34 protein-coding genes, 2 tRNA genes and 2 pseudogenes are annotated in these 43,039 nt (G+C 46.7%); 15 read left to right on the top strand and 23 right to left on the bottom strand.

All coding sequences use genetic code 11. The features are described 5' to 3' along the window. Positions 1-454: 454 nt before the first annotated feature. Positions 455-1,030 carry an orotate phosphoribosyltransferase gene (pyrE, locus tag PJF56_RS05170; protein WP_283761578.1) on the bottom strand — a complete coding sequence of 192 codons (576 nt, stop codon included), beginning with the start codon at positions 1,028-1,030 and terminating at the stop codon, positions 455-457. 107 nt (positions 1,031-1,137) lie between these two features. Here pyrE and PJF56_RS05165 point away from each other — a divergent pair, with 107 nt between their 5' ends. Continuing rightward, positions 1,138-1,653: a hypothetical protein gene (locus PJF56_RS05165; RefSeq protein ID WP_283761577.1), complete on the top strand. Its 516-nt coding sequence runs from the start codon at positions 1,138-1,140 to the stop codon at positions 1,651-1,653. 92 nt (positions 1,654-1,745) lie between these two features. Here PJF56_RS05165 and PJF56_RS05160 read toward each other — a convergent pair. After that, a tRNA-Met gene (locus PJF56_RS05160) sits at positions 1,746-1,818 on the bottom strand. A gap of 231 nt (positions 1,819-2,049) precedes the next feature. On the opposite strand from PJF56_RS05160, the gene PJF56_RS05155 reads away from it, so the two are divergent. The 3 genes from PJF56_RS05155 to menB all read left to right on the top strand — a co-directional run bounded on the left by PJF56_RS05155 (position 2,050) and on the right by menB (position 5,063). Continuing rightward, positions 2,050-2,736 carry a hypothetical protein gene (locus tag PJF56_RS05155; RefSeq protein ID WP_283761576.1) on the top strand — a complete coding sequence of 229 codons (687 nt, stop codon included), beginning with the start codon at positions 2,050-2,052 and terminating at the stop codon, positions 2,734-2,736. 30 nt (positions 2,737-2,766) lie between these two features. Next, positions 2,767-4,164: a hemolysin family protein gene (locus tag PJF56_RS05150; protein ID WP_283761575.1), complete on the top strand. Its 1,398-nt coding sequence runs from the start codon at positions 2,767-2,769 to the stop codon at positions 4,162-4,164. Positions 4,165-4,229: 65 nt separating this feature from the next. Next, positions 4,230-5,063: a 1,4-dihydroxy-2-naphthoyl-CoA synthase gene (menB, locus tag PJF56_RS05145; protein ID WP_283761574.1), complete on the top strand. Its 834-nt coding sequence runs from the start codon at positions 4,230-4,232 to the stop codon at positions 5,061-5,063. Between the two features lie 104 nt (positions 5,064-5,167). Here the strand turns inward: menB and PJF56_RS05140 are convergent, their stop codons facing one another. The 5 genes and pseudogenes from PJF56_RS05140 to trhO form a co-directional block, all read right to left on the bottom strand. After that, positions 5,168-6,124 (bottom strand): RNA polymerase sigma factor, RpoD/SigA family, encoded by a 957-nt coding sequence (locus tag PJF56_RS05140; RefSeq protein ID WP_283761573.1) that lies wholly within the window; start codon positions 6,122-6,124, stop codon positions 5,168-5,170. Between the two features lie 83 nt (positions 6,125-6,207). Beyond that, on the bottom strand, positions 6,208-6,369 hold the full coding sequence (locus PJF56_RS05135) for a hypothetical protein (protein WP_283761572.1): 162 nt from the start codon (positions 6,367-6,369) through the stop codon (positions 6,208-6,210). A 344-nt stretch (positions 6,370-6,713) separates the two neighbouring features. Continuing rightward, the gene (gene carB / locus PJF56_RS05130; RefSeq protein WP_283761571.1) at positions 6,714-9,953 is read right to left on the bottom strand and encodes a carbamoyl-phosphate synthase large subunit; all 3,240 of its coding nucleotides are present in this window, start codon (positions 9,951-9,953) and stop codon (positions 6,714-6,716) included. Between the two features lie 239 nt (positions 9,954-10,192). Further along, positions 10,193-10,318 (bottom strand): annotated as a pseudogene (locus PJF56_RS22405) (transposase family protein); the annotation flags it as partial. A 237-nt stretch (positions 10,319-10,555) separates the two neighbouring features. After that, on the bottom strand, positions 10,556-11,461 hold the full coding sequence (trhO, locus tag PJF56_RS05125; RefSeq protein WP_283761570.1) for an oxygen-dependent tRNA uridine(34) hydroxylase TrhO: 906 nt from the start codon (positions 11,459-11,461) through the stop codon (positions 10,556-10,558). A 111-nt stretch (positions 11,462-11,572) separates the two neighbouring features. Here trhO and PJF56_RS05120 point away from each other — a divergent pair. Beyond that, a tRNA-Ala gene (locus PJF56_RS05120) sits at positions 11,573-11,645 on the top strand. 144 nt (positions 11,646-11,789) lie between these two features. On the opposite strand, the gene dnaB is transcribed toward PJF56_RS05120, so the two are convergent. The 3 genes from dnaB to gloB form a co-directional block, all read right to left on the bottom strand. Beyond that, positions 11,790-15,224 carry a replicative DNA helicase gene (gene dnaB, locus PJF56_RS05115; RefSeq protein ID WP_283761569.1) on the bottom strand — a complete coding sequence of 1,145 codons (3,435 nt, stop codon included), beginning with the start codon at positions 15,222-15,224 and terminating at the stop codon, positions 11,790-11,792. 200 nt (positions 15,225-15,424) lie between these two features. Continuing rightward, positions 15,425-15,883 carry a 50S ribosomal protein L9 gene (gene rplI / locus PJF56_RS05110; protein ID WP_283761568.1) on the bottom strand — a complete coding sequence of 153 codons (459 nt, stop codon included), beginning with the start codon at positions 15,881-15,883 and terminating at the stop codon, positions 15,425-15,427. 97 nt (positions 15,884-15,980) lie between these two features. After that, a complete protein-coding gene (gene gloB, locus PJF56_RS05105) occupies positions 15,981-16,754 on the bottom strand; it encodes a hydroxyacylglutathione hydrolase (RefSeq protein ID WP_283761567.1) in 774 nt (257 codons plus the stop codon). A 116-nt stretch (positions 16,755-16,870) separates the two neighbouring features. On the opposite strand from gloB, the gene PJF56_RS05100 reads away from it, so the two are divergent. From PJF56_RS05100 to PJF56_RS05090, 3 genes are all read left to right on the top strand, one after another. Continuing rightward, positions 16,871-17,080, top strand: coding sequence for a hypothetical protein (locus PJF56_RS05100; RefSeq protein WP_283761566.1), 210 nt, complete (start codon positions 16,871-16,873; stop codon positions 17,078-17,080). Positions 17,081-17,145: 65 nt separating this feature from the next. After that, positions 17,146-18,336, top strand: a complete 1,191-nt coding sequence (locus tag PJF56_RS05095) for a glycosyltransferase family 4 protein (protein ID WP_347179447.1) — start codon at positions 17,146-17,148, stop codon at positions 18,334-18,336. Positions 18,337-18,377: 41 nt separating this feature from the next. Further along, complete coding sequence (locus tag PJF56_RS05090) at positions 18,378-20,402, top strand: ABC transporter ATP-binding protein (protein ID WP_283761564.1); 2,025 nt, start codon at positions 18,378-18,380, stop codon at positions 20,400-20,402. 1 nt (position 20,403) lies between these two features. Here PJF56_RS05090 and PJF56_RS05085 read toward each other — a convergent pair whose 3' ends face one another. The 8 genes from PJF56_RS05085 to gloA form a co-directional block, all read right to left on the bottom strand. Next, complete coding sequence (locus PJF56_RS05085) at positions 20,404-21,330, bottom strand: hypothetical protein (protein WP_283761563.1); 927 nt, start codon at positions 21,328-21,330, stop codon at positions 20,404-20,406. 22 nt (positions 21,331-21,352) lie between these two features. Further along, entirely contained in the window at positions 21,353-21,874 is a 522-nt protein-coding gene (locus tag PJF56_RS05080; protein WP_283761562.1) for a hypothetical protein, read from the bottom strand. A gap of 395 nt (positions 21,875-22,269) precedes the next feature. Further along, complete coding sequence (locus PJF56_RS05075; protein ID WP_283761561.1) at positions 22,270-22,899, bottom strand: class I SAM-dependent methyltransferase; 630 nt, start codon at positions 22,897-22,899, stop codon at positions 22,270-22,272. Positions 22,900-23,029: 130 nt separating this feature from the next. Next, on the bottom strand, positions 23,030-24,157 hold the full coding sequence (locus PJF56_RS05070) for a glycosyltransferase family protein (RefSeq protein ID WP_283761560.1): 1,128 nt from the start codon (positions 24,155-24,157) through the stop codon (positions 23,030-23,032). 33 nt (positions 24,158-24,190) lie between these two features. Continuing rightward, a complete protein-coding gene (locus PJF56_RS05065; protein WP_347179446.1) occupies positions 24,191-25,153 on the bottom strand; it encodes a hypothetical protein in 963 nt (320 codons plus the stop codon). A 239-nt stretch (positions 25,154-25,392) separates the two neighbouring features. Then, positions 25,393-26,292 carry an EamA family transporter RarD gene (rarD, locus tag PJF56_RS05060; protein WP_283761558.1) on the bottom strand — a complete coding sequence of 300 codons (900 nt, stop codon included), beginning with the start codon at positions 26,290-26,292 and terminating at the stop codon, positions 25,393-25,395. A gap of 351 nt (positions 26,293-26,643) precedes the next feature. Further along, positions 26,644-28,335, bottom strand: a complete 1,692-nt coding sequence (locus PJF56_RS05055) for a DUF2079 domain-containing protein (RefSeq protein ID WP_283761557.1) — start codon at positions 28,333-28,335, stop codon at positions 26,644-26,646. A gap of 20 nt (positions 28,336-28,355) precedes the next feature. Next, a complete protein-coding gene (gene gloA, locus PJF56_RS05050) occupies positions 28,356-28,742 on the bottom strand; it encodes a lactoylglutathione lyase (protein ID WP_283761556.1) in 387 nt (128 codons plus the stop codon). A 114-nt stretch (positions 28,743-28,856) separates the two neighbouring features. Here gloA and eno point away from each other — a divergent pair, with 114 nt between their 5' ends. The 3 genes and pseudogenes from eno (at position 28,857) to PJF56_RS22320 (ending at position 33,159) form a co-directional block, all read left to right on the top strand. Continuing rightward, positions 28,857-30,149: a phosphopyruvate hydratase gene (eno, locus tag PJF56_RS05045; RefSeq protein ID WP_283761555.1), complete on the top strand. Its 1,293-nt coding sequence runs from the start codon at positions 28,857-28,859 to the stop codon at positions 30,147-30,149. 121 nt (positions 30,150-30,270) lie between these two features. Beyond that, positions 30,271-32,427 (top strand): annotated as a pseudogene (locus tag PJF56_RS22400) (glycerol-3-phosphate acyltransferase); the annotation flags it as partial. A gap of 465 nt (positions 32,428-32,892) precedes the next feature. Beyond that, positions 32,893-33,159, top strand: a complete 267-nt coding sequence (locus PJF56_RS22320; RefSeq protein WP_430540873.1) for a PEP-utilizing enzyme — start codon at positions 32,893-32,895, stop codon at positions 33,157-33,159. A 22-nt stretch (positions 33,160-33,181) separates the two neighbouring features. Here PJF56_RS22320 and hisG read toward each other — a convergent pair whose 3' ends face one another. From hisG to dxs, 3 genes are all read right to left on the bottom strand, one after another. Further along, entirely contained in the window at positions 33,182-33,811 is a 630-nt protein-coding gene (gene hisG / locus PJF56_RS05035; protein ID WP_283761553.1) for an ATP phosphoribosyltransferase, read from the bottom strand. 105 nt (positions 33,812-33,916) lie between these two features. After that, complete coding sequence (locus PJF56_RS05030) at positions 33,917-34,810, bottom strand: hypothetical protein (protein WP_283761552.1); 894 nt, start codon at positions 34,808-34,810, stop codon at positions 33,917-33,919. A gap of 225 nt (positions 34,811-35,035) precedes the next feature. After that, the gene (gene dxs / locus PJF56_RS05025) at positions 35,036-36,946 is read right to left on the bottom strand and encodes a 1-deoxy-D-xylulose-5-phosphate synthase (RefSeq protein WP_283761551.1); all 1,911 of its coding nucleotides are present in this window, start codon (positions 36,944-36,946) and stop codon (positions 35,036-35,038) included. A 151-nt stretch (positions 36,947-37,097) separates the two neighbouring features. Between dxs and PJF56_RS05020 the strand changes: the two genes are divergently transcribed. The 4 genes from PJF56_RS05020 (at position 37,098) to PJF56_RS05005 (ending at position 40,940) form a co-directional block, all read left to right on the top strand. Further along, positions 37,098-37,715 (top strand): hypothetical protein, encoded by a 618-nt coding sequence (locus tag PJF56_RS05020; RefSeq protein ID WP_283761550.1) that lies wholly within the window; start codon positions 37,098-37,100, stop codon positions 37,713-37,715. Positions 37,716-37,831: 116 nt separating this feature from the next. Then, complete coding sequence (locus PJF56_RS05015) at positions 37,832-38,161, top strand: hypothetical protein (protein WP_283761549.1); 330 nt, start codon at positions 37,832-37,834, stop codon at positions 38,159-38,161. A gap of 184 nt (positions 38,162-38,345) precedes the next feature. Further along, entirely contained in the window at positions 38,346-40,322 is a 1,977-nt protein-coding gene (gene htpG / locus PJF56_RS05010; RefSeq protein ID WP_283761548.1) for a molecular chaperone HtpG, read from the top strand. Positions 40,323-40,541: 219 nt separating this feature from the next. After that, entirely contained in the window at positions 40,542-40,940 is a 399-nt protein-coding gene (locus PJF56_RS05005; protein ID WP_283761547.1) for a Fur family transcriptional regulator, read from the top strand. Positions 40,941-41,349: 409 nt separating this feature from the next. Here the strand turns inward: PJF56_RS05005 and PJF56_RS05000 are convergent, their stop codons facing one another. Both PJF56_RS05000 and PJF56_RS04995 read right to left on the bottom strand, forming a co-directional pair. Beyond that, positions 41,350-42,378: an SPFH domain-containing protein gene (locus PJF56_RS05000; protein WP_283761546.1), complete on the bottom strand. Its 1,029-nt coding sequence runs from the start codon at positions 42,376-42,378 to the stop codon at positions 41,350-41,352. 33 nt (positions 42,379-42,411) lie between these two features. Then, complete coding sequence (locus PJF56_RS04995) at positions 42,412-42,849, bottom strand: NfeD family protein (RefSeq protein WP_283761545.1); 438 nt, start codon at positions 42,847-42,849, stop codon at positions 42,412-42,414. Positions 42,850-43,039 lie beyond the last annotated feature (190 nt).

Here is a 43,039-nt window from a genome sequence, read left to right as displayed (position 1 = left end):
GTCTTGAACACATTTACATCTCAATCAATCTATGCTATCTTTCCGACTCCTGCTTTTTTGGCCGAGTCAGATCGATGCAGTGACTATAATTTACTATACATAACTCTGTTTAACTATATTTTTAATTAAACTTTACAATACTCCCCAGCCTAAAGGCGTGGGGATTCTCCGCTCAAACAGCAATAGCAGTCTGGGACTGTCTGACATCGCCTAACGAATCAGTTGATGCCCCAACTGATTTTATATTTTATTTCGTTTAGGTTTGTATAGCTTAAACTTTAGGGTTTTCATGGTATTATCATAACACAGGAAAGCCGAAAAAGCCGCCCTGGAAGGGCGGGGCTTTAAACCCAATTTTCTGGTAATCTGATATCCATCTAAACTATCTGTCGTTGTCACTAGCACCATAAAACACCTCATCCAATCAGAATTTTGCCTCGATCTTAACCCATCCCTATTGCCCATTGCCTCTCTGTTGATAGCGCTGTTGTACATCCTGAATCGTAAACAGAGCGTCAAACTTCAAACCCATGGACTGATAAAACTCTGCACCTCCCTGGAGGCGATCGACCAATGCCATCACCTGGTTCACCTCGTACCCCACAGCCCGCAACCGTTCCACCGCTTTCATCGCCGACTGTCCCGTCGTCACCACATCTTCTAAAACCACAACTTTAGCACCCTGGGGTAAAGTTGGCCCCTCAATATAAGCCTGGGTTCCATGCCCTTTCGCTTCCTTACGCACAATTAACGCCGAGATCGGGCGCTCTTCATAAGCAGAAACCACACTAACGGCTGTAACAATGGGATCAGCTCCCAAGGTTAAACCCGCTACGGCTTGTACCTCTTCCGGTAACTGCCTTAACAATAATTGACCCACAGCCACCGCTCCCTGGGGGTGGAGGGTAACCGGTTTACTGTTGATATAGTAAGAACTTTTTTGGCCCGAAGAGAGCAAAAAATCTCCCTCTTGATAAGCCAATTGACAAAATAGATCCAGTAACTCTTGGCGTAGCGCAAAATCGTCCATAACTGCCCTTCCTCTTTCCTCTGCGATCATACTTTATCAGAAGACAGTATTCCCCATTCTTTCTTCCCTAGTTTATGATGGTCTAAAAATAGTGAGGAGTAGTCAACATGCTAACTCGACTCAAAACTCTAAGTTCCCTGTGTTTGCTAATTTCCCTAGGGGTTGGAACCCTAGCGCCTAAAGCCAATGCCCAGTTTAGTGCCGATCCCAACCCGGTACTGCCCGATCAAGCCGTAGTTTACCAATCGATTCCCGAACTTTTTGATGCAGCCTACTATAGCAATAGTGGAGACTACTTTTATCAGCGATCGTTTTTCGGTCAAATCCAAAACTTTTTAGGGTTGCCCCGATTTTCCGAGCATAACACTCGGCGGAGCGCCCAACTGGTTCATATCCTCTACAAAAACATTACCGACGTTCAAAATACCAGCACGCCTATTGTTCGTACCGAAGACTTGTATAACCCCTTCGATCAAAACTTGGTGGTTTCTCCGAGTGCATCCGTAGAACCCAATCCGATTCCCCCTGCGCCTACTCCGTTTGTGCCCTTTTCTCGTCCTCCGGCTGCTCCCTTACCTCCTGCTCCTCCACCGCCTCCTGCCCCCGAACCTCAGCTCTTCTAAGCTCTCAAGGTGCAGCCATTTTCTAGGAGATATATGGTGAATCAACAAAGAAACCCGACCTTAACTCAGCAAGAGTTTGAGTCGGGTTTCACTGCGCCCTACTGGAATCGAACCAGTCTGAAGGCGAATTATGAGTTCGCTGCCTCCCCAATCGGCCAAGGGCGCTAGAGATTGATAGACTCAGAGTAAACTTAGGGAGTGAACGATTATCTTGTGTCAATCTCAATCCTATGGATTATCTTAACACAAGGGGGGAGGCAATAGGCAATGGGGAATAGATAGGGGGTGGGGAATGGGTAAATTCCGTGTCACTTCACCCAAGTTAGCGTACACTAATCGGATGATGGGTATCTTGACTGAAGAGATTAAAACAGAGAACAACCTAGGTAGACAAAAATGAGATTAAATTCTACAGTTGCGCTGACGTTAATTTTACTGTCGATGATGTTTGGTGCAGGGATTATTAGTGCGGCACTAGGGTTTAATATAGGTCGAGAAGCGCTCAAGGGGATTACGCAACCGGATTCTAGCCCCACTAGCACCATGGTGAATCGTCAACCGGGAACGACGGGCAAAACGTCAGTGCCGATTTTGAAGGAAGAGGAGATCTTAAAACGGGTGGACAGTTATATTGAGGGTGAAGGGGCGAATGAGGCACAAGAGCAGAGTTTTCAACCGACTCCAGAACCCTATAAGCAGGCGAAAGTAGAGCCAAGGGAGCTGGCTATCAGCTTACCCGGTTTTCCGATCGCCGCTCAAGATCGAGGCGTTACCCTAGAGGTCTTTGCTGCCCATCAAGAAAATGATAATTTGGAACTCGATGTCACAATCCGCAATGATAGTCCCCAAGTGGTGCGCTTTCTCTATAGTCTGTTGAATATTACCGACGATCGCGGCCGCTCTTTGATGGCGACAACCTCTGGTTTACCCTCCCAACTTCCCCCCAATCAGGAAGAGTTTTCCGGTAAAGTGAGCGTACCTGTGGCTTTGTTAGCGGATGCCCAACACTTGTCGATGAAGCTCACCGATTATCCTGATGAGCAGCTCAATCTTCAGGTTTCTGGTATTCCAGTCGTTCGCTAAATGGGCACAGAGATTCTGTTAACTCTAGTTATGGGAATACCCCCTCATCTGGTTGCATTAACCCTTGCTGATAGTTCCATTCGCCTCTTATGGGTGTTCCTCTTAATCGCGATTAACGCCTTTTTCGTTACGGCTGAATTTTCCATTGTCTCCGTCAGGCGATCGCGGATTCAACAATTGGTCTCTACGGGAGATGTCCCGGCGCAAACGGTACAAAAGTTACACACCAATTTAGAGCGCCTGCTTTCGACCACCCAATTGGGAATTACCCTATCGAGTTTAGCCCTAGGCTGGATTGGGGAAAATACCATGGCAGCCATTTTGCAAGGGGCGATCTCGAATACGCCCCTATCCCCTTCAATTCGCCAAACTTTAACCCATTCCCTCTCTATCCCCTTGGCGTTTATTCTGATTGCCTATTTACAGATCGTTTTAGGGGAATTATGCCCGAAATCCCTTGCCCTGCTGTATTCAGAAAAATTAGCCAGGGTGTTAGGGCCTCCCAGTTGGGCGATCGCCCGCTTTTTTAATCCCTTTATTTGGATACTCAACCACTCTACCCGCTTTCTCCTGACTTCCGTCGGCATTCGCTACTCTGGTCAAACCTGGCACACCCGCGTCACCCCCGAAGAACTGCAACTGATTATTAGTACCTCCACAGAATCCATGGGTCTACAGGCCTCTGAACGGGAACTACTCAAAAATGTATTTGAATTTGGGGAAGTGGTGGCTGAAGATGTAATGATTCCCCGCACCAGTCTTGAAGGAATTGCCTATGATGCCACGTTTCAGGATTTACTCGATGAAGTAGCAAAAACCGGCCATTCTCGCTATCCGGTGATGGCTGATTCCCTTGATGATATTCGGGGAATTATTAACTTTAAACAATTGGCTGGCCCCTTGGCTAAGGGCGATTTGTCCCCAGAAACCGCGATCGCCTCCTGGGTAAGACCGGCGCGATTTGTCCAAGAAAATACTCCCGTATTAGAATTATTGCGATTGATGCAGCGATCGCACCAAGCGATGGTGATTGTTGTCGATGAGTTTGGCGGTACGGCTGGATTAATTACCCTTCAGGATATCGTCGCCGAAATTATCGGCGATACGGAAGAACCCGATAACGGCCAAGAACCCCTGATCCAACAGCTTGACGAACAAACCTATCTGGTGCAAGCCCAACTCGATATGGAAGAAGCCAACGATATGCTGAATCTGGATTTACCCCTCGATGATGACTATCAAACCCTGGGAGGATTTGTAATTGCCCAACTGCAAAAAATCCCAGAGGTGGGGGAAGTCCTCAATTATGAAAATCTAGAGTTGACGGTGATTAAAGCAGAAGGGCCGCGCTTAGACCAAATTCGTATCCATCGCGATGAGCAGTTTCTTAATCCTCCAGAAATGGGAGATGGGGGGATAGAGGGATAGGGGGATAGGGAGATGGGGGAATGGGGTAAAATCCTTAAGTCTTGATATAAGGTACGATCGCATTTATGACTGTTAACTGGGAAAGCGTCAAAACTTACGAAGATATTCTCTATCACAAAACTGATGGTATCGCCAAAATTACCATTAATCGACCCCATAAACGCAACGCTTTTCGTCCCAAAACCGTATTTGAACTCTATGATGCCTTTTGCGACGCAAGGGAAGATGCCCAAATCGGAGTAGTCCTGTTTACCGGTGCTGGCCCCCATACGGATGGAAAATATGCCTTTTGTTCCGGTGGAGACCAGAGTGTAAGGGGCACAGCCGGATATGTGGATGATGCGGGAGTGCCTCGGCTGAATGTTCTCGATTTACAACGGCTGATCCGGTCGATGCCCAAGGTGGTGATTGCCTTAGTCGCCGGATATGCGATCGGGGGTGGTCATGTCTTACACCTAATCTGCGATCTCACCCTAGCCGCCGATAATGCCATTTTTGGCCAAACCGGGCCGAAAGTCGGCAGTTTTGACGGCGGATTTGGAGCCAGTTATTTAGCCCGCATTGTCGGTCAAAAAAAAGCGCGGGAAATCTGGTTTCTCTGTCGCCAGTATAGCGCCCAACAAGCCCTAGACATGGGCTTAGTCAATCATGTGGTTCCCGTAGAAGAACTAGAAGCAGAAGGCATTCAATGGGCCCAAGAAATTTTACAAAAAAGCCCGATCGCCATTCGCTGCTTAAAAGCTGCCTTTAATGCAGACTGTGACGGCCAAGCTGGCCTGCAAGAACTGGCAGGCAATGCCACCCTACTCTATTACATGACCGAAGAAGGAGCGGAAGGCAAACAGGCATTTTTAGAGAAAAGGCCGCCCAATTTCCGCCAATATCCCTGGTTACCGTAGAGAATTGAACAGAGATAAAAACAAGCCTGTCTAGTGTAACAGGCTTGTTGAGAGGGAGAATCAATGGATTAGGCGGCCATAGATCTCTAGAGCAGCTAGAGAATCTAACTCGCGATGTACTCACGCATATCCGCTTTGCGCTTGCGTAACTTACCCAGAGCTTCCCGTTCAATTTGACGGACACGCTCACGACTGATACTGAGCCGATCGCCGATTTTAGCTAAGGTCATAGATTGACCTGTTTCTAACCCAAACCGCAAAGATAAAACTTGCTGTTGTTGGGGCGTTAAATCAGCCATCATTTGCTCTAATTCAGCTCGCAGAGAAGTATTCATCGTGAAATCCTCTGGAGATGGCCCAGTATCTTCCAAAAGCTCTCCCAATTCTGTATCCTGGTTATCTCCCACGCGCAAATCTAGGGATAACGGAAGGCGAGAGCGCTCTAAATATTCCCGCACTTGTTTGGGCGTTAGATCCAACTCTTCGGCTAACTCATTAATAGTTGCCGATCGCCCCAAGGTTTGGGACAACTGCCGTTGAGCTTTCTTAATCTTATTGAGTTTTTCGGTAATGTGAATCGGTAAGCGGATGGTGCGTCCTTTTTCGGCGATCGCCCGTGTAATTGCTTGACGAATCCACCAATACGCATAAGTGGAGAAGCGATATCCCTTGGTGGGGTCAAACTTTTCTACCCCCCGTTGCATTCCAATGGTTCCCTCTTGGATCAAGTCCAACAAGTCTACATTACGCTTAATATACTTCTTGGCCACTGAAACCACTAGACGCAGATTCGCCTCTACCATTTTCCGCTTGGCTCTCTCTCCTTGGGCGATCGCCGCCTTCAATTGATTCACAGAAACATCAGCCGCTTTAGCCCATTGCTCTAAACTCGGTTCGCAATCGGTGTCCTTGGCTAAAGCATTTTTGGTTTCCTGAAGATCGGTTAAACGCTTCACTTGCTTACCCAAGGTAATTTCCTCCTCGTGAGTAAGTAGAGGAACGCGGCCAATTTCGCGAAGATAAGCACGAACGGGATCGGTAGGTTTTTGGGGGGTTTTCATAGCTCTGCGTCTTGGGTTGACAACAATGGATAGCTAGTTCAAGAACTAGGAACTCTCAATCGACTCACATTGGTTGGGGCAAATTAAGCCTCATCTGTCCTTACAGGAATCGGCACAACTTCCGTTTCTGGGGCAGATTCCGATTGATTTTCAATCAGGCGTTGGGCAAGTCCTTCGGTTTCACTCAGGACAAGGATAAGACCTACAACAGATGTGGCTGTAACTAAAATTAGTTCGCTTGTCATTGTCTTTCTCTACCGGAATTCTATTATGTTAAGTATTGTAACATTATTTTAAGTTAACGTCTACTACTTTAGGAAGAACTACCTCCAGAAGTCTTATCTACAGGTGATTCTCCATAGGTTACCCAGGAACTTTATGAAGAAATGCATTGTTTACAACATTTTTGTGAATTTGTAGCACTGGGAATAGGGAATGGGGAATAGGAAAACCCGGTTTTCCTATTCTAAACATTAACCCCATAGACCAGGGTCTACGGGGAAATCGGTAAGTTGCGATAAGAATCAATCCCATCTGACGGAAGTCAGCAGAGGTTATTCCCAACTAACTTCCCTAAAAAGGGAGGTGGTTAACCCCGAAGATGGTCTTGCAGGGCCTTCACCTCCAGGGGAGAAGACCTCAGAGAGCGAATCGCCTCCGCCGTCGCCCTCGCCCCCGCAATCGTGGTGATAATCGGCAACTTATACGTCAGAGCCGATCGCCGAAGCAACCGGCCATCCGCCTGGGCCTCCTCCCCAGAAGGCGTATTAATAATCAACTGGATATTGTGATTCTTAATCTCATCAATCACATTGGGCCGGCCCTCGTGCAACTTATAAATCGATTGCACCTCCTCTAGCCCCTTCTCAATTAGCACCTTCCGAGTCCCAGAAGTAGCCATCACCCGAAAGCCCAGCTCCATCAGCTCCCGGATCACCGGCACGATCGCCTCTTTGTCCCGATCGCTCAAACTAACGAACACGCAACCGGACAGGGGCAGCCGCACCCCGGCCCCAATTTCTGCCTTAGCAAAAGCGGTAGCAAACTCCGAGTCAATGCCCATCACCTCCCCCGTCGAACGCATCTCTGGCCCCAACAGGGTATCCGCTCCGGGGAACTTCTCGAAGGGCAACACCGCCTCTTTCACCGACACATGGCTGGGCACAATCTCCTCGGTCAGTCCCACCTCCATAAGGGACTGGCCAGACATCACCAAAGAAGCCAACTTCGCCAGGGGTTTGCCAATAGCCTTCGACACAAACGGAACCGTCCGCGAAGCCCTAGGATTAGCCTCCAGGATATACACCGTCTCCTCCTGCACGGCAAACTGAATATTCATCAACCCAATCACGTGCAACGCCTTAGCCAAAGCCACCGTAGAAGCGCGAATATTGCTCAACACCGAATCAGAAAGAGTAAACGGAGGAATCGCACAAGCCGAGTCCCCCGAATGCACCCCCGCCTGTTCGATATGCTCCATGATGCCCCCGATCACCACCTGTCCCGTAGCATCGGAAAGAGCATCCACATCCACCTCGATCGCCCCTTCCAGGAACTTATCAATCAGAATCGGGTGATCTGGTTCCACCAACACCGCCGTGGTCATATACCGCTCCAAATCAGCATCCGAGTAAACAATTTCCATCGCCCTACCCCCTAGCACATAGGAAGGACGCACCACCACCGGATAGCCAATGCGCCCCGCCACAGCGATCGCTTCCGTCGTCGAGCGAGCGATGCCATTCGGCGGCTGCAAAATATTCAACCTCTGGCAAATCTCCTCAAACCGTTCCCGGTCTTCCGCCGTATCAATAGCATCGGGAGAAGTCCCCCAAATCTTGGTTTTCGGATTATTTTCCAAAGCCTTAGCCAAAGGAAGAGCCAACTTCAGGGGTGTTTGTCCCCCAAACTGGATGATAACCCCCTCCGGCTCTTCCACCTCAATGATATTTAGCACATCCTCCAGAGTCAGAGGCTCAAAATAGAGGCGATCGCTCGTATCGTAGTCCGTAGACACGGTTTCCGGATTCGAGTTCACCATAATCGTCTCGAACCCCCCACCCTGCAAAGAGAAACTGGCATGACAGCAGCAATAGTCAAACTCAATCCCCTGGCCAATCCGGTTAGGTCCGCCACCGAGGATCATCACCTTGCGCCGAGAAGAAGGAATCACCTCCGTTTCCCCCAACTCATAGGTCGAATAGTGATAGGGAGTAAACGCCTCAAACTCCGCCGCACAAGTATCCACCGTCTTGTACACGGGCTTCACCCCCAACTCCAGCCTGCGCGATCGCACCGTGGCTGGGGGAGTACCTGTCGCAAACCCAATTTGAATATCGCTAAAACCAAGCTGCTTAATCGAGTACATTTGGGATCGATCTATATTCAACAAAGGCGTACGCTTCAGGAACCTCTCCCCCTCCAGGATGCTCTCAAACTTATCTAAAAACCACCGGTCAATCCCCGTCAGCTCATAGATTTCCTCCACAGACATCCCAGCCATCAGAGCATAGCGCACATCAAACAGGCGATCGGGGTGGGGAGTGCGCAGTCCACTCCGAATCGACTCCAAAGAAGGCAGCACCTCTTGGCGATCGCATCCCCAACCCGCACGCCCTGTCTCCAAACTCCTAAAAGCCTTCTGAAAAGACTCCGCAAATGTGCGACCAATCGCCATCGCCTCCCCCACCGACTTCATCTGGGTCGTCAAAATCGGCTCCGTGCCCGCAAACTTCTCGAACGTAAACCGGGGAATCTTCGTCACCACATAATCAATCGTCGGCTCAAAAGAAGCCGGGGTTTTCTTCGTAATGTCGTTAGAAATTTCATCTAGGGTGTAGCCCACCGCCAGTTTCGCTGCGAACTTGGCGATCGGAAACCCCGTCGCCTTAGAAGCCAAAGCCGAAGAGCGCGATACCCTGGGGTTCATCTCAATCACAATCACATCCCCATCAGCCGGATTCACCGCAAACTGGATATTCGAGCCGCCCGTCTCTACCCCAATCTCGCGAATAATGGCGATCGACGCATCCCGCAACCTCTGATATTCCTTGTCCGTCAGGGTTTGGGCTGGAGCCACCGTCACCGAATCCCCCGTGTGGACTCCCATGGGGTCAACATTCTCAATCGAACAAATAATCACCACATTGTCCGCCAAATCTCGCATCACCTCCAGCTCGTATTCCTTCCAGCCAATCAGCGATCTTTCAATCAGAATCTGGGACATGGGCGAACAGTCCAGACCATATTGGGCCATGGTCTCGAACTCCTCCTGGTTATAGGCAATGCCACCCCCGGTTCCCCCCAGGGTATAGGCAGGGCGAATAATCAGGGGATATGCCCCAATCTGAGTCGCCACCTGTTTACACTCTTCCAGGGTGCTGGCAATCCCAGAGGGGCAGACCTTCACCCCAATGCGCTCCATGGCTTCTTTGAACAATAGCCGGTCTTCAGCCATTTCAATCGCTTCTAGCTTCGCCCCAATCAGCTCCACGCCATATAGCTCCAACACCCCATTTTTAGACAAGTCCACCGCCAAGTTGAGGGCTGTTTGCCCCCCCATGGTAGGCAGGAGGGCATCGGGTCGCTCCTTGGCGATCACTTTTTCGGCAATTTCTGGCACAAGCGGCTCAATATACGTCCGTTCTGCCATCTCCGGGTCAGTCATAATCGTGGCTGGGTTGGAGTTGATGAGTACCACTTCGTATCCCTCGGAGCGTAGCGCTTTGCAAGCTTGTACACCGCTATAGTCAAACTCACAGGCTTGTCCAATGACAATGGGGCCAGAGCCGAGGAGCAGAATTTTTTTAATATCGTTGCGACGAGGCATAGTTGTTGAGTTTTAGAGTGCAAAGAGACATTATGTTCGTTGCCACTGCCTGTTGCCTATTACTCAATTCGCGAGGTAATAGACAACAGCCTAATGGCCAACAGTCATTTTACGGGTTTGGGGGAATGGTACTGTATTTCCTTTAGCTAAATTTTGGTATCCGATCTATTAAGGAAGGGTTGCAGGGGGTTTTTCCGCAAGGGGACATGAAAGGGGGATCGGAATGTAGTGCATAACTTGGAGCAGTTCTGGCTAGTGTACTGGGGAGGAACAGCAACCGTTGCCACCCCAAACACCTTGCCGAAATCCTCTGATAGCTTCCAACCTGACGTTTTGTACTCGACTGAATCGCGGATTAAGGTAAACTTTTAAAAAATCCCCACTGGGTTAAGCATAGCCTAGGATTGGGGTATGCATTAATAAGGCGATCGGGTACACAATCATGGGTCTGAATAGTTCTTCTGTGTGGTTATTGTTTGGCGTTTTTTTCATTCTGTTGCTGATCTCGGCGACTCCCATACTGGGATCGCTGGAGGTTAAAGGCTCTCTGACGTTTCTACTTTGGCTATTTGGGATCTTTTTTGTGGGGGGATGGGTGCTGTTTATTTGTTATCCTTTGTTTTCTTGAGTTGGCTTGGCTGAGATTTGGCTTGTTGGCGGGCCCTTTTTTCGGGGGTAAGGGGATAAGGGGAGCGATCGCCGCAATGGGGACAGCAGATCCCTTCTTCATACTCTGGCGAAGCCTTATCTGCTTCAGAAATGGGATAACCGCAACCCGCACACAGGTCATAACTACCGGGAGCTAATCCGGTTTTGACGGCGATGCGTTGGTCAAAGACAAAGCATTCCCCTTCCCATAAACTTTCGGGTTCGGGGACTTCTTCGAGATACTTTAGAATGCCTCCTTGTAGGTGGTAGACTTCCTGAAAGCCTTGTTGGAGCATAAAGGCGGTTGCTTTTTCGCAGCGAATGCCCCCGGTACAGAACATGGCGACCTTGGGATGTTTTTGGGGGTCGAGATGGGTTTTCACATAGTCGGGAAACTCACGAAATGAGTCGGTATGGGGATTTTGGGCCCCTCGGAAGGAACCGATCTGCACTTCGTATTCATTGCGGGTGTCAATCAGGGTGACTTCAGGATCGCCGATCAGTTGGTTCCATTCCTGGGGACTGACATAGGTTCCTACTTGTTGATTGGGATTGACGTTGGGTTGACCGAGGGTGACGATTTCTTTTTTGAGGCGGACTTTTAGGCGATCGAAGGGATAATCTGGGCAGAGTGATTCTTTGTGGGTGAGATCCGAGAGCCGAGGATCGGAGCGTAAATTGGCCAGGAGAGTATCCACGGCGGAGCGGGAACCGGCGATCGTGGCGTTGATGCCTTCGGAGGCCAGGAGAATGGTTCCTTTGATGGCTTGTTGTTCACATAAGGAGTATAGAGGCGATCGCCATTCGGCATAATCGGCAAAGGGAAAAAATTGGTAAAACGTCGCTACAACAATACTCATGGTCATCCCCCGAAAAAAAATTTAGCTCAACCTCTTTTCAAATGAAGTCTTATGTGTATAATAGATCGAGTGGGTTAAGTTTGAACGACTTCACCAATGCTCGAATTCCTTGGGGGTATAGCTCAGTTGGTAGAGCGCCTGCTTTGCAAGCAGGATGTCAGCGGTTCGAGTCCGCTTACCTCCATAAAGCACTTCGCGATAGTGTGTTTACGATAATCTGTAGGGGCTTTCCGGCCGGGAAGCCCCTACAGGCTGGATTCGTGCCTTTGAAAAATGGCAAGGTGGGGGATAGGGAGTTTCTCTTTATTTTATCCCAGGGTTGATTTGATCAATTGTGGGGTTTGGCGAGGTTACGGAAGCGGGTAAATTCGGGGTCAAAGAGCAGTTTAACGATCCCGGTGGGGCCGTTGCGGTGTTTGGTGATGATTGCTTCGGCGATCGCGCGATCGGTGGTATCGGGATTATAATATTCATCCCGATATAACATAATCACTAGATCCGCGTCCTGTTCAATACTGTTGTGAACAACGATATTATTGGCCACAAAATTATGATAACCAGGAACCGTTAAATCATAAACTTCTGCTTCTCCACAAGCTTCTATAGAAACAACTTTATCCCAATAAAGATCGCTATTGGCTAAAGTATCTGTCGTTTTCAAATGAGTTGTAGAGCATTTCCCCTCACCCTCCAACCCCCCTTCGACTCCGCTCAGGAGGCGCTTTTCCCGCAGGAGAAGGGGAGACAGTCCCTCTCCCGTGGGAGAGGGATATAGGGAGAGGGCTAGATGTTTATCACTCATAGATGAATATTTTGGACTCGGTAATATCCGAGGTAGAGCAATGTAGGAGCCAACGTCCAACTGATCTAACCTTTTCCATCCATCAATAGTTAAAAATGGGTGATTCGCGGTTGCTTGAATCTTACGTCCTAAAGCAGTTGTGAGACTAAAAGTAGGCTTAATTCCTGTCGAAAAAACTTTGGTAACTATCGCTTTTTCAATTTTCAAATTCTCTAAATTGACTGCCCAAACCGTAAAGTTAGAGCGACCGAGTAAATTCTGAATTGGAACTTCAATCCCTTCATCAGCTAAGGGAATTAGAGTATCTCCAGTTAAACAACCTGATTCTCTCAAATCTGACATCATCGGCCGTTTATTGGTACGCGATTCTACAGATCGGCTCAACTGAGACAAAGCAATGACTGGCACGTTCAATTCCCGCGCCAGTCCTTTCAGTTGCCGAGTGATTTTAGAAAGTTCTTGCACCCGGTTATCACTGCTTCCTTCCATTAGTTGCAGGTAGTCGAGCAGTACCAAGCCGAGTTGTCCTTGTTCTGCTTGCAGTCTGCGAACTTGCGATCGCATCTGCGTCACCGTAGTATTAGCCGTATCATCAATATAAATCGGCAACTCAGACAAATTCGTTTGCGCCTCAATCAAAGGCTCCCATTCCGTTTGACTAATCCGCCCTGACCTGAGACGATTACTTTCTATTCCCGCTTCACTAGAGAGCAGACGCAGCGCTAATTGCTCTTTCGACATCTCTAAACTAAAAATCGCTGCCGCTAAGTGACTCGTTTGGGCAATGTTATTAGCAATATTCAACGCGAAACTGGTATTATGAACACAAATATCATTGGCGATAAAGTTGTGAGTTGTGGGAATAGTTAAATCATAAACTTGTTTATAGCCCACTAATTCGATCGAGACGATTGTATCCCAATAGATATGGCTGGTTGCTAAATGCTGGAGATGTTCAGAATCTAAGGCTTCAGCGATGACACTCAAGCGATCGCGTGTGGGACATCTGCGCCCGACATGGAGATTACTGGCAACAATTCCTGCCCGTTGTCCTACTGATTTCCAACTTTCTGTCCCCTTAGCCTGGGTAATTTCTTCCCATACTTCTATGGGAATCAAATCTCGGTTGGTTTGATATCGTTTAGACTGTAAAGCCTTCTGTGCTTTGAAGCAAGCTTCTTCTTTACCAAAAATCCCAATGGCTTCAATAAATGTTTGTAGCGATCGCCCATCAGTAATATCCAGTTGCCATGCGGGTCTTCTTTCTGACCTATATTTAACTTGCCGTTTTTTTAGCCGAGCAATGATTCCGAAGCGCAAGAGTAGATGTTGTAGCTGTCGTATTAACGTTTCGCTAACACTGGTATAACCTAGCTGAACTTGTCCACTGTGTAACACACTGATCCAGCCATCTGTAGCAAAAAGTCGGTTGACAAACAAAGCAAGCTGCGATCGCTTCAATTGAAAGATAATTGCTGGAATTGTTTTTTGGTGTGCATCTTTCCCCCACAAGCCCAAACTTTGTAACCACTGAGTTAATAGATTTTTCTCTTTGCTATAGAGTTGTGCCGAACTCGTTACTCCAAAAAAAGAAGGAGTTAGAGCAAACATCTGACAAATTGTCTCAAAGCTGGCAGGACTTGGCCCTGATTTACCTTGAAGCCACGGTGTAATTAATGAAGGACTGACAGAAAGTTTTTTGGCCAATTGGTGAGCCGAATAAGAGCGATCGTGTAAAAGTTGTCTTAGTTTTTGACCAAAATATTTTCTGGCTTCAGAGGTTTTTAAGGGACATCGGACAACATAACTGGTTAAGGTTCTTGTTCCTTGAGAGGTTTGTTCAGATATTTTCAAACCAGGGAAAGAGGAAACCGCTTGGGCAAACTCAGCTTGTAGTCTCAAATTAGCATTCGTAAATTGGGGAGTTGTCCCTGTCAGACAGCCATCACCAATTAAATAAGCCAGTAATTTAATTTTAGGTTCAGGTAGAGTTTGGCTGCCAAAAATTGGGATTTGACGCGGTACAGCAATAGTCGCACCCGGTTTCAACTCAGACAGAGGTTTCCATCCAGGTAGGGCACGAAAAGGGTGAGTGAGTGTAGTCTCAATCTGTCTTCCCAAACCAGTTGTTACTCGAAAAACGGGCTTTATCCCATCATCTACAAAGGCCGAAGGTTGAGTAGTTTTCAGTTGCCAATCTTCTCCCAAAGTTAAAAGTGTAGCCTGCTGTTGCTGATAAATCTGGGCAATGGTTAATACTGAACCATCATCTATGACAATTTCACTATCATAGGCTAAACATTTGCCCATGGACGGCCGACCCGCAATAATAATCAAATCCGATCGCTGAAATCCCCCCGTCATGGCATCAAGATCGTAAAATTGGCAAGGCAGACCCGGTAAAATTTCTCCGGTACTTTGAGATTGGATTTCTTCGTAGGTGTGCGTTAGCGTTTCCGCTAAAGAAACCAGACCCTTCTTTACCCGGTCTTGGGTGAGATTAAAGATTTTTTGTTCGGCTTGGTCGAGGATTTGCTTAATATCTGTGGAGCTATCATAACCCAACTGCACTATTTCATGGCCTGCTCTAATCAGTTGACGGCGCAGATATTTGTCCATGACGAGTTTGGCATACTCGTCAATGTTGACCGCGCTCACGGTACGGTCGAGCAGTTGTACCAGCTTGCCTTGACCCCCTACTTTGTCTAATAGATTATGGTCAGAGAGCCAACTGTTCACGGTCATAAAATCCGTGGGTTTGCCACCGTTGTGCAGGGTGAGGGCGGCTTGATAGATTTTTTGGTGTGCGGAGAGGGAAAAGGCTTCCGGGCGAAGAATATCAATCACCCGATTAATGGCTTCTGGGTCGAGCAAGATACCGCCCAGGATGGATTCTTCTGCCTCTATGTTTTGGGGAGGAAGGGTTTCGGGAAGGGTTGGGAGGTTGGACTCGCTGACCATGGGAAGGTGTGGGGACGGGACTCGGATATGGGAAGGATACGGGATATATAGTATTTTCGCATGAGATGCCCTCTCCCTAAATCCCTCTCCCACGGGAGAGGGATTTTACTCCCCTTCTCCCTTCGACTGCGCTCAGGGCAGCGCCTGTGGGAGAAGGGGTTGGGGGATGAGGGCACAATATTTCCCCCATCTCCCCATCCCTAAAGGGCAGCAACTTGGATTTCAACGGTTGCGGTAACTTCCGGATGCAGTTTAATTTCGGCTTCATAAAATCCGAGTTTGCTGATTTCGGGTAGGGTAATGCCACGGCGGTCTACTTCTTGGGCGGTAGTTTCGAGGATGACTTCGGCTACTTCCCGGTCGGTAACGGTTCCAAAAATGGCTTCTCCTTCACCGACTTGTTTACGGATGGTGAAGCGACCAATGGTTTCCAAGGCAGTTTTACGGGCTTGGGCTTGGCGTTTTTCTTCGAGCAGCCGTTGACGTTCTTTTTCTTTGCGGATTTCCACTTGTTTGAGGATGCCTGGGGTGGCTCGCAAGGCGACACCATGGGGGATGAGATAGTTACGGGCATAACCACGGGCTACTTCTACGACATCTCCGGATTTGCCGAGTTTGCTTACATCTTTGTTTAATACGATTTGTACTCTTTTGCTCATGATGAGTTAGGTTTTCTTGAGTGGGTTAAGTTGGGATCAAAGTCTTTCATTATATCGGACTTTGGGGGCGATCGCAATTCTCGGATAGTCTCAAGTTCTAAAATAGGTCTTTTTTACCGCGAATGCGGCTAAAGGTTTGCACAGGATCGGTGCTGTTGGCTGCCGCTTGTAAACTGGGCTGATCCCAACGGAGGAAGGGGTTGGTGAGTTTTTCGAGACCGAGGAGGGAGGGGACGGTGGGTTGGTTGTTTTGCCTGGCTTCCTTGACGCTGGTGAATCGCTCTTGTAATTTGGGGTTATTTCCATCTACCGTTAGGGCAAATTTGAGGTTGTTAAGGGTGTATTCGTGGGCGCACCAAATTTGGGTGTTATCGGGAAGCGCTCTTAATTTGCTCAGAGAATTAACCATTTGGGCTGGGGTTCCTTCAAAGAGGCGACCACATCCCCCGGCAAACAGGGTGTCTCCGCAGAATAGGTTTCCCGGTTGGCTGGGATCTGTGGGAGGGAAGTAGTAGGCGATGTGTGCTTTGGTATGACCGGGTACAAAGAAGATTTGGGCTTCTTGGCCTAAAATGGTGAGGCGATCGCCGTCTTCGAGGAAAAAGTGTTGTCCGGGAATTCGTCCCCGGTCTACAGCACCGCCATAAACTTGAAGGTGGGGAAAGTGTTTGATTAACTTTTGATTGCCGCCCACATGATCGCTATGATGATGGGTGTTGAGGATGGCAATTAGGTCGGCTCCTAACTGGTCTAGGCACTCTAACACGGGTTGGGGTTGGGCCGGATCGACGACAGCAGCTTGATTGAGGTGGCGATCGTGTAAAACAAAAATATAGTTATCGGAAAGGGCAGGAAGTCGGTAAACTTGCATAGGGTCTCGATAATACGCTTGAACTTCAGGATTATCCTATTCTCTTCTATCGTAAGGGTAAGATATTAGGTGCAGTTTTATTCAGTTTACCTTCTAATTCACTAGATTAACGCCTTATGTCCCGTTCTCCATCTAGCCAACCGAATTTAGTCACCCATCAAGTGGTTAAAGGAATTCTGGAAAGAGGTCAACTCACACCGAAAGAATACTTGATTATTACCTCGGCTCTGATCTCAAATAGGGCACTGACTCAGGAGATGAAGCAGGAAATTAATCGCATATTGGATGCTCTACAGGCTGGACGGTTGAAATTAGTGGATTCTTGATCGATGAAGACAATGATACCAAAGATGACTGTATTAATTCAGATGTATTGGGGCGATCGCCGGTGATGGAGACCCAATCTAATCGATTAAAAATTTCTCTACTCGTCAGTGACCTCTCACAAGCAGGAGCTGGCCGTTGGGGAGGAGCTGTCCGCACCTTCCTACTAGCCCAAGCCTTAACTCAACTGGGGCATGAAGTAGAAATCCTGGGATTTAGCTTTGGCGAACCTCCAGATCCCTCTAAGTCCAAATATCCCATGGTTTGTGTGCCAGGTGTCAACTATCCGGGTTTTTTCCGCTCGGCCCAAACCTTACTCAAAGCCATTCAAGGAGATATTCTATACGCCTTAAGACCTAAACCCACCAGTTTTGGTTTAGCCCTACTGAAAAAACTACAGCGTCGTTGCCCTGTGATTTTAGACATTGATGATTGGGAATTGAGTTGGCATGGGGGAGATCAATGGCGCTATCGTCCCGGCCTAAAACAGTTTGGCCGCGATATTCTTAAGCCAGAAGGCGCGTTGAGAATGCCCGATCATCCCCTCTATCTCAAATGGATGGAAAATCAAGTTTCTCTGGCTGATGCAGTGACGGTTCATACCCGATTTTTACAGGAGCGTTTTGGCGGAGTTTATGTCCCCAATGGTAAAGATACGACTTTGTTTAATCCCCAAAATTATAATCCCGAAGTTTCCAGAGAACGCTACGGACTTTCAGACTATCGAGTGCTAATGTTTCCCGGAGCGCCACGACCCTACAAAGGAATTGAAGATGTTTTACTGGCACTCGATCGACTCAATCAACCGGATTTAAGAGTGGTCATTATTGGCGGTAGTCCTTATGATGATTACGATCGCCGTTTGCAAGAGCGATGGGGACGCTGGATTATTCAGATTCCCAAACTGCCCTACGAGAAAATGCCAGAAGTGGTGTCTGCGGCCCATGTAGTGGTCGTGCCTCAACGGAATACACCGGCTGCATTAGCCCAATTTCCGCTAAAATTGACCGATGCTATGGCCATGGGCAAGCCGGTTTTAGCTTCTAATGTGGGGGATTTACCAGAGATTTTAGGAGGGACGGGATATTTGGTCGATCCGGAGTCTCCCGATCGGATTGCCGCTCAGATCAATGCGATTTTCAACGATCTAGATTTAGCCAATGAAAAAGGTCGGGAAAGCCGCGAACGATGTATAGCAAACTATAGTATTGAAGCGATGTCAAAAATTTTAGCGAATTTGCTTGATGGACTTGGATGATATATCTGAAGGTCATGATTGTATTGAAATGAGTTAAGCCAATGAGAGCCAAAATATCTTCTAGAGACTTTGTATTTTATTACTTAAAAAAATATCCTCTACCTTTGATAGCAAATATTGTCCTAGGATTTTCGGGCGCAATCTTTAATGGGGTCAATACCGCCCTGATTATTCCAGTTGTTCTTCAGATTGTGGGACAAGAAGTTAAGCTCAGAGGTGCGCCTCCTGCCCTTCAATTTATCTTTTCCCCCTTTGAAGGCATCCCCGAACAGTATCGACTAGGGGTGATGTTAGTTGCGATTATCTTAACAATTGTTCTTAAGGAAGGGGTCAATTATTTGCGTGCTATTGTGGCAGCCGCCTTCAAGCGAAGAATCACAAACAGTATGAAGATTGATATTATGTCAACTCTTCTAGAAACGGATATTGATTTTTATAGTAAAAATAAGTTAGGTGATATTACAAAACGTTTGGGGGGAGATACGGGACAAACGACGACGGCTGTTAATAGCTATATTGATTTAACGATCCATTTAATTACATCGTTTGTTTTCTTGTTTTTCCTCATTTCACTGTCTTGGCAGTTGACGATTATTTCTACCCTACTGATCATTTTGGTGGCGGTGGTGAATCAAGGGGTAATTAAACGCTCTAAGCGGTTGGGAAGAGAAGTATCCAATCGGCAAAAAACATACTCGATTAAGGTATTGGAAGTTCTAGGAGGAGTTCGATTAGTTAAGTCGGTTGGGAATGAGCAAAAAGAGTTTGGTTTGATTAAGAATATGATGCTTGAGCTGGAGAACTTTAATTTCTTAGCTCAAAGTAATAGTGCCCTGATTAAACCCCTGAGTGAAATCACTAATATCTTGACAGTGATTTCTATTTTACTGGTAGGTCGTACATTTTTTTCCAGTCAACTGGAAAGTTTATCGGCTATTTTGCTCACTTATCTATTTATCCTGTTTCGGATGATGCCAGTGGTTAATCAAATTAATAATGTGCGAAATACTCTGGCTAAAGCGTCAGCAAGTGTTGATTTTGCCTATGATATTTGGCGGCGTGATAATAAGCCGATTATGACTCAGGGGATTGTTCCGTTTAATGGGTTTAAGGATAAAATACATTTCAAAGGGATATCCTTTGCGTATCCGGGTCATAGTAATTTGGTGATTAAGAGTGCCGATCTGGTGTTACCGAGAGGAAAGAGTTTGGCTCTGGTGGGTTCGTCAGGAGCGGGTAAATCAACGTTTGCGGATTTGTTGCCTAGGTTTTACGATCCGACGGAGGGTTCTATTCTGATTGATGGTCGGGATATTCGTGAGTTTGAGCTGAGAAGTTTGCGGCGATCGATGGGGATTGTGAGTCAAACGACGTTTATGTTTAATGATACGGTGAGGAACAATATTATCTATGCTCGTCCAGATGCTACGGAGGATGAGATGATAACGGCAGCGAAACAGGCGAATGCTTATGATTTTATTATGCAGTTACCGAGACAATGGGAGACGGAGGTGGGCGATCGCGGGGTGATGCTTTCTGGGGGACAACGCCAAAGGTTGGCGATCGCCAGAGCTTTGCTGCAAGATCCGGATATCTTGATCTTAGACGAAGCCACCAGTGCGCTGGATACGGTGTCTGAACGTATCGTGCAGGAGGCGATCGATCATCTCAGTCGCGATCGCACCACATTAGTCATTGCTCACCGTCTCTCCACCATTCAGAATGCCGATCAAATTGCCGTTTTAGATAAAGGTGAAGTGATAGAAATAGGGACTCACCAAGAATTACTGGAAAAACAGGGATTGTATCATCGTCTCCATTCCATGCAATTTGCAGAAACAGAAGAGGCAGAATCGACTGGACAAACAAGGGTTGACTATGAAACCCTATCTAAAGCCTCCTATGAAGCGAGAACTCAACTCAATTCCATGATTGGTTCTTTAAGGTTATTGGCAGATGAGATTGTGGATACTCCAGAGGAACAATTAGAATTAACAGAAGAAGCGTACCGTTCAGCGATTACTCTGCTCAGAACCTTTGAGATTTTTGAAAATAAACTGAGATAAACTAGCCGCTTCTTAACGCCTCCACTCCTGTAATTCGACCAAAGATTTTTTCCGAATACTCAAATACTCGATCCTGATTCAACATCTGACGATACACCTCATTATCTTGGTAAACTTTCCAGCGATTGTGAACATCCATTTTACTGGCTTGACCATCAAATTTCTGTCCTTCAAAGGAACTGCCGCCACCTTGAGCCTTAACTTCATTAAAACCAGTATCAGAAAATTCTAAACCAAGTTGTTGAGCAATGCTTTTACGGTATTCTACATCCGTTGTCCATTGATTATAATTTACACAAGTTTTATTATGTTTTAGGTACTCTGTTTCTCCTAAATATTCTTGGGCATAGGCTATCCATAAATCAATGGCTTTTCTATTCGGGGCTTTAACATCAATAAAACCACTCTTCAATCGACTCGCTATTAAGTTGAAAGGATCTCTAATAATCAGTACGTCATATCTTTCTCCACTTTTTCCCATATAGAGATCGTGGTTCTTCTCAAATTCTGGATCGGTCACCTGTTCTAAGCTATAATCTTCATGACTATAAATTAAACAATCATGTGTAATTAACTTTCCTTGAGCTTGTCGTTTGAGTTTGCGGATCGTTTTTGGGTACTTATTATAGATAAGGTGTCTTTCATAAAAGTGTTGATAGGGATTCTTGTCACAGGGAATATTGTTAAGATAATTAATTGAACCCCCTTGCTGTTGCCTGATCCAATTGGTAATCGCATGATTACCGGATCTCATTAAACCAACTATCCTAATTTCTTTCTGGTTAATGAGGGTTGAATCTGAAGGACGTAGGGATAAGATGTGTGCGCCTTCTTCTAGATAGTCTTTTATGTTATTTTGGACTCTTTTAACAGCACCTTGTGGATTTTTCAATGCTTTAATGATAATATTTTCTCGATCTTGAGACATAAATTGGATCTCCACATTGATATTAGATTAGATTGCAGTATTTGGATAAGGTTGAAATACAATTATTATAACTTTCTAGACAAGGTTGAATGTTGTTAAATGGTTTTATCAACAATTCTGGATTTGAGCGATCTCTGATAATTCTTCCTTGTTTAATGTTGTCTGAAGAATCACCGACTCCACGCTTTCCTGTGGTGCTTAAGACCTGATATTGTTCTGAAAATGGACGATGGACTTCTAAAAATGATTGCAGCCCTCTAAAAACCTCTTCTGTTTGATGCAAAAGCTGATCGTGGGTGATTAGTAAAGAGCGTTCTTTAGAGTTAATCTGTTCTGCATACCTTTCTAAGGTTGCTAAACGGCTGATATAGTGATCGACAGTTTTTTCTTGGCTCCAATGGGGTTTGATTTTTAAGATGCTGGGTAAGGTTTGCTGAGGATTTCTAATCAGGAAAATTTTATAAATATGCTTTGAGAGCAAAAGGTCTTCATTCAGAAGCTTACTATTATGTAGGAGCTTATCCAGGATGTAAGGATGGTTCATCCTCAATTCTCCAACACGGGAATAAACTTTGTATAGGAGTTTTTTTAGATCTTGCTCGCTGGAATAGCGAATATGGCTTTCTCCGTAACCAATAATTTCTGGGTTACTGTTTAATAAATGAACGAGGAGAGAGGATGCCGATCGCATGTGACCGAGTATAAAAATGACTTTGTAAGGATTGGATCTAAAGGCGATGCTGTAGGGATCGGGAGTTGAGTGGATGCGGTATGTATAATAGTTAGTCTTAAGTTGACTTTTTCTATTTTGGATTAAAGTTCTTAAGCCTGCCATAGGGTGTACCACTGCCAAGAAGGTTAAATCAGTTGAAAAATGGAGGATTTGTTCTCACTTAGTTCAGAAATCAGAATTGTTACAGATGTCCTCAAGAAGGCCATTTAAGATTGTTTGGCAAAAATAAACTGGCCGTAGCGTTTTGCAATGAGTTTAACCCTTCCATTGTCAGAAAACTCGTTTACGGCTTTCACGACACCATCTCCCCACCATCCACCTAAGTAACAATCATCTCCTGTTATCAGTCCATTAACTTTAACTTTACGAAGTGATAATTGTAAGTCTGCTTTTACATACTCATAGAGGTGATTTCCATCAATATAGATCCAGTCAAAATACTCATCAGGAAACTTTTCTAAAACATCTGTGGAATATCCACGATGTATTTTTATCTGACCCATTTTAATTGAATCGCTAAATTTGTCACAAACTCTAGCATACCGCTCATCCATACTTTTTTGCCCATCGTTTACCTTACCTCCATAGAGTGCATCTTTGTAGTCATTTGAGTCTTGATACTCCCAAGGATCAATCAAGTGTAACTCTTTAGGCGAAAGGGCCTCTATCATCTGCTGCGAGAATTCTCCCTCATGAACACCAATTTCAGCTCCTACAGACTGTTTAGGTAAAGTGTTAAATAGAAAGTCACGTTTTTCTTTCTTAGAATATTTCTGTTTTTTTGCAGAGTGAGGTTGTACGGATTTGTATATTTTGTTTAGGATTTTTTTTAGCATGTCAAGATTTCAGAAATTGTTTCTCTATGATAGCACAAACAAAAATAAACATCAATTAAGATCCCCTCTATTTATTACCGTTTGATGAAAACAAATAGTTACACAATCACCTTTACAAACATCTTAGTAGTTAGGGTTTTTCATGCTGAGATCTTAACCAAAGAGGGGCGAGATTATTCCAGGTTTCGTGTTTAGCCAGTTCCTTGGTTTTTTGACGGATAGATTCTAATTCATCGGGATTTTTTAATAGATGGATGATTTTATGGGCGATCGCCTCTTGAGTGTTGCGATCGGCTGGTTCTCCAGGAACGGTAATGCAATAGGATTTTTCCCCCAATACCGCAAAATCAGTGGTAACGGGCACACAACCGACTAGGGAGGACTCGCGCACGGAGATACAGTCTACTTCCTCATAGGTGCAGCCATAGTAATGGATAGAGGCTGTTGCTTTTTCTGCCATTAGTTGCTCATATCCGACTTTGCCGCGATCGATTACTCCCGGTTGAGCGATGAGTTCCATCATTTTCTGCTTCCAAGGGAGCCGTGCTGGACGCTCATCCCTCTTGGTAAAGCCATAAAAAAGGTGCAGTTCTGCTTCGGGGATTTCCTGTTTAATAATCGGCCAGCCGTAGGATAGCATGGATTCCAGACCCCGGTAATATCTCGAAGCATAGACGAGCTTGTAGGGATTTTTGGGGCGATCGCCCATTTCCAGCACCCAAGGTGACACCCCATTAGGAATAATCACAAATTTTTCATCCGGCACTTGCGGTAAAAGCTGTCGTTGATAGTGACTTTTAGCAAAAATCTTATCAAACTTATCTAAATATTTGGGCGTAAAAGACTTGGGCGGATAAGCCACATCTTGCCATTCTAACCAAATCCGTTTAGCTTGAGTCTCTAGATTCAATAACCCTGGATTGCGGGCGATTAAAAGCGTATCAAACTTATCATACCAATTGCATTGACGGAAATGCTGATAATTAACGCCATTATATACTCCATCTTTACCTTCAGTATTGGTGTAAACCGTAACTTGATACCCTTTTTTTGCCCATTCTTGAGTCAAAAAGATAATAGAAGCTTCCGATCCACTGGCTCCTTTAGCTCGCAAATCAGATTCTAGTACCATGGGTTTATTGCCAACATAACAGGCAATTGAGCGATCGGGCCAGGTTTTTGCTTTGAGTTTCTGGGTTAAGTTGTTTGTCCAGGGTAGTCTACTTTTAATCGCATTTTTCAAGGATTCTAATGGCATATTTTGACCCCAAAAACAGTATTTATCGATCGCTTAAGCACTCAAATAATTCAACCAATCATTGAGTTTTAGATCGTAGTACCCTGCTTGAGTTGAAGGATACTGGCCCGATTCAATGGCTTGTATAATTTCCGGTAGGGCAGCAATAAATTTTGGCGATCGCGTATTCGGATGAATCGTCCAAGCTTGTGGCGAATCCATCGTAGCACGAACATAGGCGTTATTTTCAATCCGTTGCGAGACCATCACTTCCCAAGATGCAAGTTTCCCCTTACCCGTATAGCAGTTGAGGATCGTTTTCATTTGACTCGGTAGAGGATTGAGCCATTGATTACGATAGGAACGCCATAGGACTGGCAACGGGAGTAAAGAATCGAAGCGTTTGCGGTCAATTAAATACGCTCTAGATGAGAAAAACTTAAATTTATAAAATCCGTCTGGATCTTTTGTATATTTTTTTTTGCCTTGATAAAATTTCTTGTCTTCTGTGGGGGGCCCGGATAAGGGACGAACGGCCATCACTTCTGGATGATTTTTGAATACTTCAATACCGGCTTCGATCCAGCTATAATCTGACTGTTGATAGAGCATCATATCACTATCGAAGTGCAGAAGATAATCACCCGTTGGTTCTTCCAGGGAAAAAATTGTGCCTAGAATAGGATAACCTTTATAATTATGGGTCGGTCGGATACTACCGTTACCCAAATGTTTTTGATAAACTTGACGGCGGTAGTCTGGATCGTAGTTAATATCTACCACGCGATCGACGGCTCCAGAAGATAATAACTGGCTACAATATTCACGTACTTGCTCTAATGTTCCTACCCCAGGACGATTGACTTTATCTCCTGAAAGAGGGGCTGTATCGATGGCCAGCAAGCGTTGGCGAAAGGGGAAGTTGCACATCTTCACCAAATGAGGAATGGTGTGCATCATAAATGGAATGTCGGTACGGGCTACCAAGATTGAAAGCGAACAGCTTGGGTATTCCATTAAAACTTCCCTCTTTTTTGTCCTTTATGGTCAATGCATATTTTCTTAACAACGATGCTGGGGCAACGGGTCTTTATTGTTTGAAGATCGTTCATCCTTGTGTAAATCAGATTCGGGTTGAGTATATCTCATCTGAGCTGTCAAATGCAACCCATTCTATCGCGAGTGGGAATAGGATTGGATAGGATCAATTCCTACCGCGATCGAAAATTAAAAGGCCTAACTTTTTGAGGTCTTGATTACTGATAATCGGAAACTTTCGATGCACCCACGACCTGAAGGAGAGAATGGGTTGAATAAATCGCCAGTGCTGTCCAAATGAGGCCAAAGGAGATGGCGTGGGTGCGGGTAAAGGGTTCGTGATAGAGAAAGACGGCTAAAATCAGTTGAAATGTGGGCCCGATATATTGCAAAAAACCCAGGGTTGATAAGTGTAATTTTTTCGCAGCTAAGTTAAACCAGAGTAAGGGTAAGGAGGTGACTAGACCACAACCGATAAATAGGAGGGTGATGGGTAAGGTGAGTCCAAAGTTGCCTGAGCCGGTTTTTGCCCAATGCAGGACTAGAGCGAGGGCAAAGGGGGTCATTAGGAGGGTTTCAACGGTTAATCCGGCCAGGGCTTGGATGGCGGCAACTTTACGGATGAGACCGTATAATCCGAAGGTTAGGGTTAGACCGATCGCAATCAACGGAATTTCTCCGAGTTCCCAAATCAGATTCCCGACTCCCAGAACAGCCAGGATCACGGCGATTATTTTCCAAATATTCAGTTTCTCTCCCAGAAAGACATAGCCGAGGAAAACGCTGAATAGGGGATTAATAAAATAGCCCAAACTGGCTTCCAAAACGCGATCGCTATTCACACCATAAATATAAATGCCCCAGTTCAGCGAGATCAGGGCGGCTGTAGAGAAGAGCAGAGCCAACCGTTTCGGCGATCGCCACAATCGCTTCACTTCTATCAATCGTCCCTGTATCGCCAACACTGCCAACAATAGCAATGCAGACCACATCATCCGATGACAGAGAATCTCCACCGCAGGCACAGACTCTAATAACTTCCAGTACAGGGGTAAGAGTCCCCAGGCTCCATAGGCCAAAACGGCATAGAGAATTCCGATATTAAACTGGATTGACATGCCGACAAAAACCCCGATGAATGAACCCTTAACAATGAATACCTTTAGCTGGAAATTACACTTCCATAATCATAATCTAAAATAATTTGGTTTTTAATCAGGCGATCGCTGCCTGTCCTCAATCTGGGCGAAACCCACCCCTACAAGAATGGGGAATTATGAATTTGTAGGGGTGGGTTTGAAACCCACCCCTACATCAGTGGGAAATGGAGGATAGGGTATACCCACCCCTACATCAGTGGGAAATGGAGGATAGGGTATACCCGCCCCTACATCGGTGGGAAATGGAGGATAGGGTATACCCGCCCCTACCCTGTCTCATGCGGGTTTGAAACCCGCCCCTACCCTGTCTCATGGCACTTGTAGTTGATTCAAAATCGGTTGAATGGATTGTTCATATTCTTGCCATTGCTGTAACTCCTGGGGAACAGAATTAACCCCTTTTTGCATTAAAATCACCCCATTGATAAACTCAGTCACGCCATACTGGGATGTGACAAGCAGATGATTAATTAACCCCACATGGATTTTGAGCAATTCTAAATCATCATCAAACGCCGGTTGATAGCGCACCAAACGCCATAAATCAACCACCAGATAATCCACTGTTTCCACTTGCCCATTATCGCCCCGAATAAACACAAAGGGGGAACGGATAATCTCGCGACGACTCGACAGATGGGGAATGATATAGGTTGTGGCTGCAACACTGGCATCGTCGGGAATTTGACCGATAATCTCATAGATTTCCCGGCTTCTTTGCCATTGTTGGAGGGGGGAGACATAAACCCATGGCTCCACGGCATCGGGCACAATGAAGTATAGCGTGCGATTGGGATTAGCGGCGATCGCCAAAAAAATCGAAGTGCTAAGACAAATTGCCCACACCCGTTTCCAGAAGCGTGTCAGAGAGCGGGGTTTCCGTGGCTTTTTGGGCTGAAAAAAATTATTAAACCCTTCCCCAGACCACCATAAAATCGTCCCATAACAGAGGCCCGGAACCAGAGCAATGGCATAGCGCACATTAATCGAGAGTAAGGAAGTCGTCTGACCGGAGAGTAATTTCAGCAAGGGAAACCCCGCAATTACCCAGGAAGTCGGGGCCACCACCGGCACAAACGCAAGGGGCAGCCATTGAGCGATAATATACCTAATCGTCAGTGAAAATGGCGTAAACAATTCGATCGCCAATTTCCCCGGATTCATCAACATCCCCCCAATGATATCCAGGGTTGACGCTTCCTCTGCCTCCGTATATTGGCCAAATTGCTCCAACATAAAGCGCTTAGAAATATCATCGGAAAACAGGGGCATAATCAGATTGGTCAACGCCAAAATATACCCAAAACTCAGCACACAAACGATCGCCCCAATCCGAGGAAACCGGCGGCTCAAAATCATATACATGCCCACCCCAAACAAAGCAATCCCCGTATCCTCGCGAATGGCCAAAATCAAAGGACACATGAGCGCAAACAGCCACCACCAGCGCTTTTCCATGGCCAGCAGCAGCGTAAACATAAACAGAGGCAACTGGAAATTATCATGGAAATTACACAGAGTTGGCCCAATTACCGCATGGGCCCCATAATAGCTAAATGTAATCCAGCGAGCCGGAGTCGGCTCCAAATACTGCCGAGCCAGCACGTATAACACCAGACCCGCCGCCGAAATCACCGTCACTAATAATACGGATAGGGTCGCCGCTTGCGGAAACAAAGAATAGAACGGCAACCAGAAGAGCAAAGCCGGGGTAAAATGCTGTCCCAACCGGTGATAACTCACCTCTGGCACTTCCCCAGCATGAACCACATTCGTCGAAAGCTGCGACGACAGGCTACTTTGGAAAAAATTCCCCTGGACTCCATTCCACATCACCTGATTAAAAATGCCCTGATCGTAGGACGAGTAGAACGTGAAATGGCGATGCAACACCAGCACCATACAGACCATCAAAAAAAATCCCCCGACCATTAGCAGGGGCTTCCATTCATTCGCTTGAAGGGGGGTTATGTTTCTCCCTTGCTCTACATTGGCAGTCATATAACTCTTGCCGAAGCTCTCTAAGACTTTGTTTGGATCAGTTCCACTTTATAGCCATTCGGGTCTTCCACAAAAGCAATTACCGTCGAACCATGCTTCATCGGCCCCGGTTCGCGCACCACTTTACCGCCTTTCCCCTTAATTTGGTCACAGGTTTGATAAATATCCTCAACCCCTAGGGCAATATGACCATAGGCATCGCCGAGAGTGTACTGGTCTTGACCCCAGTTATAGGTCAACTCCAGAACGGTATGATCCGACTCTTCCCCATACCCAACAAAGGCTAGGGTAAACTCTCCCCCCGGATAGTCCTTCTGGCGCAGCAGTTTCATCCCTAAAACGTCACAATAAAAGCTTAGAGACTCTTCTAAATTTTTCACTCGTAACATGGTGTGTAAAAATCGCATGGTTTAATCTCCAAGTTTCAATCCCAAATACTTTCCAAAATTCAAGGCGGATTGGCTATCCATGGCGTATTCTAACAAACGTTCCCTAGACACAATAAGGACAACTCTAAGATTATGCCTGAACTCGATACTGCGATCGCCCAAATCAACGCCCGCGAAATTCTCGACTCTAGAGGCCGCCCCACCGTAGAAGCAGAAGTCTATTTAGCCAATGGTGCTATGGGGTTAGCCCAAGTCCCCAGTGGTGCATCAACTGGCAGCTTTGAAGCTCATGAACTGCGAGATGATGACCCCGCTCGCTATGGTGGCAAAGGAGTCTTAACCGCCGTTCGCAACATCAAAGAAAAAATTGCCCCCGAACTGGTGGGGATAGACGCTCTCAATCAACGGTTGGTCGATCATCTGATGATTGACCGAGATGGCTCCAGCAACAAGAAAGAATTGGGCGCAAATGCCATCCTCGCTGTTTCCCTGGCTACTGCCAAAGCGGCCGCCGAAACCCTAGGATTGCCCCTATATCGCTATTTGGGCGGCCCTTCTGCCAATGTCCTCCCGGTTCCCATGATGAATGTGATCAATGGTGGGGCCCATGCAGACAATAATGTCGATTTCCAAGAATTTATGATTGTCCCCCATGGCGCATCTACGTTTAAGGATGCTCTGCGTTGGGGTGCAGAGGTGTTTGCGTCCTTGAGTAAGGTGCTTAAAGAGCGCAATTTACTCACGGGAGTGGGAGATGAAGGGGGATATGCACCCAACTTAGACTCTAACCAAGCGGCCCTGGATATCCTCATGGAAGCCATTAGCAAGGCGGGATATGAACCGGGAAAACAAGTCTCCCTCGCCTTAGATTTAGCGGCCAGCGAATTCTACGACAATGGCAATTATACTTATGATGGCTCTTCCCACTCGGCGGAAGAGTTTGTGGGCTATTTGGGGGATTTAATCGATCGCTATCCGATTGTTTCCATGGAAGATGCTCTCTTTGAAGATGATTGGGACAATTGGAAACTGGCGACGGAAAAATTGGGCGATCGCATCCAACTCGTCGGCGATGACTTATTTGTGACCAATCCCATCCGCTTACAGCAAGGAATCGATCGCTCCGTCGCCAATGCCATTTTGATTAAACTCAATCAAATCGGGTCTCTGACCGAAACCATGGATACCATTGCCCTCGGCGCTCGCTCCAGCTATCGTTCCGTCATCAGTCACCGCTCTGGAGAAACCGAAGATACCACGATCGCCGATTTAGCCGTCGCCACGAACGCGGGACAAATCAAAACCGGTTCCCTCTCCCGCAGCGAACGGATCGCCAAGTATAATCGCCTATTACGCATTGAAGACGAATTAGGCGAACTGGCCGTTTATGCCGGAACCGTTGGTTTAGGGCCCAAAATTAGCTAGAAAGAAACGGGAATGGGGAGATCCGGAAACACTCAGATGTCCTATTCCCATCCTCCCCATCTCCCCATTGTCATATTAAGATCGCCATCAACGACCACTCGCGGATCATTGCGGATCATTTATGTCTATGGAACTGCTCAAAGGTCTGGCTATTTTAACCCTCTGTCCATTGCTCGGCGGCACTCCCCTGATCCAATGGCTAACCTTGGCCTTGACTGGCAAAAACTTAGCTCAACTGGGGACGGGCAATATTTCGGTCTCGGCGGCCTTTTATCATGGGGGTAAAGTGGCCGGCATCAGTGCCGTCTTATCGGAAGCGGGAAAAGGGATCGGTGCAGTTCTCTTGGCGCGATCGCTCTTTCCCCAGAGTCCCGTGTGGGAAATCCTCGCCCTCATTGCCCTAGTTTTGGGGCGCTACTTCATCAGCAAAGGCGCAGGAACCACCAACGCCACCTGGGGATTAGTGGTACATAATTGGCAAATTTCCCTGCTTGTGGGACTGATTGCCCTGGTGGGTTTGGCTATCGTCCGGGAGCGCAAATCCCGTCAATATGGGATTTTAATCCTGTTTCCCCTGCTTCAGATTCTCATGCATCCGAGTGCCAAAGGTTTGGCGATCGCCACCATCTCCCTCAATGCCACCCTTGCGCTCATCTACCAACACATCCCCGACGACCTCGATCTTCCTGCCGACTCCTCCACCCCAAACCCCAATATGCCCTCATTTTTTTCCCGAAACTCCGGTATTCTCTCCCTTGATCGACCCCTCAAATCCCAAGAAGTCGGTGCAAAAGCCGCTAACCTGGCCTACCTAAAAAAACTCGGTTATGCTGTACCACCGGGTTGGATTTTACTCCCTGGAGATGACCCCCAACCAGCCATCGACTGGCTCAAACCTTCCCCCCAAAACCCTCTCATTGTCCGATCTTCAGCCTTTGGAGAAGATACCAATTACTCCTCGGCCGCCGGTCAATATACCAGTATTCCCCAGATCGCCAACCCCCAAAGCCTCCACCAAGCCATCCTCACCTGTATGCGATCGGCCGATAATCCCCAGGCGATCGCCTATCGGCAAAATCGACAACTCCCCGATACCCAAGTCGCCGTTTTAATTCAAAAACAAATTGTTGGAGTTTTTTCCGGTGTCGCCTTTAGCCGCGATCCCATTGCCCGCAGTGGCGATGATGTAATTATTGAAGCCCTTCCCGGAGATCCCACCCTTGTCGTATCCGGTCAAGTGACTCCAGAATCCTACCGCGTGTTAGTCGTTGAAACCGAGGGAGAACCCACGACCCAAATCTTAAATGGCGACGGAGATATTCCCCCCGCCTTAATTCACCAAGTGGCTGAAATTGCCCGTCAAATTGAAGGCCACTATTACGGAATTCCCCAAGATATTGAATGGACGTATGATGGCCAACAACTCTGGATTTTACAAACTCGCCCCATTACCACCCTGATTCCCATTTGGACCAGAAAAATCGCAGCAGAAGTAATTCCCGGTTTTATTCATCCCCTTACCTGGTCAATTAATCAGCCCCTCACTTGTGGAGTCTGGCGCGATATTTTTGCCATTGTTTTAGGCACAAAAATTGCTAATTTAGACTTAAATCAATTAGCCACGCTCCACCATTCTGTTGCCTATTTTAATGCATCTTTATTAGGGGATATTTTCCGCAAAATGGGACTGCCTCCCGAAAGTTTGGAGTTTCTCACCCGAGGAGCCAAGTTTACCCGACCGCCCGTATCATCAACGGTAAAACAGATTCCGGGATTATGGCGACTGTTGCAACGGGAATGGTTTCTAGAAGAGGATTTTGAGCGCGATAACCGTCAGTGGTTTGCCCCTACCTTAGAGCAATTGAAAAGCCAATCTCCTCAAACGCCACAGGAGTGTTTAGACCGAGTAGATTTAATTTTAGAAACTCTTAAGCGAGCGACCTATTACAGTATTTTGGCTCCGTTGAGTTTCGCCTTGAGGCAGGCGGTCTTTCGGGTTTCTGAACAGGATTTGGATTATCAGAAAATGCCGGAAGTTGCGGCTCTCGAAGCCCTGAAAGAGTTGGCCACTTGTGCCCACCATTTGTTACCCCATTTGGAGACGGAAACCCCGGAAAGCTTATTTGGTCGGCTGTCTGAACTACCGGATGGTCAGAATATTATCGATCAGCTTTACGAGTTTATGCAAGATTATGGGTATCTGAGTGAGGTGGCTACAGATATTTCCGTTCCTCGATGGCGGGATCATCCGAGGATGGTTAGGGATATGTTTTTAAGACAGTTACATGATATCAAAGGCGATCGCCCCAAAACCTTACCGAAAGGCTTAAAAATTCAAATTGTACAAGTGCGCTTAAATCTTAAAGGTCGCGTTACTCAAGTCTATAGCCAATTGTTGGCCGAGTTGCGCTGGAGTTTCTTGGCTCTAGAGAAGTTCTGGATAGAGGCGGCTATTTTACACAGTAAAGGGGATATCTTTTTTCTGACTTTGCCGGAGGTACAAGGGGTGTTGTCTGAAAATACGGATATCTCCGGATCGGCGAAGAGTATACCGGAAATAATTGCGACTCGCAAAGCGGAGTTGGCTGAAGATAAAGAGGTGAAATCTATCCCTTATGTGGTCTATGGCTATCAACCCATCAAAAGACTCACCCCTTCTCCTCACAGACCTATACTCAAGCAAGGGCAAAAGTTATCGGGCATTGGCGCAAGTCCGGGACAAGCGGAAGGTCGGGTAAAAATAATGCATCAATTACAGCAGGTAGGAGAAGTGAATGCGGATACAATTTTAGTCGTTCCTTATACGGATTCGGGTTGGTCTCTAGTCTTAGGTAAGGCAGGGGGATTGATTTCCGAAGTTGGGGGAAGGCTATCCCATGGGGCGATCGTGGCGCGAGAGTACGGAATTCCCGCAGTAATGGATATTCCCAACATTATGGAACGCTTGCATGATGGGCAATGGGTTCGCATTGATGGGGAAAAAGGAATTGTGGAAGTGATTAATGAATAATGGATAATGGATCGAGGTTAGCTTAAGAGTTTTGCAATTGGGTAATCCAGCGATCGATCCCTTCCACATTCAGGCGATAACTTAAGGGATGGGCAATCAAATAGGCGGTACTATCGAATAATTTCTTAATTTCCACTAACCCATTTTCCTTCAAGGTTTTGCCTGTAGAGACTAAATCGACTATTGCCTCAGACATATCTGTAATCGGCCCAAGCTCCACAGAACCATACAAGGGGATAATCTCCACGGGCAAATCTAACCCATGGAAATATTCCCTGGCACAATTGACCGATTTAGAGGCAACTCGACAATGGGCAGGTAAATCCAGCACTTCTTCATACGGACTCGACTGCTTCACCGCTACAGACATGCGGCAATACCCAAAACCGAGATCGGCAAGTTGGGCAACATTCGGTTTCTTTTCCCGCAACACATCATAGCCGACAATCCCTAATTGGGCTTGTCCATATTCGACATAAACGGGCACATCTTGAGCGCGAACCAATAACCCTTTCATGGTTCCCGTCGGATCGACAATTTGCAGTTGACGGTTACTTGAGTCCAGAAAGGCACTAAAATCGAGGCCCGCTTGCTGGAGCAGTTGAATCGTTTCTTTAAGTAAGGCCCCTTTGGGGATGGCAACGGTAAGCATGATCGGAGGATGAGGGGATAGGGGGATAGGGACGTTAAGACCCTAACGCAGTTTACCATCTACGATAGACATGGGAGAAGCCAGGTTTCTGGGAACACCAGGGGATTAATTTTCTGGACTAAACCGGGCTAACAACTCCTCACGAGAAGCCTGCATACAGACCGGAATCAACTCTTCTAGAGCCAGTTCCATCATGCTGTCTATCATTCCCACTAACTCCTCATCCAAAGAACCAAAGCGAGTCCTCAATAACGTTTCAATCGTTACTCGTTTAGCCTGTTGAACACCTTCTTGTACTGTATCTTCTCGCCATTTTAAGTAAGCGGGGGTTAATTCCATAACTAACTCCTGGTCTTCTGGATTGAGGTCTATTTTAGCTTGTACATTAATCCGCCATACGCCAATGAGTTCTAGAATACTACGCCGTTGCGGATCATCATCTGGCAGCTCTAGCACTTGTTGGATGGCTCTTTTCTGGGTTCCCCCTTTTCCCAACAGTCTTAACCAGAGGGTTTCTGGGGTTTCGGGGAGTTGGTTAATGGCGATAATTCCGGTGTGGAAAAGCTCGGCAAATCGGTAAACTCCCGTACACCAATTTTTCTCATCTGCATGAGCGCCACACAACTCTACAACTCTTTCGGATACGGTGGGGGTTAAAATCCACAGATTGGGTAAGGTTTGGGTATCTATAGGTTGTTTGTCTCGTGTTGCCTGACGATAGAATTCTCCATGGATGTACAGCAGTTTGAGGACACAACTACTAATTTCTCGTTTACTGGGACAGTTGCGAAACGGTTCCCATAGGCAAGGGGTAGAGGCAAGTTGAGCGAGTAAACCCAAGGGTGGAGGGTTACTGGGAGGTTCCGGGGAAGGTTGGAAAAAGAGGTCAATTTGCAGGGTTTCCCCTGGAATTTCGCGACTAATTTCTACGGTTCCCAGGGGTTCGAGCAGTTCTTTTAGGTATTGTTTGGCAAATTGATCGTGGGTTTGCCGAGTCATGGCAATGAACAATTAACAATTAACAATTTTCATGTCGGCGACAGCCGAAACAATGGATTTGTAGGGGCGGGTTAACCCCATAACTAGAAGACTCACCAGCCCATTTTGTAAACCCGCCCCCCTTCTCTGTCTCCCTCCAGAGTTTACGTCTATACAAACCAGAAGCGTTGTAGATGGGATGGGGAGATGGCTTATTCCCCATTCCCCATTCCCTATTCCCTAAAATTAAGCGTTGACGGGGGTGGGCTGGTTTTGGAAAAAACGATCGCGGATCGAATCTGCCATTTGTGCTGGCATTAATCCTAAAGCGGTTTTCGATTGATCGGGCGTAGCATGATCCACGAGGATATCGGGGACACCCAAACGCTGAACGGGAACCACGATATTGGCATCCATTAGCGCTTCTACGATACCAGAGCCAAAGCCACCGATTAAGCTGCCTTCTTCCAGGGTGACGACGCGACCGATTTTTTCGGCTAAAGGTAGAATCAACTCCGTATCTAGGGGTTTGGCAAAGCGAGCATTAACCACGGTGGTTTCTACGCCATATTCGCTCAACAGTTCGGCTACCTGTAGGGCAGGATGCACCATGGAACCATAGGCAACTAGGAGTAAATCATCGCCATTGCGTAGGATTTCCCCTTTACCAATTTCCAGAGGTTCCCAGCCTTCTTCCATCAGAGGCACACCGTAACCATTGCCGCGAGGATAGCGCATGGCGATCGGGCCATCGGTATAATCAATACCCGTGACAATCATCCGTTGCAGTTCGCCTTCATCTTTGGGAGCCATCAGCACCAAATTGGGCAAGCAGCGCAAGTAGGAAATATCATACATTCCTTGGTGGGTGGGGCCATCTGCACCGACAATTCCCGCCCGGTCTAAGCAGAAGAAGACGGGGAGTTTTTGGATACAGACATCATGAATTACTTGGTCGTAGGCCCGTTGTAGGAAGGTGGAATAAATGGCAGCGACGGGCCGCATTCCTTCGCAGGCTAACCCGGCAGCCAGGGTCACGGCATGTTGTTCGGCAATGCCCACATCGATATACTGGTCGGGTAATTTGGCGTGGAGTTTATCTAGACCCGTTCCCGTGGCCATGGCTGCGGTAATGCCGATAATCTTGGGATTATTTTCGGCCAGTTGGGTGAGGGTATGGGCAAAGACTTTGGAATAGGAGGGGGGTTTGGGCTTATTGGAGGGGATGGCCTTACCGGTTGCCAGGTTAAAGGGACTTTGGGCATGATAGCCGACTTGATCGTTTTCGGCGATCGCATAGCCTTTTCCTTTTGTCGTTGATACATGCACCAAAACCGGCCCCTCGATTTGGTGCGCTTGCTCAAACGTGGTGATTAGCTCCTGTAGATCGTGGCCATCCACTGGCCCCATATAAGTAAAGCCCAATTCCTCAATCACGGCCCCAACTTTAGAGACCGCCAAGCGCTTCATCCCTTCCTTGACTCTCTCCATCTCTGGGGTAAAGGTTTCGCCCAAGAAGGGAATATGCTTAAACTGTTCTTCCAAGTTATCCGTCAAAAACTGCATCTGCGGACTCAGGCGCATTTTATTCAGATACCGGGAAATGGCTCCCACATTGGGGGAAATGGACATTTCATTATCGTTTAAGATCACCAACAGCCGTGTATGGGGTAAATGGCCGGCATGGTTAATCGCTTCTAGGGCCATTCCTCCCGTGAGCGAGCCATCTCCAATGATGGCAGCAACGTTATAGTTTTCGCCCATCCTATCCCGTGCCAAAGCCATTCCCAGTGCCGCAGAAATGCTCGTAGAAGCGTGTCCAGCACCAAAATGGTCAAATTTGCTCTCCGATCGCTTTAAATAGCCCGCAATGCCATCTTTTTGCCGTAACGTATGAAATTCGTTGTAGCGTCCCGTAATCATTTTATGGGGATAGGCTTGGTGACCCACATCCCAAACGACTTTATCGTGGTCAAGATCCAGGGTTTGATACAGGGCTAAGGTCAGTTCAACCACCCCTAAACCAGGGCCTAAATGCCCTCCACTAGCCGCGATCGTTTGTAGATGCTTTTCTCGGATCTGACGTGCGACTTGTTCCAATTGGGCAATGGACAGGCCATGTAATTGGTTGGGGTGAGTGAGTTCACTTAAATGCATAGGTTAAGGTGTCCTCTGTTTTCTATAAACTTAGTTTTCCATACCTTATCCACTGTAAATTATTAGAGAGCAGTTGTAGCTTCTAATCTCACTTCAGGCAATAATTAGAAACAACTGCTGGCCCTGTTGTGTTTTGTGAGGAGTTGTCAGGATGTCTAATCCTAAATTTCGCCTAATGTCTGCCTTGAGTCCTTTGATGGGTGGGGTTTTGGTCGCCTTCAGTGCTGTACTTGTGCCCCCGGAACCGGCGATCGCCCGCAATGGCTTTGAAACCTGTGATTATGAGTTAGCTCAGATGGGAATCTCTGCCCCAGAGCGCTCTAAGGCTTGTGGTGCTGCCTTATATCCCAGGGATATTTCCGGATGTGTCATCGGAATTGCCAATGATAATGATGATATTGATCCCGCAGCCGCCTTGTCTACCTGTCGGCAAGTGCGCCGTCCCCTAGATTTGGCCAGTTGCGTCACTGATATTAATGGCATCGATGAATCGGATCTGATCGCCAGCACTGTACTAGAGACTTGTCGGCGATCGCTCTTACCCCGACGCTTTGCCCAATGTGTGGTGGGGATCAGTCGGGATATGGATTTAACTCCCCAAACGGCGATCGGTGATTGCATTGAAGCTCGCGAGCAACCCAGAGGATTTTATCCCGATTTATCCAGGGTTGGCCAACCTTTAGCCCCCACTCCCGGAGCGCCTCCACCCCTACCCCTGATTCCTGGTATTGAACCGGATTTAGATCAGTTAGGTATTCCCAGTCGATAGCAGGAGGGAATGGGGAATAGGGAATCTCCCCGTCCCCAAATCCGGATGAATCCTCCCCAAGCTATGGCAAACTATTAACGGCAACTAAGCGATCGCGTGAAGGTGTGAGCGAAACCATGAGTGAATTTTTAGATTATCTTAAACCCAATTACAAGTATGCTTATGTGGCGGTAGGTGAATTTAAGCCAGGTAAGTTTGCCGAAGCACGAGAGCTGTACGAAGAGGCGATCGCCACCTATAGCCAGGGATTTGAGGGAGCCTACTTGCTACAGGAACCGGGAACAGACCGGGGAATTGCCGTGATCTTCTGGGATCATATTGAGGATATGGAAGCCAATAAGAATGAGGCCAATGAAAAAATTTTACACAAGATGCTACCGTTGTTTGTTGAGCCTCCGGTAACCACGTTCTATCAAGTTTGTAGTGAAATCCGTCCCCAATCTTAAACGGCGATCGCCTCCCCCGTCTTCTGTCATTTTCCGAGAGTGGCAGAAGAGCGCTATCAAAACCTCTATAAAGTAGGGAGATCCGAATCAACGGTACGGTGCAGTCGTCTAGGCAAACTGGCCTCCATCTTCCAAAATTAGAATATCTATCTATGTCACTTCTCGCTATCCTTTATTATCAACGATGACGACTGTACTTGAACAAGGCACAATCAATATTCATACCGAGAATATTTTCCCGATTATCAAAAAATCCCTCTATTCTGACCATGAGATTTTCTTTCGGGAATTGGTTTCTAACGCGGTAGATGCGATCGCCAAATTAAAAATGGTCTCCCACACCGATGAATTTTCCGGTGAAGTCGGAGAACCCGAAATCGTGATTACTCTTGATAAAGAGAAGAAAACCCTCTCCATTAGCGATAATGGCATCGGTATGAGTGCCGATGAAGTCAAAAAATATATTAACCAAGTTGCCTTTTCTAGCGCCGAAGAATTCCTAGAAAAGTATAAGGGAACCACAGAAGAAGGGATCATCGGCCACTTTGGTCTAGGCTTTTATTCTTCCTTCATGGTGGCTAAACAAGTAGAAATCGATACCCTTTCTTATCGGGAAGGAGCGCAAGCGGTTCACTGGACTTGTGATGGTTCCCCAGCGTTTAAGCTCGAAGATTCGGAGCGTACCACCCGTGGAACAACCATTATTCTGACTCTGATGGATGAAGAGGAAGAATACTTAGAACCGACGCGGATTAAACAGTTGGTGAAAACCTACTGTGATTTTATGCCCGTTTCGATTATGCTCGATGGAGAGCAAATTAATAAGCGGGATGCTCTCTGGCGTAAATCTCCCCAAGATCTCACGGATGAGGACTATCTAGAGTTTTATCGCTATCTCTATCCCTTCCAAGAAGAACCCCTGCTGTGGATTCATCTGAAAACCGATTATCCTTTCCTGCTCAACGGGATTCTCTATTTCCCCAAACTTAAGCCGGATGTGGATGTCACCAAAGGACAGATTAAGCTGTTCTGCAATCAGGTGTTTGTCTCTGAGCATTGCGAGGAAATTATCCCTAAATTCCTGCTTCCCATGCGCGGGGTGATTGACAGTCCCGATATTCCCCTGAATGTATCTCGATCTGCTCTGCAAATGGATCGCACCGTCCGCAGGATAGCAGACTTTGTGGCCAAGAAAGTCGGCGATCGCCTCAAAGAACAATACCGCGACTCCCGCGAAGACTACATCAAGAGCTGGAAAGACTTAGGCACATTCGTTAAATTTGGCTGTCTCAACGACGACAAATTTAAGAACCAAGTCGAAGATATCATCATCTACCGTACCACTTGGGACGGCGAAACTGCCGAGACTACCCCAGAAGTACAAGTACAAGCAGAAGAAGGAGACGCTTGGCAAGAGGTTCAACCCAGCAACAAAGACGCTCAAGGACACACCTATAGCACCTTAAAAGAATACCTAGAGCGCAACAAAGAGCGCCACGAAAATCGCGTCTTCTACTGCACCGATGAAGTCAACCAAGGAACCTATATCCAACTTCACCAAAATCAAGGGTTAGAAGTTCTCTATATGGACTCCTTCATCGATCCTCACTTTATCAGCTTCCTAGAGCGCGAGCATTCTGATGTCAAATTCTCCCGCGTGGATGCCGAAATTGACGAGCAATTATTGGATAAGGAAAACGACAAGGAAATTGTCGATCCGAAAACCAATACCACTGCCAGCGAACAGATTAAAGAACTGTTCGAGAAAGCCCTTAATAAACCCAAACTTCAGATTCGCACCGAATCCTTGAAAGGCAATAATAACGAACAAAATCCACCCGCCATGGTATTATTGCCCGAATTTATGCGCCGCTTGCAGGAAATGAACGCCATGTTCCAACAAGAAACAGCGAAGTTTCCCGAAGAGCATATTCTGTTAGTCAATACCGCTCATCCACTGATTCAAGATTTATTGCGCTTGAGTCAAGGCACAATCATTTCCGGTGAAGGATCTTCCCCTTCTGCGGAATTAGCCAATCTGATTTGTCATCAAGTTTATGATTTGGCTCTGATGGCACAAAAAGGCTTTGATTCCGGTGGAATGAAGTCTTTTGTCGATCGCTCGACGCAGGTTTTAACCCGCTTAACGGCGAAAGCGTAATTATCAAGCCAATTTGTAGGGTGGGCAGTGCCCACCCTACCCCTATAGCTCATCATTTTAGAGAAATTCCCAATTTGCAGTTAGAGAATTGGTTGGCGAGTAGAGAATTGGTTGGCGAGCGAGCGATGAGGAAAATTTCACCAAGACAAGCATTACACAAAGCCTTTCCGTTGGGGTAATACTTGAGTTTTAATTACAATTTTAATTATTATACTGGTCATGAAATCTAAGTATACTCGCAGTCAACAGAAAATTATTACACTTCTGAAAGAGATTCAGCGATCGCTCTCTGCTCAAGATATCTATGTTGAACTACGCAGTCGCAGTCAAACCACCGGACTAGCAACGATCTATCGCGCTCTAGAAGGACTCAAACAAAAAGGTGCGATCCAATCTCGCACCTTACCTAATGGGGAAGCAGTCTATACCTCGATTGAACAGGATCGACATCACTTAACTTGCTTAAGATGTGGTGAGTCGATTATACTCCCGGAATGTCCCGTGCATGACCTAGAAACGAGTCTGCAAAAATCCTACGAGTTCAAAATCTTCTATCATACCCTAGAATTTTTTGGACTGTGTGAACAGTGCCAACTGTTACCCGCTTCCGAGCTTTAAGAGGGTGTTGGTGAGCTTTGAATCGATTCCATGGGTAGTCCATGGGTAAGGTGGGCAGGCTCTGCTTGTAGAAGTTGAATCATGTCACTTATCCTCCTGCCCACTCTACTGGACTGTTTAAGCTAAAATAGGGCGATAGGTTTCCCGGAGTGCGAGCGTCTCGCTCGCTAGGGAAAACAACAGCGAGCAAGATATTTGTCCTGCGGACACGCTACGCTACCCACTCCTCTAATGCATCAAATTAGATGAAACAGTCCACTACTGCCGTGACAACCCTAAAATGGTGGGTTACGGCGGATTGATAGATTGCTGTCAGAGTCTAGGTTTTAGCCGCCTAACCCACCCTACGCTAATGCACATTTTTAGCTGTGTCACGGCACTAGGGAGCAAGATGCTCCCACTCCTTACTTTAAGATTGCGATCGCATAGCTTTTAAATCCTGGTCTAATTCACTAGGCATGGTATTCACCTCTTCTGAGTCTAAGGAAGTCACCGCATCACCGACAATTGACCGCATTCCCTCCAGGGCAGAGGGAATACTGCGAGGGTCCATAAACATTACCTTACTGCTCTCGCTACTGCCAATTTTCATGCCCATATCCATATAGTTTTGGGCGATTAAAAATTGCAGTGAATCCTTGGCTCTCGGATCGGCTTTGAGCATCTTGGTAATAATTTGCATGGCTTCGGCGGTTCCTTGGGCTTTTAATACCGATTGTTGCCGTTCTGCTTGCGCCCTTAAGACCGTCGCTTTTTGTTGCGCTTCCGCATCTAAAATTGCTGCTTTTTGCCGCGCTTCCGCGTCTAAAACCTGGGCTTCTGCCCGTCCTTTGGCACTGTTAATGGCTGAATCTCTTTCTCCTTCCGAAGTTAAAATGGCTGCCCGTTTTTTCCGTTCGGCAGACATTTGCAGCTCCATGGAATCTTGCACGGCTTTAGAGGGGACAATATCCCGCAATTCTACTCTTGTGACTTTAATGCCCCAAGGATCGGTAGAAATATCCAATTCTCGCAACAGAACTTCATTCACTTCTGAACGAGCGGTAAAGGTTTGGTCTAACTCTAATTGACCCATTTCGGCGCGGATCTGAGTTAGCACTAAATTGGTCATTGCCGCGTTCAAATTTTCCACCCGATAATAGGCTTTTTCTAAATCCATTATCTTCCAATAGACGACGGCATCCACGCTAATCGATACATTATCACGGGTAATACATTGTTGCGCCGGGACATCGAGAACCTTTTCGCGAGTGGTTTCTTTGAAAGAAATGCGATCGACTACAGGGACTAAAAAATTTAAGCCGGGTTCGAGTTTTTTACCATTATATTTTCCTAGACTTTCTACCAGCATTTGTTCGCTTTGTTTAACGATTTTAATGCAAGATAAAGCACTACCCCCGACAAATAGAGCAACGAGTAGACCAAATAGTTCACCCATGGGAAAACCTCCATATCATTTAATTCAAGTTCTTTAAGAATTGAGCATTTTTTGGGGAATCACGATTAACGTATTCCCTTCTCGACGGAGAACATAAACCATTTCATCAGGGGCGATCGCCTCTTGGGGGTCGTCGCACTTAGCCCACCAAGAATTACCTTCATATAACACCCGTCCGGGTTGACCGGGTAAAATTTCGGTTAAGGTTTGCGCTTCCTGGGAATCACCAATACTATAGGGAGTCCGCTTGGGTAAGAGTTTGCGCGTTCCTAAGACCAACCCCAAAGAGAACAGCATCCAAAGTCCAATTTGTATTCCTAACCCCAGTTGAGGAAGCAATAAGGACACCCCAGCCACCGCAAAGGCTCCGACTCCCATGAGTAGCTCAATAAAAGCGGTGGGGGTAAACAGTTCCATCACGCAGAGGATAAAGCCAGCAATTAGCCAAATAAATACAGGATTGAGAGCCATGCCGATTTATGAACACAGGGTTGAGTAAGAAAAGAGGATCGATGAATCCGTGACATACTCCCACACTAAGCTGACGCTATAGTGTGGGCTTCTCGCTTCGCAGTCCCGCTATTGCGTCGGACTCCACGAGCTTTAAGGACGCAATGCCCTGCCGCCCTATTTTTTATGTTTATTGCCCCATTCAAGTCAC

It is taken from the genome of Roseofilum halophilum BLCC-M91 (genome assembly GCF_030068445.1).
GTDB classification, from domain to species: Bacteria; Cyanobacteriota; Cyanobacteriia; order Cyanobacteriales; family Desertifilaceae; genus Roseofilum; species Roseofilum halophilum.
The sequence above is the reverse complement of the archived record's forward strand: the minus strand, read 5'-3'. Positions and strand labels throughout refer to the sequence as shown.

Bases quoted from the DNA above. Each gene is read 5' to 3' on its own strand.
- PJF56_RS05075 (WP_283761561.1), bottom strand. From the start codon at position 22,899: ATGCTAAAAAAAATCCTAAACAAAATATACAAATCCGTACAACCTCAC.
- PJF56_RS05020 (WP_283761550.1), top strand. From the start codon at position 37,098: ATGTCTAATCCTAAATTTCGCCTAATGTCTGCCTTGAGTCCTTTGATG.
- rplI (WP_283761568.1), bottom strand. From the start codon at position 15,883: ATGAGCAAAAGAGTACAAATCGTATTAAACAAAGATGTAAGCAAACTC.
- PJF56_RS05165 (WP_283761577.1), top strand. From the start codon at position 1,138: ATGCTAACTCGACTCAAAACTCTAAGTTCCCTGTGTTTGCTAATTTCC.
- PJF56_RS05100 (WP_283761566.1), top strand. From the start codon at position 16,871: ATGTCCCGTTCTCCATCTAGCCAACCGAATTTAGTCACCCATCAAGTG.
- PJF56_RS05065 (WP_347179446.1), bottom strand. From the start codon at position 25,153: ATGGAATACCCAAGCTGTTCGCTTTCAATCTTGGTAGCCCGTACCGAC.
- gloB (WP_283761567.1), bottom strand. From the start codon at position 16,754: ATGCAAGTTTACCGACTTCCTGCCCTTTCCGATAACTATATTTTTGTT.
- PJF56_RS05015 (WP_283761549.1), top strand. From the start codon at position 37,832: ATGAGTGAATTTTTAGATTATCTTAAACCCAATTACAAGTATGCTTAT.
- PJF56_RS05000 (WP_283761546.1), bottom strand. From the start codon at position 42,378: ATGGGTGAACTATTTGGTCTACTCGTTGCTCTATTTGTCGGGGGTAGT.
- PJF56_RS05005 (WP_283761547.1), top strand. From the start codon at position 40,542: ATGAAATCTAAGTATACTCGCAGTCAACAGAAAATTATTACACTTCTG.
- PJF56_RS05030 (WP_283761552.1), bottom strand. From the start codon at position 34,810: ATGACTCGGCAAACCCACGATCAATTTGCCAAACAATACCTAAAAGAA.
- PJF56_RS05090 (WP_283761564.1), top strand. From the start codon at position 18,378: ATGAGAGCCAAAATATCTTCTAGAGACTTTGTATTTTATTACTTAAAA.
- PJF56_RS05055 (WP_283761557.1), bottom strand. From the start codon at position 28,335: ATGACTGCCAATGTAGAGCAAGGGAGAAACATAACCCCCCTTCAAGCG.
- PJF56_RS04995 (WP_283761545.1), bottom strand. From the start codon at position 42,849: ATGGCTCTCAATCCTGTATTTATTTGGCTAATTGCTGGCTTTATCCTC.
- PJF56_RS05080 (WP_283761562.1), bottom strand. From the start codon at position 21,874: ATGAACCATCCTTACATCCTGGATAAGCTCCTACATAATAGTAAGCTT.
- htpG (WP_283761548.1), top strand. From the start codon at position 38,346: ATGACGACTGTACTTGAACAAGGCACAATCAATATTCATACCGAGAAT.
- PJF56_RS05140 (WP_283761573.1), bottom strand. From the start codon at position 6,124: ATGAAAACCCCCCAAAAACCTACCGATCCCGTTCGTGCTTATCTTCGC.
- dxs (WP_283761551.1), bottom strand. From the start codon at position 36,946: ATGCATTTAAGTGAACTCACTCACCCCAACCAATTACATGGCCTGTCC.
- PJF56_RS05150 (WP_283761575.1), top strand. From the start codon at position 2,767: ATGGGAATACCCCCTCATCTGGTTGCATTAACCCTTGCTGATAGTTCC.
- hisG (WP_283761553.1), bottom strand. From the start codon at position 33,811: ATGCTTACCGTTGCCATCCCCAAAGGGGCCTTACTTAAAGAAACGATT.
- PJF56_RS05070 (WP_283761560.1), bottom strand. From the start codon at position 24,157: ATGCCATTAGAATCCTTGAAAAATGCGATTAAAAGTAGACTACCCTGG.
- menB (WP_283761574.1), top strand. From the start codon at position 4,230: ATGACTGTTAACTGGGAAAGCGTCAAAACTTACGAAGATATTCTCTAT.
- trhO (WP_283761570.1), bottom strand. From the start codon at position 11,461: ATGAGTATTGTTGTAGCGACGTTTTACCAATTTTTTCCCTTTGCCGAT.
- pyrE (WP_283761578.1), bottom strand. From the start codon at position 1,030: ATGGACGATTTTGCGCTACGCCAAGAGTTACTGGATCTATTTTGTCAA.
- dnaB (WP_283761569.1), bottom strand. From the start codon at position 15,224: ATGGTCAGCGAGTCCAACCTCCCAACCCTTCCCGAAACCCTTCCTCCC.
- PJF56_RS22320 (WP_430540873.1), top strand. From the start codon at position 32,893: ATGCATCAATTACAGCAGGTAGGAGAAGTGAATGCGGATACAATTTTA.
- gloA (WP_283761556.1), bottom strand. From the start codon at position 28,742: ATGCGATTTTTACACACCATGTTACGAGTGAAAAATTTAGAAGAGTCT.
- PJF56_RS05155 (WP_283761576.1), top strand. From the start codon at position 2,050: ATGAGATTAAATTCTACAGTTGCGCTGACGTTAATTTTACTGTCGATG.
- eno (WP_283761555.1), top strand. From the start codon at position 28,857: ATGCCTGAACTCGATACTGCGATCGCCCAAATCAACGCCCGCGAAATT.
- PJF56_RS05085 (WP_283761563.1), bottom strand. From the start codon at position 21,330: ATGTCTCAAGATCGAGAAAATATTATCATTAAAGCATTGAAAAATCCA.
- PJF56_RS05135 (WP_283761572.1), bottom strand. From the start codon at position 6,369: ATGACAAGCGAACTAATTTTAGTTACAGCCACATCTGTTGTAGGTCTT.
- rarD (WP_283761558.1), bottom strand. From the start codon at position 26,292: ATGTCAATCCAGTTTAATATCGGAATTCTCTATGCCGTTTTGGCCTAT.
- PJF56_RS05095 (WP_347179447.1), top strand. From the start codon at position 17,146: ATGGAGACCCAATCTAATCGATTAAAAATTTCTCTACTCGTCAGTGAC.
- carB (WP_283761571.1), bottom strand. From the start codon at position 9,953: ATGCCTCGTCGCAACGATATTAAAAAAATTCTGCTCCTCGGCTCTGGC.